Source organism: Variovorax boronicumulans, assembly GCF_030812215.1.
Lineage (GTDB): Bacteria > Pseudomonadota > Gammaproteobacteria > Burkholderiales > Burkholderiaceae_C > Variovorax > Variovorax boronicumulans_C.
This window is the reverse complement of record NZ_JAUSSG010000014.1, coordinates 1-53,752: the sequence shown is the minus strand read 5'-3', so window position 1 is coordinate 53,752 and position 53,752 is coordinate 1. Positions and strand designations below refer to the sequence as shown.

General features: G+C 63.5%; 57 protein-coding genes and 5 pseudogenes (1 of these 62 cut by a window edge). 33 read left to right on the top strand and 29 right to left on the bottom strand.

Going from position 1 to position 53,752, the window contains the following annotated elements:
• Together J2W23_RS29065 and J2W23_RS29060 are read left to right on the top strand one after the other, a co-directional pair.
• A protein-coding gene (locus tag J2W23_RS29065; protein WP_373424002.1) for a catalase crosses the window boundary here: on the top strand, window positions 1-2,026 show its 3' portion. 38 nt of this gene lie to the left of the window's left edge; 2,026 of the gene's 2,064 nt are visible here — the last part of the coding sequence; its start codon lies off the left edge, out of view; its stop codon occupies window positions 2,024-2,026.
• Window positions 2,027-2,279: 253 nt separating this feature from the next.
• Entirely contained in the window at window positions 2,280-2,765 is a 486-nt protein-coding gene (locus tag J2W23_RS29060; protein WP_307651206.1) for a DUF421 domain-containing protein, read from the top strand.
• Between the two features lie 39 nt (window positions 2,766-2,804).
• On the opposite strand, the gene J2W23_RS29055 is transcribed toward J2W23_RS29060, so the two are convergent.
• From J2W23_RS29055 to J2W23_RS29045, 3 genes are all read right to left on the bottom strand, one after another.
• Entirely contained in the window at window positions 2,805-3,005 is a 201-nt protein-coding gene (locus tag J2W23_RS29055) for a hypothetical protein (RefSeq protein WP_307651205.1), read from the bottom strand.
• 38 nt (window positions 3,006-3,043) lie between these two features.
• Window positions 3,044-3,826 carry an exodeoxyribonuclease III gene (locus J2W23_RS29050; RefSeq protein WP_307651204.1) on the bottom strand — a complete coding sequence of 261 codons (783 nt, stop codon included), beginning with the start codon at window positions 3,824-3,826 and terminating at the stop codon, window positions 3,044-3,046.
• 96 nt (window positions 3,827-3,922) lie between these two features.
• A complete protein-coding gene (locus tag J2W23_RS29045) occupies window positions 3,923-4,231 on the bottom strand; it encodes a hypothetical protein (protein ID WP_176656969.1) in 309 nt (102 codons plus the stop codon).
• Window positions 4,232-4,592: 361 nt separating this feature from the next.
• Here J2W23_RS29045 and J2W23_RS29040 point away from each other — a divergent pair, with 361 nt between their 5' ends.
• The 4 genes and pseudogenes from J2W23_RS29040 to J2W23_RS29025 all read left to right on the top strand — a co-directional run.
• Window positions 4,593-5,465 (top strand): SDR family oxidoreductase, encoded by an 873-nt coding sequence (locus J2W23_RS29040; RefSeq protein ID WP_373424001.1) that lies wholly within the window; start codon window positions 4,593-4,595, stop codon window positions 5,463-5,465.
• Window positions 5,466-5,709: 244 nt separating this feature from the next.
• On the top strand, window positions 5,710-6,135 hold the full coding sequence (locus tag J2W23_RS29035; RefSeq protein WP_176656971.1) for a CopG family transcriptional regulator: 426 nt from the start codon (window positions 5,710-5,712) through the stop codon (window positions 6,133-6,135).
• A gap of 30 nt (window positions 6,136-6,165) precedes the next feature.
• Entirely contained in the window at window positions 6,166-7,251 is a 1,086-nt protein-coding gene (locus J2W23_RS29030; RefSeq protein WP_176656972.1) for an extracellular catalytic domain type 1 short-chain-length polyhydroxyalkanoate depolymerase, read from the top strand.
• Window positions 7,252-7,392: 141 nt separating this feature from the next.
• Window positions 7,393-7,731 (top strand): annotated as a pseudogene (locus tag J2W23_RS29025) (IS66 family transposase); the annotation flags it as partial.
• A 53-nt stretch (window positions 7,732-7,784) separates the two neighbouring features.
• Here the strand turns inward: J2W23_RS29025 and J2W23_RS29020 are convergent.
• Window positions 7,785-9,047, bottom strand: coding sequence for a sensor histidine kinase (locus J2W23_RS29020; RefSeq protein ID WP_307651203.1), 1,263 nt, complete (start codon window positions 9,045-9,047; stop codon window positions 7,785-7,787).
• A 167-nt stretch (window positions 9,048-9,214) separates the two neighbouring features.
• Window positions 9,215-9,352: pseudogene (locus J2W23_RS29015) on the bottom strand (transcriptional regulator); the annotation flags it as partial.
• A gap of 330 nt (window positions 9,353-9,682) precedes the next feature.
• Between J2W23_RS29015 and J2W23_RS29010 the strand changes: the two are divergent.
• The 3 genes from J2W23_RS29010 to groL all read left to right on the top strand — a co-directional run bounded on the left by J2W23_RS29010 (window position 9,683) and on the right by groL (window position 12,506).
• Window positions 9,683-10,330, top strand: a complete 648-nt coding sequence (locus J2W23_RS29010; protein WP_176656973.1) for a diguanylate cyclase — start codon at window positions 9,683-9,685, stop codon at window positions 10,328-10,330.
• A 171-nt stretch (window positions 10,331-10,501) separates the two neighbouring features.
• Window positions 10,502-10,822, top strand: coding sequence for a co-chaperone GroES (locus J2W23_RS29005; protein ID WP_176656974.1), 321 nt, complete (start codon window positions 10,502-10,504; stop codon window positions 10,820-10,822).
• A gap of 58 nt (window positions 10,823-10,880) precedes the next feature.
• Entirely contained in the window at window positions 10,881-12,506 is a 1,626-nt protein-coding gene (gene groL / locus J2W23_RS29000; RefSeq protein ID WP_176656975.1) for a chaperonin GroEL, read from the top strand.
• A 79-nt stretch (window positions 12,507-12,585) separates the two neighbouring features.
• Here groL and J2W23_RS28995 read toward each other — a convergent pair whose 3' ends face one another.
• Window positions 12,586-13,026 carry a hypothetical protein gene (locus J2W23_RS28995; RefSeq protein ID WP_176656976.1) on the bottom strand — a complete coding sequence of 147 codons (441 nt, stop codon included), beginning with the start codon at window positions 13,024-13,026 and terminating at the stop codon, window positions 12,586-12,588.
• A 333-nt stretch (window positions 13,027-13,359) separates the two neighbouring features.
• Window positions 13,360-13,593 carry a hypothetical protein gene (locus J2W23_RS28990; RefSeq protein ID WP_218104365.1) on the bottom strand — a complete coding sequence of 78 codons (234 nt, stop codon included), beginning with the start codon at window positions 13,591-13,593 and terminating at the stop codon, window positions 13,360-13,362.
• Between the two features lie 202 nt (window positions 13,594-13,795).
• On the opposite strand from J2W23_RS28990, the gene J2W23_RS28985 reads away from it, so the two are divergent.
• Window positions 13,796-14,014: a hypothetical protein gene (locus J2W23_RS28985; protein ID WP_176656978.1), complete on the top strand. Its 219-nt coding sequence runs from the start codon at window positions 13,796-13,798 to the stop codon at window positions 14,012-14,014.
• Window positions 14,015-14,234: 220 nt separating this feature from the next.
• Here the strand turns inward: J2W23_RS28985 and J2W23_RS28980 are convergent, their stop codons facing one another.
• The 3 genes from J2W23_RS28980 to J2W23_RS28970 all read right to left on the bottom strand — a co-directional run bounded on the left by J2W23_RS28980 (window position 14,235) and on the right by J2W23_RS28970 (window position 17,002).
• Window positions 14,235-16,019 (bottom strand): tannase/feruloyl esterase family alpha/beta hydrolase, encoded by a 1,785-nt coding sequence (locus J2W23_RS28980; RefSeq protein WP_176656980.1) that lies wholly within the window; start codon window positions 16,017-16,019, stop codon window positions 14,235-14,237.
• Window positions 16,020-16,539: 520 nt separating this feature from the next.
• A complete protein-coding gene (locus tag J2W23_RS28975) occupies window positions 16,540-16,722 on the bottom strand; it encodes a hypothetical protein (protein ID WP_176656981.1) in 183 nt (60 codons plus the stop codon).
• Window positions 16,723-16,792: 70 nt separating this feature from the next.
• Window positions 16,793-17,002 carry a hypothetical protein gene (locus J2W23_RS28970; RefSeq protein WP_307651201.1) on the bottom strand — a complete coding sequence of 70 codons (210 nt, stop codon included), beginning with the start codon at window positions 17,000-17,002 and terminating at the stop codon, window positions 16,793-16,795.
• 510 nt (window positions 17,003-17,512) lie between these two features.
• Between J2W23_RS28970 and J2W23_RS28965 the strand changes: the two genes are divergently transcribed.
• Entirely contained in the window at window positions 17,513-17,863 is a 351-nt protein-coding gene (locus tag J2W23_RS28965) for an HU family DNA-binding protein (protein WP_176656983.1), read from the top strand.
• Window positions 17,864-18,121: 258 nt separating this feature from the next.
• Here the strand turns inward: J2W23_RS28965 and J2W23_RS28960 are convergent, their stop codons facing one another.
• From J2W23_RS28960 to J2W23_RS28945, 4 genes are all read right to left on the bottom strand, one after another.
• Window positions 18,122-18,526 (bottom strand): helix-turn-helix domain-containing protein, encoded by a 405-nt coding sequence (locus tag J2W23_RS28960; protein ID WP_176656984.1) that lies wholly within the window; start codon window positions 18,524-18,526, stop codon window positions 18,122-18,124.
• A gap of 425 nt (window positions 18,527-18,951) precedes the next feature.
• Window positions 18,952-19,554, bottom strand: a complete 603-nt coding sequence (locus J2W23_RS28955) for a hypothetical protein (protein ID WP_307651200.1) — start codon at window positions 19,552-19,554, stop codon at window positions 18,952-18,954.
• A 96-nt stretch (window positions 19,555-19,650) separates the two neighbouring features.
• Window positions 19,651-20,061: an immunity 70 family protein gene (locus tag J2W23_RS28950; RefSeq protein WP_176656986.1), complete on the bottom strand. Its 411-nt coding sequence runs from the start codon at window positions 20,059-20,061 to the stop codon at window positions 19,651-19,653.
• 556 nt (window positions 20,062-20,617) lie between these two features.
• Window positions 20,618-20,971, bottom strand: coding sequence for a hypothetical protein (locus J2W23_RS28945; protein ID WP_307651199.1), 354 nt, complete (start codon window positions 20,969-20,971; stop codon window positions 20,618-20,620).
• Between J2W23_RS28945 and J2W23_RS28940 the strand changes: the two genes are divergently transcribed.
• Window positions 20,970-21,269 carry a hypothetical protein gene (locus J2W23_RS28940; RefSeq protein WP_307651198.1) on the top strand — a complete coding sequence of 100 codons (300 nt, stop codon included), beginning with the start codon at window positions 20,970-20,972 and terminating at the stop codon, window positions 21,267-21,269. The two genes, J2W23_RS28945 and J2W23_RS28940, sit on opposite strands and share 2 nt — an antisense overlap.
• A gap of 10 nt (window positions 21,270-21,279) precedes the next feature.
• Window positions 21,280-21,552, top strand: a complete 273-nt coding sequence (locus tag J2W23_RS28935) for a hypothetical protein (protein ID WP_176656988.1) — start codon at window positions 21,280-21,282, stop codon at window positions 21,550-21,552.
• Window positions 21,553-21,763: 211 nt separating this feature from the next.
• Here J2W23_RS28935 and J2W23_RS28930 read toward each other — a convergent pair whose 3' ends face one another.
• Window positions 21,764-21,919, bottom strand: a complete 156-nt coding sequence (locus tag J2W23_RS28930; RefSeq protein ID WP_176656989.1) for a hypothetical protein — start codon at window positions 21,917-21,919, stop codon at window positions 21,764-21,766.
• A gap of 79 nt (window positions 21,920-21,998) precedes the next feature.
• On the opposite strand from J2W23_RS28930, the gene J2W23_RS28925 reads away from it, so the two are divergent.
• Window positions 21,999-26,015 (top strand): autotransporter outer membrane beta-barrel domain-containing protein, encoded by a 4,017-nt coding sequence (locus J2W23_RS28925; protein WP_307651197.1) that lies wholly within the window; start codon window positions 21,999-22,001, stop codon window positions 26,013-26,015.
• Window positions 26,016-26,241: 226 nt separating this feature from the next.
• On the opposite strand, the gene J2W23_RS28920 is transcribed toward J2W23_RS28925, so the two are convergent.
• Both J2W23_RS28920 and J2W23_RS28915 read right to left on the bottom strand, forming a co-directional pair.
• The gene (locus J2W23_RS28920) at window positions 26,242-26,472 is read right to left on the bottom strand and encodes a hypothetical protein (RefSeq protein WP_176656991.1); all 231 of its coding nucleotides are present in this window, start codon (window positions 26,470-26,472) and stop codon (window positions 26,242-26,244) included.
• A gap of 338 nt (window positions 26,473-26,810) precedes the next feature.
• Window positions 26,811-27,212 (bottom strand): hypothetical protein, encoded by a 402-nt coding sequence (locus J2W23_RS28915; protein ID WP_307651196.1) that lies wholly within the window; start codon window positions 27,210-27,212, stop codon window positions 26,811-26,813.
• 553 nt (window positions 27,213-27,765) lie between these two features.
• Here J2W23_RS28915 and J2W23_RS28910 point away from each other — a divergent pair.
• Entirely contained in the window at window positions 27,766-27,918 is a 153-nt protein-coding gene (locus J2W23_RS28910; protein ID WP_176656993.1) for a hypothetical protein, read from the top strand.
• On the opposite strand, the gene J2W23_RS28905 is transcribed toward J2W23_RS28910, so the two are convergent.
• Genes J2W23_RS28905 through J2W23_RS28895 form a run of 3 tightly spaced genes read right to left on the bottom strand, consistent with a single transcriptional unit; the run spans window position 27,911 to window position 28,635 of the window.
• A complete protein-coding gene (locus J2W23_RS28905; protein WP_307651195.1) occupies window positions 27,911-28,192 on the bottom strand; it encodes a hypothetical protein in 282 nt (93 codons plus the stop codon). The genes J2W23_RS28910 and J2W23_RS28905 overlap by 8 nt on opposite strands.
• 6 nt (window positions 28,193-28,198) lie before the next feature.
• On the bottom strand, window positions 28,199-28,456 hold the full coding sequence (locus J2W23_RS28900; protein WP_307651194.1) for a hypothetical protein: 258 nt from the start codon (window positions 28,454-28,456) through the stop codon (window positions 28,199-28,201).
• Complete coding sequence (locus J2W23_RS28895; RefSeq protein ID WP_307651193.1) at window positions 28,456-28,635, bottom strand: DUF3606 domain-containing protein; 180 nt, start codon at window positions 28,633-28,635, stop codon at window positions 28,456-28,458. Before J2W23_RS28895 ends, J2W23_RS28900 begins: the two co-directional genes overlap by 1 nt.
• A 529-nt stretch (window positions 28,636-29,164) precedes the next feature.
• On the opposite strand from J2W23_RS28895, the gene J2W23_RS28890 reads away from it, so the two are divergent.
• Both J2W23_RS28890 and J2W23_RS28885 read left to right on the top strand, forming a co-directional pair.
• Complete coding sequence (locus J2W23_RS28890) at window positions 29,165-29,728, top strand: hypothetical protein (protein WP_307651192.1); 564 nt, start codon at window positions 29,165-29,167, stop codon at window positions 29,726-29,728.
• A gap of 5 nt (window positions 29,729-29,733) precedes the next feature.
• A complete protein-coding gene (locus J2W23_RS28885; RefSeq protein ID WP_307651191.1) occupies window positions 29,734-31,065 on the top strand; it encodes an NRAMP family divalent metal transporter in 1,332 nt (443 codons plus the stop codon).
• Between the two features lie 286 nt (window positions 31,066-31,351).
• Here J2W23_RS28885 and J2W23_RS28880 read toward each other — a convergent pair whose 3' ends face one another.
• From J2W23_RS28880 to J2W23_RS28870, 3 genes are read right to left on the bottom strand one after another with little or no spacing between them, the layout of a single operon-like run.
• Window positions 31,352-31,858: an SDR family NAD(P)-dependent oxidoreductase gene (locus tag J2W23_RS28880; RefSeq protein WP_307651190.1), complete on the bottom strand. Its 507-nt coding sequence runs from the start codon at window positions 31,856-31,858 to the stop codon at window positions 31,352-31,354.
• 39 nt (window positions 31,859-31,897) lie between these two features.
• Window positions 31,898-32,533, bottom strand: coding sequence for an isochorismatase family cysteine hydrolase (locus J2W23_RS28875; RefSeq protein WP_307651189.1), 636 nt, complete (start codon window positions 32,531-32,533; stop codon window positions 31,898-31,900).
• 18 nt (window positions 32,534-32,551) lie between these two features.
• On the bottom strand, window positions 32,552-32,812 hold the full coding sequence (locus J2W23_RS28870) for a hypothetical protein (protein ID WP_307651188.1): 261 nt from the start codon (window positions 32,810-32,812) through the stop codon (window positions 32,552-32,554).
• 534 nt (window positions 32,813-33,346) lie between these two features.
• Here J2W23_RS28870 and J2W23_RS28865 point away from each other — a divergent pair.
• Complete coding sequence (locus J2W23_RS28865; RefSeq protein WP_307651187.1) at window positions 33,347-35,026, top strand: DUF7151 family protein; 1,680 nt, start codon at window positions 33,347-33,349, stop codon at window positions 35,024-35,026.
• A 24-nt stretch (window positions 35,027-35,050) separates the two neighbouring features.
• Here J2W23_RS28865 and J2W23_RS28860 read toward each other — a convergent pair.
• Window positions 35,051-35,329, bottom strand: a pseudogene (locus J2W23_RS28860) (IS630 family transposase); the annotation flags it as partial.
• Between the two features lie 406 nt (window positions 35,330-35,735).
• A pseudogene (locus tag J2W23_RS28855) lies at window positions 35,736-35,909 on the bottom strand (fumarylacetoacetate hydrolase family protein); the annotation flags it as partial.
• A 2-nt stretch (window positions 35,910-35,911) separates the two neighbouring features.
• On the opposite strand from J2W23_RS28855, the gene J2W23_RS28850 reads away from it, so the two are divergent.
• The gene (locus J2W23_RS28850) at window positions 35,912-36,781 is read left to right on the top strand and encodes a Bug family tripartite tricarboxylate transporter substrate binding protein (protein WP_307651250.1); all 870 of its coding nucleotides are present in this window, start codon (window positions 35,912-35,914) and stop codon (window positions 36,779-36,781) included.
• A gap of 85 nt (window positions 36,782-36,866) precedes the next feature.
• On the opposite strand, the gene J2W23_RS28845 is transcribed toward J2W23_RS28850, so the two are convergent.
• Window positions 36,867-37,514 (bottom strand): TetR/AcrR family transcriptional regulator, encoded by a 648-nt coding sequence (locus J2W23_RS28845; RefSeq protein ID WP_176656906.1) that lies wholly within the window; start codon window positions 37,512-37,514, stop codon window positions 36,867-36,869.
• A gap of 115 nt (window positions 37,515-37,629) precedes the next feature.
• Here J2W23_RS28845 and J2W23_RS28840 point away from each other — a divergent pair, with 115 nt between their 5' ends.
• The 10 genes from J2W23_RS28840 (at window position 37,630) to J2W23_RS28795 (ending at window position 47,323) form a co-directional block, all read left to right on the top strand.
• On the top strand, window positions 37,630-39,378 hold the full coding sequence (locus J2W23_RS28840; RefSeq protein WP_307651186.1) for an FAD-dependent monooxygenase: 1,749 nt from the start codon (window positions 37,630-37,632) through the stop codon (window positions 39,376-39,378).
• The gene (locus J2W23_RS28835; RefSeq protein WP_307651185.1) at window positions 39,375-39,929 is read left to right on the top strand and encodes a VOC family protein; all 555 of its coding nucleotides are present in this window, start codon (window positions 39,375-39,377) and stop codon (window positions 39,927-39,929) included. Before J2W23_RS28840 ends, J2W23_RS28835 begins: the two co-directional genes overlap by 4 nt.
• Window positions 39,930-39,953: 24 nt before the next feature.
• Entirely contained in the window at window positions 39,954-40,958 is a 1,005-nt protein-coding gene (locus J2W23_RS28830) for an ABC transporter substrate-binding protein (RefSeq protein WP_307651184.1), read from the top strand.
• A 143-nt stretch (window positions 40,959-41,101) separates the two neighbouring features.
• Window positions 41,102-41,749, top strand: a complete 648-nt coding sequence (locus tag J2W23_RS28825; RefSeq protein ID WP_307651183.1) for an ABC transporter permease — start codon at window positions 41,102-41,104, stop codon at window positions 41,747-41,749.
• 2 nt (window positions 41,750-41,751) lie between these two features.
• Window positions 41,752-42,582 carry an ABC transporter ATP-binding protein gene (locus tag J2W23_RS28820; protein ID WP_307651182.1) on the top strand — a complete coding sequence of 277 codons (831 nt, stop codon included), beginning with the start codon at window positions 41,752-41,754 and terminating at the stop codon, window positions 42,580-42,582.
• On the top strand, window positions 42,579-43,325 hold the full coding sequence (locus tag J2W23_RS28815; RefSeq protein ID WP_176656912.1) for an ABC transporter permease: 747 nt from the start codon (window positions 42,579-42,581) through the stop codon (window positions 43,323-43,325). The genes J2W23_RS28820 and J2W23_RS28815 overlap by 4 nt, the downstream gene beginning before the upstream one ends.
• Before the next feature lie 10 nt (window positions 43,326-43,335).
• Entirely contained in the window at window positions 43,336-44,118 is a 783-nt protein-coding gene (locus J2W23_RS28810; RefSeq protein ID WP_176656913.1) for a fumarylacetoacetate hydrolase family protein, read from the top strand.
• On the top strand, window positions 44,115-44,504 hold the full coding sequence (locus J2W23_RS28805; protein ID WP_176656914.1) for a nuclear transport factor 2 family protein: 390 nt from the start codon (window positions 44,115-44,117) through the stop codon (window positions 44,502-44,504). Before J2W23_RS28810 ends, J2W23_RS28805 begins: the two co-directional genes overlap by 4 nt.
• Before the next feature lie 78 nt (window positions 44,505-44,582).
• Window positions 44,583-45,560: a Bug family tripartite tricarboxylate transporter substrate binding protein gene (locus tag J2W23_RS28800; RefSeq protein WP_176656915.1), complete on the top strand. Its 978-nt coding sequence runs from the start codon at window positions 44,583-44,585 to the stop codon at window positions 45,558-45,560.
• A gap of 326 nt (window positions 45,561-45,886) precedes the next feature.
• Window positions 45,887-47,323 carry an IS1182 family transposase gene (locus J2W23_RS28795; protein ID WP_307651181.1) on the top strand — a complete coding sequence of 479 codons (1,437 nt, stop codon included), beginning with the start codon at window positions 45,887-45,889 and terminating at the stop codon, window positions 47,321-47,323.
• A 242-nt stretch (window positions 47,324-47,565) separates the two neighbouring features.
• Here the strand turns inward: J2W23_RS28795 and J2W23_RS28790 are convergent, their stop codons facing one another.
• Complete coding sequence (locus tag J2W23_RS28790; protein ID WP_307651180.1) at window positions 47,566-48,189, bottom strand: tyrosine-type recombinase/integrase; 624 nt, start codon at window positions 48,187-48,189, stop codon at window positions 47,566-47,568.
• A 245-nt stretch (window positions 48,190-48,434) separates the two neighbouring features.
• On the opposite strand from J2W23_RS28790, the gene J2W23_RS28785 reads away from it, so the two are divergent.
• Together J2W23_RS28785 and J2W23_RS28780 are read left to right on the top strand one after the other, a co-directional pair.
• The gene (locus J2W23_RS28785; protein WP_307651179.1) at window positions 48,435-48,941 is read left to right on the top strand and encodes a phosphatase domain-containing protein; all 507 of its coding nucleotides are present in this window, start codon (window positions 48,435-48,437) and stop codon (window positions 48,939-48,941) included.
• Between the two features lie 189 nt (window positions 48,942-49,130).
• Complete coding sequence (locus J2W23_RS28780) at window positions 49,131-49,706, top strand: OmpH family outer membrane protein (protein ID WP_307651178.1); 576 nt, start codon at window positions 49,131-49,133, stop codon at window positions 49,704-49,706.
• Window positions 49,707-50,812: 1,106 nt separating this feature from the next.
• Here J2W23_RS28780 and J2W23_RS28775 read toward each other — a convergent pair.
• Both J2W23_RS28775 and J2W23_RS28770 read right to left on the bottom strand, forming a co-directional pair.
• The gene (locus tag J2W23_RS28775; RefSeq protein WP_307651177.1) at window positions 50,813-51,310 is read right to left on the bottom strand and encodes a hypothetical protein; all 498 of its coding nucleotides are present in this window, start codon (window positions 51,308-51,310) and stop codon (window positions 50,813-50,815) included.
• 72 nt (window positions 51,311-51,382) lie between these two features.
• Window positions 51,383-52,012: a hypothetical protein gene (locus tag J2W23_RS28770; protein WP_307651176.1), complete on the bottom strand. Its 630-nt coding sequence runs from the start codon at window positions 52,010-52,012 to the stop codon at window positions 51,383-51,385.
• A gap of 402 nt (window positions 52,013-52,414) precedes the next feature.
• On the opposite strand from J2W23_RS28770, the gene J2W23_RS28765 reads away from it, so the two are divergent.
• Together J2W23_RS28765 and J2W23_RS28760 are read left to right on the top strand one after the other, a co-directional pair.
• Complete coding sequence (locus tag J2W23_RS28765) at window positions 52,415-53,350, top strand: sigma-70 family RNA polymerase sigma factor (RefSeq protein ID WP_307651175.1); 936 nt, start codon at window positions 52,415-52,417, stop codon at window positions 53,348-53,350.
• Between the two features lie 149 nt (window positions 53,351-53,499).
• Window positions 53,500-53,661, top strand: a pseudogene (locus J2W23_RS28760) (carboxymuconolactone decarboxylase family protein); the annotation flags it as partial.
• Window positions 53,662-53,752 lie beyond the last annotated feature (91 nt).

Genomic DNA, 53,752 nt, shown 5'->3' with positions numbered 1-53,752 from the left:
CCAGAATTCGCTCAAGGCCGGCGCGCGCGGCCCCGCGCTGCTCGAAGACTTCATCCTGCGCGAGAAGATCACTCACTTCGATCACGAGCGTATCCCCGAGCGCATCGTGCATGCGCGCGGCTCCGGTGCTCATGGCTTCTTCGAGTGCTACGAGCCGCTGACAAAGCACACCAAGGCAGCGCCCTTCCAGGAGGCCGGCAAGATCACGCCGGTGTTCGTGCGCTTCTCGACGGTGGCCGGCGAACGCGGGTCGAAGGACACCGCGCGCGACGTGCGCGGTTTCGCGGTCAAGTTCTATACGGACGAAGGCAATTGGGACCTGGTGGGCAACAACATGCCGGTGTTCTTCATCCAGGACGCGATGAAGTTCCCGGACCTCGTACATGCCGTGAAGCCTGAGCCGCACCACCAGATGCCGCAGGCCGCCAGCGCGCACGACACCTTCTGGGATTTCGTGTCGCTGATGCCTGAGTCGACGCACATGCTGATGTGGCAGATGTCGGACCGCGCCATTCCGCGCAGCTATCGCATGATGCAGGGCTTCGGCGTGCACACCTTCCGCCTGGTCAACGAGGCTGGCGAGAGCGTCCTCGTCAAGTTCCACTGGCAGCCCAAGCTCGGGACCCATTCGCTGGTGTGGGAGGAAGCGGTCAAGATCTCCGGCGCCGATCCGGATTTCCATCGCCGCGACCTGTGGGAGGCGATCGAGGCGGGCGAGTATCCCGAATGGGAACTGGGGCTGCAGATCTTCACCGAGGAACAGGCCGAACAGTTCAGCTTCGATATCCTGGATGCGACCAAGCTCATCCCCGAGGAATTGGTGCCGGTGCAGATCGTGGGGCGCATGGTGCTCAACCGCAATCCCGACAACTTCTTCGCAGAGACCGAGCAGGTCGCGTTCTGCACGGCCCACATCGTGCCCGGACTGGACTTCACGAACGATCCGCTGTTGGCAGGTCGCATCCACTCCTATGTCGACACGCAGATCACTCGCCTGGGCGGGCCAAATTTCCACGAACTGCCGATCAACGCGCCGATTGCGCAGGTGCACAACAACCAGCGCGACGGCATGCATCGACAGGCTATCCCCCGTGGCCGCGTCGCCTACGAGCCCAATTCACTCGCCGGCGGCTGCCCGTTCCAGGCGGGCGCCGCACAAGGGTTCACCAGCGTGGCCCGACGGCTCGATGCCAAGGAGAGTGCAGACAAGGTGCGCGTCAAGCCCGAGAAGTTCGCCGATCACTACACCCAGGCCCGGCTGTTCTTCGAAAGCCAGAGCGAGGTGGAGAAGGCGCATATCGGCAATGCTTTCCGCTTTGAACTCTCCAAGGTGACTGTCCCTGCGATCCGGGAGCGCGTGGTGGCGAGCCTGCTCAATGCGGCCCCGGATCTGGCGCAGCGCCTCGCACAGGACCTCGGAATGGAATTGCCCGCGCCGATGCCCAAGGCGCTGGACAATCCAGCGCCTCCCGAAGTCGAAGCGTCATCGGCGCTGTCGTTGCTCGCCCGGCCGGGTGACGGTGGTATCCGCACCCGCAAGATTGCGGTGCTCGTTGCAAACGGTGTCGAAGGCACGTCGTTGCAAAAGCTCATCTCCGCACTCGTCGCCGCCGGCGCGGTGCCGCGGCTCATTGGTGCCCGGCTTGGCACCTATGTCGGCGCGGGCGGCGAAAAGTTCGCCGCCGATGCGACCATGGAGAACTCGCCGGGCTTTCTTTTCGACGCACTCGTCCTGCCCGATGGCGCGGCAGCTGTCGAAGCGCTCGATGCGGATGCCCACACGCTCGAATTTCTTCGCGACCAGTACTGGCATTGCAAGACGATCCTCGCGCTGGGCGCGTCCGAAGCGCTTCTGGCCGAGGCACAGATCCCGATGACCCTGCCGGACGGTTCCGTGGACCCCGGTCTCATCTTGGCGGATGCGGCTGGCGCTGACGCAGGAATCGCCGCTTTCATCGACGCCATGGGCGCTCATCGCCACTTCGGACGAGAAAACGATCCCCCCAAGGCGGTGCCGCCGAATTGATCGCGGAGACGGTCGCTGGGCGTTGAAAGAACCAAAACCGTCCATGTCTGCTGTCGGGCGCGAACCACGCGTTGTCGAAACAGAATCGCGGCGGGCCTACGGAGCGCTCGTGGTGTCGTGGATCACCGAGATCACGCTCGGCGCCACGGCCACAGCAACGATCACGAAGCCTGTGTCGAAGAGCCCAGTGTGAACAAACGAAGTCCCACTGAAGAACAAGCGGCACCGGCCAGCGGCCGGACGGAGGCAAGCCATGGATTCACTCTCGGAACTCTTTCGCATGGAGATGCCGGCTTGGCACATGGTGCTGCGAGGCACGGTGGTCTACTGGTTTTTGCTCCTGGTTTTTCGTTTCCTTTTGCGGCGCGACGTCGGATCGCTCGGCGTGGCGGACCTGCTGTTTGTTGTGCTGATCGCCGACGCTTCCAGTAACGCCATGCAGGGCGAGTACAAGACCATCACCGACGGTCTGGTCCTCATCGTGACCCTGGTGGGCTGGAACTACCTGCTCGATTGGGCCAGCTATCACTCGCCCGCAGTGTCGCGCTTGATCGAGCCGCCCGCCGAGCCGTTGGTAAAGCATGGGCAGATCCTGCACAGGACGCTGCGGCGCCAGCTCATCACGGTGGACGAGCTGATGTCCAAGCTCAGGGAAAAGGGCATCGCCGAGCTCTCCGAGGTGCGGCTGGCGATGCTCGAGAGCGATGGAGAACTCAGCGTGCGAAAGTACAAGAGTTGAACAACGTTTGTGGCGCCGGTCGTTGGCACTTCATCGTGATCAGCCGAGTGCCACCGGAACCAGCTGCACCGTAAGCGCGTCGATGAGGCCCTGCGTGGTGACGCAGTGCCACATTAGCGCGGTGTTGTCGAGCGTCGCGCGCACCGCGTGATGCAGCTTGCGGGTCCACGAACGCGCTATCACGTAGCTGCCCATGAGCATCAGCACGGCGACGTGAAAGGCCTGGTAGCCGAGCAGCATGCTGAGGGTTGCGCTCCATGCCTAGTCGCGCGGATGGCCTACGCTGCCGGAATGTCAAGCTCGATCCAGGCCGGCGCATGGTCGCTCGCACCGGTGCGCCCACGCACGTCGCGGTCCACGCCGGCATTGCGAAGCATCGGTGCGAGTTCGGCGCTCAGCAGCAGATGGTCGATGCGAAGTCCGGCGTCGCGCGGATATCGGTTTCGCCAGTACGTCCAGAAGGTGAAGGGCACCCGGCCAGGGTGGCTCGCGCGAATCGCATCGGTCCAGCCCTGCTTGAGCAGCTGCGCGAACGCCGCCCGGCTTTCGGGCTGCAGCAGCGCGTCGTCGCGCCAGGAGGCCGGGTTGTAGATGTCGGCATCGGTAGGCACAACGTTGTAGTCGCCGGCCAGAACGACCGGCATGCCGCTCGCAAAGAGTTTCTTCGCATGCCTGTTGAAGGCCTTGAACCATTGCAGCTTGTAGTCGAACTTCGGTCCCGGTTGCGGATTGCCGTTGGGCAGGTAGAGGCTGCCGATCAGCACGCCCCCGACCACCGCCTCGATGTACCGGCTCTGCGGGTCGGCTTCCATACCCGGCAGGCTGCGCCCGGTGTCGATCGGCTCTCTTCCGCGCGCGAGGATGGCAACACCGTTCCATGCACGCTGCCCGTGCGCGACGATGCCGTATCCGGCACTGCGAATCGCATCGACCGGCAGGGCGGCATCGGGAGACTTGAGCTCCTGCAGGCAGGCGACGTCGGGCTTCGATTCAGCGAGCCATTCGAGCAGGCGGGCGAGGCGACCGTTGATGCCGTTGACGTTGAATGTGGCGATCTTCATTTGGGGCAAGCCGAGAGGACGAGAAAGAGGGACAAATGAGCGCGTGAAATCGTGCGCCCTTTGATCCCGCCGGTTCCGGCCATAGGGGCCGGACGCTTACCCGATGCGGTTTTCGATGGACTCGGCAGGCTCTCGCGAGAGAAGCTCGAAGGCCGCGCGCCGCCTGCGCCCGCGCTGCACCGGTGGTGCGGCCACGCTGGGCTGCGACGCTGCGCCGAGCGCGCCCCACAGCCCGGCGAAACGGATGTCCGCCTCCTTGCGCAGCCTGGCAATCTGCTCGATGCGGCTGTCCGGGATGGCCAAGCGCCCACCTTGCGTACGCTGGTGAAGCTGGTGAATAGCCGTGTAGGCGGCAGTTTCCGCTGCCATCCAGGCAACGAATGCAGGGGCGGGGTCTTCGGCCATCGGTTTCCTTCAGTGTCCAGTGGGTCCGTCTGCGCGCGGCGACATGAAATCTAGTGGCCTTCGGGCGGTCTCTTGTAGTCCAGCGCCTCCAAGGTGCGCGGGAATACGCCATCCTGAACAGATGGCATCGGCGTGGAAGGCGCGGCTCGACGACTTGTCGCAGGCATCGGTGATCTTCGAAAAAGCGCTACCGCGAGCGCGCAAGAGGGCCAAGCCTGCGGATGCCGTAAGAGCCCCGGTCGAGACAGCTTGAGCCGACGGTACGACATGCGTATCAACCCGCGCACAAGTTGGCGACCTTCCTACGCCGCGCTGCGAGGCGGCCGCCAACATGGCGTCCAGATCATTCAAGGAGCCGTCCATGCCCAATCCCCTCACCGTCCATCCGCGGCCACCGTTCAGCACGCCGCAGCAGACGCCGCCCGGACTCGAATCCGCGATGGAACCGCGCCCCGACTTCGGCGAGACGTCGTACATGGGTACCGGCAAGCTTGTCGGCAAGTCCGCGCTCATCACCGGCGGCGACAGCGGGATCGGTCGCGCCGTGGCGCTGGCGTTTGCACGCGAAGGCGCCGACGTGCTGATCTCGTACCTGCCCGAGGAGGAATCCGATGCCCGCGTCACGGCGCAGCTCATCGAGCGCGAGGGCAGGATCTGCCTGGCCGTTCCGGGCGACATCTGCGAGGAGGCGCACTGCATCGAACTGGTGGACAAGGCGATGGAGTGCTTTGGCCGGCTCGACGTGCTGGTGAACAACGCCGCCTTCCAGATGACGCACAAGGACCTGGCCGAGATCAGCGCAGAGGAGTTGGACCGCACCTTTCGCACCAATGTCCATGCGAACTTCTTCCTCTGCAAGGCGGCCGTCGTCCACATGAAGCCGGGCAGCGCCATCATCAGCACCGCTTCCGTGAACGCGGACAAGCCCAATGCGACGCTCGTGGCCTATGCCGCAACCAAGGGCGCCATCCAGAACATGACGGGCGGCATGGCGCAGCTGCTCGCGGAGAAGGGCATCCGCGTCAACTGCGTGGCCCCCGGCCCCTTCTGGACACCGTTGATTCCGTCGACCATGCCGCCGGAGAAGGTGAGGGAGTTCGGCATGCAGACGCCGATGAAGCGCCCGGGCCAACCCTCCGAGTTGCAGGCGGTGTACGTGCTGCTGGCCTCCGACCAGGCCTCGTACATCTCAGGTGCAACCATCCCCGTGACCGGTGGCGTGCCCTTCATCTGATCGCCCCTTGATGTCGATGTCGAAGTAGCAGCAACAGTAACGCGAGCCCTTGACGCGAACACAAAGTCATCCGGCGTTTCGTAGTGCCAAGCTTGGTACGACTCGGGGCGTTGAAGGGGGGATAGAACGAGAAATGATCCGCTCAAGGCGGTGTCCGCCGAATTGATCGCGAGACGCCACTGTAAAGCTGAAGAAGCTGAAAACCATCCATATACCATCTATGCAGATGGTGTTAGGATGGTGAATGCCCCGAAAAGCACCCCCCCGGCCTGCGCCGATCAAAACACCGGAGTCCGAGAAGATCACGATCAACATGGGCTTCGTCGATCTCGGGCATATCGACCTGCTGGTGGCGGAAGGCTTCTATTCGAATCGCACGGATTTCATCCGCACGGCCATCCGATCCCATCTCGCCTCGCATTCCGATGCCTTGCGCCAAGCGGTGTCGCGCAAGACGTTGGTCCTCGGCCTGCAGAGCTTTTCTGCCGCTGACCTCGAGGCCGTGCGCGCCGCAGGCGAGACGCTCCAGATCCGGGTGCTCGGCCTTGCGGTGATCGCACCCGACGTAAGCCCCGAGCTTGCGAGCGCGGTCATCGATTCGCTGACGGTGCTTGGCGCCCTTCACGCGTCGCCAGCGGTCAAGGCTGCACTGGCGGAACGCATTCACTAGCGCCTCTTGGCAATTACCCGGGCAACCTCAATGAATTCACTTTTCGTGGGCCTGATGAACGAGGCGACGCAACTTACACGCAGTGGTCGGCTGCTCGACGCGACCCATGCGATCCAACGCGCATTGCGAGGCGGGAGCGATGCGCAGCCGGCATCGCCTGTTTCATCGACGCGTCCGACTCCGGAAGCAGGCGTGATCGATGTCGAGGCGCGCGTTATTGAGGCTGGCAGGCCCATGCCATCCCCCGACGCTTTCGGTGAGCCGGAACAATGGGTGAAGGGCACGTTTTCTCATCAGGGCCGCACCATCGACTACATGCTCTTCGTGCCGGCAAGTGCCGCGAACCAGCCGCTCACGCCTCGACCGCTCGTTGTGATGCTGCATGGCTGCACGCAGGGCGCGGCGGACTTTGCTGCGGGTACCCGCATGAACGACCACGCGCGTGAATCAGGGGTGATCGTGCTGTACCCGGAGCAGGCGCAGCGGGTACACGGCCAGAAATGCTGGAACTGGTTCAAGACCCAGCATCAGCAGCGTGACCGGGGAGAACCGGCCTTGCTTGCCGCGCTCACGCAGCATGTCGCCGCGCAGCAGCATGCAGATCGTGCGCGGGTCTATGTCGCGGGGCTGTCGGCGGGCGGTGCCATGGCAGACGTGCTGGGTCATTGCTATCCCGATATCTTTGCCGCGATCGGCGTGCACTCCGGGCTTCCGCACGGCGCCGCGCACGACATGTTGTCGGCATTGCACGCGATGCGGACCGGAGTGCCCGAAGCTCCCTCCGGTGCGGCCGCGACGCCGCAGCCGATCATCGTCTTTCATGGCGACGCTGACACCACCGTCCATGTGAACAACGGGATGGCCATTCTTGCAGGTGCGACGCCGGGCGAGGTCAGCGAAGGCCAGTCGCCGGCCGGCCGGCGCTTCACGCGAACGCTCTATCCGGCCTCCGAGGGCCGCGGCGAGGCCGAGCACTGGCGTCTTCACGCTGCCGGGCATGCATGGTCCGGCGGCAGCGCGCAAGGCAGCTACACGCAACCCGACGGCATCGACGCCAGCCGCGAGATGCTTCGCTTTTTCCTGGCCCATCGGCTGGACGAAACGCCGCGGCATTGAGCCGCGCAGTTGGTCTTATCCGCGAAAATCGAGGCATGTTTATTCCTACGCCCCAAGGCACCGGGCGCGTCCAGTCGCTTGCCGCGAAGCTCGGCGGCGTCGTCGGTGAGCTCGATGAAGCCGACAGCCGCAAGAGCCCGCCTTGCTCGGCAGCCGCTCCGGGCTCGCGAAGGTCCAGCCATCGACTACCGCCTCAGGCGCTGGGGAGCACTGACGCGCTTCCTCGATGACGGCGACTTGGCGGTCGACAACAACCGCGTCGAGAACTTGATCAGGCACATCGCGCTGGGACGAAAGAATTGCTGTTCACTGGAAGTTTGCGTGCCGGACAGAGGGCAGCAGCCATCATGAGCCTGCTCCACACGGCCCCGGCTCAACGGCCATGAGCCCTATGTGTACCTCAAGAATGTGCTCGAGCGGCAGCCTACGCAACCCGATCGCCCCGTCAGAGATCTGCTGCCCTACCGCTGGCAGGCTTGATCGAATGCCCCGCGCCGAGTCAACTTCGAGGACTGGAAGGTTCGAGCGCGCTACTACGCCAGCCGTCGTAGCGGCAAAGTGATCTTGAAGACGCATCCCTTGCCAGGCATGTCTTGTACGGTCAACAGCCCACGGTCAGCCTCGACACTACGCTTTGCGATCGATAGCCCCAACCCGAGGCCACGCTTGTCATCGAAGCCTTGCCGGAACGGCTCGAACATGGTGTCCGCGCTACCGTCCGGAAGCCCGCCGCAGCGATCCTCCACGTCGATAAAGGTCCAGGCATCTGACGCATAGGCGTGTAGCGCGACCTCGCTACCCGGTCGGGTGAATTTGAAGGCGTTCTGTAGCAGGTTCCCGAGTGCCGCCAACAGCAGTTCGCGATTGCCTTCGATCGCGAGTTGGGCGTCTACTTCCGGGATACGGAGCGCACAGCCAGTGTCTGCCGCGTAGAGCTCGGCAACGCGACCGGCGTCGGCCAAGAAGATTGCGAGCGAGAAGATGCGCGGATGCATCGGCGCCCGAGTCGCGTTGCGAATAGCCGCTAAGGAATGGTCGATCAAACCTTCCATCGAGCCGAGACTGCGCTTGAGCACTGCACCAGTCGAGCCGCCGACCGGAAGCCTGCCTGACTCCAAGGCTGCGAACGCGAGTTTGGCGACGTGCAGGTGGTTGCGCAACTCGTGTGCGAGGAAGCCGAGCCGCTCGTTCTCCTCCTCGGCCTGTCGTCTCGCCACTTCGAGGTCTCGCTGGGCAGCGAATTCGGTAACCGCGTCAGCGATCGCGTTGTCCAAGCAGCGGTTCAGCGTGCGGAACTGATCGACCGAGAACGGGGCGTCGCGCTCAACGGCGAGGTCGGTGATGGCTTGGCACAGGTCTCCATAGTCATGGACGACTTGGTCAACCGTGTAGCCGAGCCCGAGCAGTTCGCCGCCATGAACGGTCGCAGAAACGCCCATCTCAGAGAGTGCTGAGGCGTCGCCACCGGACGGGCCTGAAATAAGCAGACCACCCGCGGCGTCGCCGTCATCCTCGGCTGCAAGCGTGCGCGTCAGTTGGTCGAGAAACATCGGCACCCCATGCGACAGTTGCTCGTGGGTAGCACCACGCGAAGGGCGCAGTGCGACCTTGTCCTTGCATCGTTGAATGAGCTCGTCGCGATTGTTCAGTAGGAAGCTGCGCATATTGATGGCCCTGATGGCTGCGGCGTGGCGCCGGTCGCAGCGGGGTGTGGGCGGAATCTTCACGCGTCGCCAGAATTGGACAACAGTATGCGCCGAGGTTGGTCTTGACTCCGCATCCATCGTCAGGTGCAAGAAGCGCTACCCTGACTCAGGATGCCTTCCCCGGACGCTTACGCCCTGGCGACAACGGCTCGCTTTTCGGCATGCTGTGCCACTTCGATGTGAGCGAGCAGCCTTTGCGCGATGTCGAGTTCCAACATCTGTGCGATGTCGCGCTGATGCTGCCCGCCTATCTCAAGTACGCTTTCGAGGCAGGGGCGTATCACATTGGATACGCGGTCGATCGTGGCGTAATGCCAGAGCGCGTCGACTGTTACTTTGCGCTGCGTCCATCCGTCGCGCAGCGCTTCTAGCGCGACGTCCAGGCCGATCTTGTTCGAGGCCACCAAATCGCGGAAACAGCAGCGCAATCTGCGGCAGATCCACACAGCCTTCGGACTCACAAAGCGGGTGGGTAAGTATTCAATGGAAATCTAGGGTCAGAGATCGATGGAATCCAGCAGTGCGATCTTCATCGTCAAGACAATCTCCTCGAAAGGGAATGAATAAACAAGGATGAGGCGGAGATGGAGGGCAGGGCTTCCGGCCGGAATGTAGCGGCCGGCGCGAATTTTTCAACAGTGCCCCGCCGTGGAAACCGCGGCGCTGCCGAACGCTCAAACCCTTTTTTGGCCGACGTTGTTCTCCTTTCATTTGTGGAGGTGCGAATGAACCTTTTCGAAACCATTGCAGGCCATGCGGCCGCCATGCGCCTGCCGCTTTATGCGGTCACGGTGACCCGCGTTGCGCGGCGCGACGATGCGGCGCTCCTGTCTCTTCATTGGCATGGCTTCCTGCGGCGCACGCCGTTGAAGATTCCCGGTGTGGACCTGCCGCCCCGGCCTGTGGCCCAGTCGATGGCGCGCCTGGACATGTCGGGCGAGCGGCTCGATGCGCTCGAGACTGCGCTGCTCGAAGCCGCATGGCAGCTCGGCGCGTGGGACCTAGAGCGCGTGGTGCGCCCCGCGTGGTGGCGGCTGGGCGTGCCGGCGACTGAAGTGAGCGAGGCGCTGCGGGCCTTCGGCTACGTGGATGGCGACGAGCCGGAGCAAGGCGACTACACGATGGCGGAAGCGCCCGACCGTGAAGAGATGCTGCGCGAGGCCGGCCGGCGCGGCTATGTGCGCTGGCTCTTCAGGCCGTGCAAGTGCGGCATCTGGTCTGCAGTGCATGACGGCTCCGACGAAACCCTCGACAGCACGGGCGGCCGGACGTTGCCTTGCCCTGTGGTTGCCGGGCCGCCGCGCGAAACAGAGCCCCAGCGTACCGTCTACCGGCTCGGCCGCGCAAGCGGATTGCAGCTTCGTCGCAGCTGAAAAAAACAGTCACAAAAAAATCGTGTTCACAGCCTCTTGAAGGCGCGCGCCGAAGCCCATAGCTCTCGCCCGCTGGCGCTTGCAAGCCGGCAAAGGAAACGAACCTGATCGCGCCGCCGACGGTTGGCGCGGGTTCTCTTTTTGATGACCTTATCGCACAGGAGATCGAACATGAAACTTCATCCTCTCTACGACCGGGTGATCGTCAAGCGAATCGAACAGCAGCGCAAGACGGCTTCCGGCATCGTGATTCCGGATTCGGCCGCCGAGAAGCCCGAGCAGGGCGAGGTGGTCTCCACCGGCCAAGGCAAGCTGCTCGCGGACGGCACGCTGCGCCCCCTGCATCTGAAGGCGGGCGACCAGGTGCTCTTCGGCAAGTACGCGGGCCAGACGGTCAAGGTGGACGACGCGGAATTGCTGGTGCTGCGCGAGGACGACGTCCTTGCCGTGATCGAAAGCGGCGAGCGCGGCAACCTCAAGCGCGTCGCCTGACGAGGCCGCGATTTCCACAACCCCACAGACACATGATTGAAGAAGGAGCCATCTCGAAATGACTGCGAAAGACGTCCAGTTTCATGACTGCGCCCGCCAGCGCATCGTCGCGGGCGTGAACATCCTTGCCGATGCGGTGAAAGTGACCCTGGGCCCGAAGGGTCGTAACGTGCTGCTCGAGCGCAGCTACGGCGCGCCGGTCATCACCAAGGACGGCGTATCGGTCGCCAAGGAAATCGAGCTCGCCGACAAGTTCGAGAACATGGGTGCGCAGATCGTCAAGCAGGTCGCCTCCAAGACCGCCGATGTCGCGGGCGACGGCACCACCACCGCCACGGTGCTCGCGCAAGCCATCGTTCAGGAGGGCATGAAGCATGTGGCCTCGGGCATGAACCCGATGGACCTCAAGCGCGGCATCGACAAGGCCACTGCCGCCGTGCTCGACGAGCTGCACAAGCTCTCCAAGCCCCTCTCTACCAGCAAGGAAATTGCGCAGGTGGCTGCGCTGTCCGCCAATTCGGACGAAGCCATCGGCAAGATCATTGCCGACGCGATGGAGAAGGTCGGCAAGGAAGGCGTGATCACCGTGGAAGACGGCAAGTCGCTCGACAACGAACTCGACGTGGTCGAGGGCATGCAGTTCGACCGCGGCTACCTGAGCCCGTACTTCATCAACGACCCTGAGAAGCAGGTGGCGCACCTGGAAGATCCGCTCGTGCTGCTGCACGACAAGAAGATCTCCAACATCCGCGAGCTGCTGCCGGTGCTCGAGGCCGCCGCCAAGGCCGGCAAGCCGCTCTTGATCGTGGCAGAGGAGGTCGAGGGCGAGGCGCTTGCGACGCTGGTGGTCAACTCGATGCGCGGCGTGCTCAAGGTGGCGGCCGTGAAGGCGCCGGGCTTCGGCGACCGCCGCAAGGCGATGCTCGAGGACATCGCGGTACTCACCGGCGCCACGGTGATCTCCGAGGAAACCGGCAAGCAGCTGGACAAGGCCACGCTCGATGACCTTGGCAGCGCCAAGCGCATCGAGGTGCAGAAGGAGAACACCATCATCATCGATGGCGGCGGCGACCAGAAGCGCATCGATGCGCGAGTCAAGTCGATCCAGGCGCAGATCGAGCAGGCCACCAGCGACTACGACCGCGAGAAGCTGCAGGAGCGCGTGGCCAAGCTTGCGGGCGGCGTGGCGGTGATCCGCGTGGGTGCGGCCACCGAGGTCGAGATGAAGGAGAAAAAAGACCGCGTCGACGATGCACTGCACGCCACGCGTGCGGCGGTGGCCGAGGGCATCGTGCCCGGCGGCGGCGTGGCGCTGCTGCGCGCGCGTGCCGCGATTTCCGGAATCAAGGGCGCCAACACTGATCAGGATGCCGGTATCCGCATCGCGCTGCGTGCGCTCGAAGCGCCGCTGCGCGCCATCGTCGCGAATGCGGGCGTGGAGCCATCGGTGGTGGTGGCCAAGGTGCTCGAAGGGAAGGGCAACCACGGATACGACGCAGCCACCGGCGAGTACGGCGACCTGGTCGAACTCGGCGTGGTCGATCCGACCAAGGTCACGCGCACCGCACTGCAAAACGCCGCGTCAATCGCGGGGTTGATCCTCACGACGGACGCGACGGTCGCGGAACTGCCGAAGCCGCAGAAGGCACCGGCCGTTCCGGCGGGTGGCGGCATGGACTTCTGAGCCCCGGCACGGCGGGCCACGGCGCATCGGAATCCCGGTGCGCCGTGCGCCTCGCCGTGCCGGCGCTCCGCGCCAAGGGTCAGGAGCAGGACAGCTTCAACGCCTCGATGCGGCCGCCGAAGCCGAGCTTGCGCACCAAGCCGCCTTCGCGGCTGTTGGATTCGAAGCGCACCGTGCGGTCCTTGAACATGGCGTGTTCATACACCTCCAGCGTCGCGCGCGGACCGATGCTCACGCTGTCGATGTCGCGCTTGAGCTGGCGCGCGGTGCTCTTGTCCATGCTCTGGATCTGGGCCGGGCCGACGAGGGTAGCCACGTCGCCCTGAAAGTCGCGCTTCGAATAGAACTGTGCCCAGCAGCCCGAGGCCAGCCGCGGGTCCTCGACGCGCAGCGGGACGATCAGGATGGTGGGATCGGGCTGGTTGTCGACGCCCGAACTCGCGGTGGAAGTGGGTGCGTTGCTGGCGCAGGCACCGAGCGCAACGGCGCTGGCGATCAGAAGGTAACGATGAAGATTCATGGGACGGGGCCGCATCGGCCGGTGGCGGTTTCGAAGCGGCCTAAGCTACCGCGCCGACGGGTGCGCTGCGTAGGAGCAGGGCGCAAGCGTCGGTCGTTCGCGCTCCCGATGAGGTGAACGCCGGGGCTCGAGGCCAACGGCCGATGGGTTACCGCCGCTCCCGCCTTCTTCTGCGATCTTGCAATGGCCGTGCCGCAAGAGCGCATTGGCATCTGGCCGCACCCCTGCGAAACGGTCGCGCAGCGGTAGCATTTGCAGAGGCTCAGCGGCTCATCTACCGCAGCAGAGCCCGTCGATGCGAATTCGACGAACCTGCGGGCCATCCTCACTGTCTCACGCATCGGCAACCCCCAAGGCCGGCATCACGGGTGCACTGTGCTTCTCGATGGCGTCTACGTGTAATACCTCGAGCGCGAGGAGTGCGCCGTGGAAGCGCTCTACGCGAGGATCGAGGTCGATGCACGGCGTCGCGCCGGTGGTGCTCGACAGGACCTTCATCGCGGTGCGGGAAGGAACGAAGCGTGATCGTGCGCATGCGCGATGCGCAAAGCCATGGAGAAATGCCATGGCGGTGTGTTGTGACAGAGCGCGAGCTTCCGGGCGTTGGACGGATTCCCGTCGGGCCGGCAAAGCACAGGATCACCCGGATTGCTATGAAGCCATCGTTGCGGGGCATCGGAATCTTGCGTCGCACTTCAGCGGTCCGCTCCTACAGCGGCGTCGGTCCTCGAGCACCGATCCTTCGAGCGAAATCGAAGGAGCACCGTACATGACCGATTATGTGAAGCCACCTCAGAACCGGCCCGTCCTGGTTGCCGACCCGGACGCTCGGCGCGATGTCGTCGACGAGGAGGGCACGGCCGAAGAAACGGCAAAGCGCGAACTTGCCCGTCGAGACGAGGCGCAGGAAAGGCCGATTGCCGGCGACGATAAAGAGTTGGCGCACTCTTCAAATTCAAGCGGCGCGCTAGATGGTTCTGGCGGTTGATCGACGGTTCCGCGCCAGCCACAAGCAGCGGCAAGCGTCGCTGCAACGCCAGCGCTAGCGTCACGACCGCGCTTGCTCTCGCCCGTGAACAGGAACAGGCGATGCTCGGCGCCGAGCGTCCCGAAACCGTTCTCTTCGCTGACCGGCGAACATCGGCTGAGGTCGCGTTCGAAATGCAGGAGCGCGAGGGTGGTGACCAGGTACCGCGTGCTGACTATGGCTATTTGCAAGCGAAGCTGGAGGCCAGCTCGACGTCGCCGCTCACATAGGTCGCCACTTTTGGGTAGGGGCACAGAGGCCGCGTCCGGGTTGCCGACCAAGCGGCGGGCAATTCCGTGTTGACCACGTTGGCGCCTGCCCCGCGCGCGGCGGCAGCGACCGAGTCGGGCGCCTTGCCCTTCTCCACCCACGCCACCAGCGGCGTCAGCATATCGAACTGGTCCGTCGCAGCGCCTCCTGCGCAGTGGTTCATGCCCGGCACCGGGAAGAAGCGCGCAAAGCCGGAGGCATCGCCGCCATTCGCCGCGCGCAGCTCGTCGTACCAGCGCGTGGTGTCGTCCGACGAGAACACCGCATCGCTGGTGCCGTGGTAGACCATGAGCTTGCTGCCGCGGTCGCGCAGCGTGGAGAGGTTGGCCGGGTTCGGCGGCGTCATGAAGGACATGGCCGACTCGGTGTAGAGCGCGGTGGTCGCGAAGATGCCCGGTGCGTCGGCGTCCATGCTGAAGCCCAGCGCGAAGTCGATGCCCGGCGGGCGGCTCGTGCCCAGCGGCGGCGCACTGAACACGAAGCCGACCGCGGCGGTGTCCAGGCTCTGCGAATTGGAGAACTTCCATCGCCGCCAGTCGGCGCGGTTGATGCCCGCGTCGTAGGGAAAGCTGCTGTAGAGCGCGGTGCCTGCGGTGTTGCGTGCACCCGCGAACACGGCGTCCAGCACGGTCTTCTGCGCAGCCGTGAGGCAGGAGCCTGTGCGGGCGCCGCCGCACGTGGGCACATCGGTGGCCAGCGTGAAGGCGGCTTTGCATGCCTGCACGTTCGCGACGAGGCCGTCGGCGGCACCGTCGAGCGCGTCGCACTTCGACAGCACCGCGCCAGCGACCGTGTCCATCTCTGCTTGCGTGAAGGCGGTCTGCAGATCCGGTTTGCCTGCGGGCGTGTTGGCCGTGGTGACCTGCGCATATTGCTGGACGCCGTAGAGTTGCGCGACCGCTGCCTTCGGCAGATTGAAACCCGGGTCACCAGCCAAGATGCCGTCGTATTCGTTCGCAGAGCGTGCGGCGGCAACCATCGCGTGGCGTCCGCCATTGGAACAACCGCCGAAGTAGGAGCGGTCCGCCCCGCGGCCGTAAGCCTTGGCGATCAGGTTCTTGGCCATCGGCGTCAGTTGCGCCACGGCGTTGTAGCCGTAGTCCAGGCGAGCCTGAGGATCGATGCCGAAGAATGGAATCTGCGAACCGGAGTGCCCCGCGTCGGAACTGATCACCGCGAAGCCCATGTTCAACGCAGTGGTGGTGGGAGCGCCGCCGCCAACGCCGCCCGTTGCCGGAACCACGCTGCCGTCGAGCCCGCCGTTGGCCTGATAGAAGAAGCGTCCGTTCCAATCGACCGGCAGGCGCATTTCAAAGCCGATGGCGTAGACCCGGCCGTCGACGCTGCTGGTGCGTTCGTTCATCTTCCCCTGAACCAGGCAATGCGCCGGCGTCGGGGTGCTCACGCCGGCCACCGTGAGTGCGCCTGCGGCCACCGAGGTGACGCTGGTGTAGACCGTGCCGCCGAACGCTGCCTGGCTTGCAAGATCGGTGCACGACTGCAACGTGCCGGGACGAGCTTCCGAGGAAGTTGCGGGTGGCGTCACGACCGGCGGCGGTGAAGTATTCGGCGCGACGGGAAAGATCGGAAAAAATCCGCTGTTTCCCCCGCCGCCTCCGCCGCACCCTCCGAGCAAAGCGGCCGTACCCACTACGGCCCATGCCGTGCGCCATGACGATGACACGATGCGATCCATGCTTGTCTCCTCGGACGGCTATGTGCCGGCTTTAAGGTTATTGAAGATAACCAATATAGTTTTCAAACATAACTAAAAAAACAAGGGCAAACCCGAGTGCGATGCGAGTTTGTGTTTCGCGGAGATGTCCAGTAAAGGTACTGAAGCAGGCGATTTGTCTCTCGGATTGAAGTCCGCTGCGAACTCGTGGAAATGGCCACAGGCCAAACGATCCTTCAAACACGTCAAGGAAGTTGAGCAATGAAGGTCGGCGTCGGGGGTCTGGCGCGACAACCGTCGCAGTGCAGTGCACCCGGGTCGCGGCGACTCGCAGCATCAATCTCTGAGCCGTCCGCGGTGAACGGCGTTGCGGAGGTAAGCATCACCCGGTGCGATAGGCTCATGTGAAGCGCTGTGTCTGCATGGGACCGAGTTGCGACCATGTCGCGGATTCACGAAAAAATCCCTCGCGGGTAGGGCTTCGGAAAATGGTCGTGAACTCTTACGTGGTCCATGCTGCGGCAAATTCATTTACACAAAGTCAATGTTGTTTTTCTCGTCGTGGTGATACTGGCTTGTTCTCCCGATATCTCTCCCAAAGAAAAAGACCGGGCAGGGCCAAAAGGTGCGCAAAGGCCGCGATGAGGCCGGTTGCAAACAGTGCGGCAGCGAACAGCGGCATCGCCGCGATCTCCAGAATCGTCCGGATCAACTTCATGTTCATCGTTTCGGGCCCCGGGTGTCCTGTGAGACGTAGTTGCGGCGCGTGTGGGCGCAGCCTCCGATGGGTGTCATCATCGCTTCGCCAGCGCTCGGCGGCCGAGTTCAGTGATCTGATGCACCCGCGCCTCGGCGTGCCTGGGATCCGAAGAGATCACGACGGCCTTGATGAAGCCGACCGTTTGGAGCATCTCCACACAAGTGACGCCCGGCTGCCCGGTGACGACGAACGGAAACTCGCGCCCTTGCAGTTCGCGCAGAAAGTCCTTCGGCTCAAGCTTCATTGTCGCGCGGCCTCCCGGCGGCGGGCTGCCACAGCGAAGCTCCCGCGGGCCATCGTCGACCTCCTGTGTGTCGACGGCGATCGCCTCCGGTCCTCCAGGTCAGACCATTGGCGTGCCGGACGTGGCGGTAGCCCCTGGCGCGCACGACTGCAGGCCCGCCGTCGATCAAACAATTCGTCATACGTACTCCCTTGAATGCCCGTTGAGTGCCCAAGCAATTTCCGCATCCGTGAAGACTGCCGCTATCCGCCAAATGCGACCCCGGCTGCCCGTGTCTGTCCTACTCTGTCCAAAGGGCAAGTCACAAAAGGGTATTGCGACGCGTGTGCGTCCCTCTGGACTTGACGGTGGCGGCCGCTTCTCTCTGGGCACGAGCGCGGGCGTCGTTCGGTTCGCCGCGGGGCGGACTCTCTCGGCGCTGCGGCTACACTGCCGCCGCTCGCCGCGGACATTCGCCTGCGGTGTGCACAGGCCCTGAGCCTGATCTCTTGTCATAGGAAAAAATCAACAGTGAACCGCATCGAACTCGTCGAAAAAATCGCCACCACCCACACTGTCAGCAAGGCCGAAGCTGCCCGCATCCTCGAGACCGTCACCAGCGCGATCGTCGCGGCCGTGAAAAAGGGCGATCCCGTGCAGATCGTCGGCTTCGGCACTTTCAAGCAGGTCGCGCGTGCGGCCCGCACCGGCTTCAATCCTCAGGCCGGCACCAAGATCAAGATCGCGGCGCAGAAGGTGCCGAAGTTCGTCCCCGGCGCTTCGTTCAAGGCAGCGGTAGACCCGAAGGCCGCCAAGCGCAAGGCGGACAAGGTCGCGGCGGCCAAGCCTGCCGCCAAGAAGGCTGTTGCAAAGAAGAAGTAAGCATCGCAGCAATGCGCAAGCGAGCGGACGGCCCTTCGGGGCCGCTTTGCTTTGCGGGCTCTTTCGCGGGTATCTTTGCAGCTCGGCAATCCGCGCCTTCTGTCCCTGGCGTTGGGGCCGCCATTGCCCACGCCACGGCGGCCTCCTGCAGGCAGTTGGCGGCACCGTCGGGTAACGCAGGTCCTTCGCCGGGCAACACGAGAGCGGTGCTGTTTAGCGTGAGGGCCGGCTGGGAGAGGCCACCGCCGTCCGTGAGCTTCAACCCGTGGTTTGCGAGGCGGCCGGTTCCTGAAGTCTCGGCCTCTCGCCGGCCAGCCAGATGTAGAGCTCGATGCGCTCGGACTCGCTCATCTGCTCGTGCCGGGCGGTCACCTCCTCGAACTTAAGCAGCACCTCGCCCACGGTGGGATGCACATGCTTCGACATATCCATCGGGATCTCGGCCCACTTAGGCCCGGCACCGGTGGCCAGCCATCGCGCATTGACTCGGAAAAGGTCGCCGATGGCGAACAGGTGGTTCGATTCGACGCCCTTGTTTCGACCCGAAAGCCAATTGGTGATCGCCGCACGGCTCACCCCGCAGCGGCGGGCGAGCTCGGCCTGCCATCCGCGGCCGATGTCTGTCGTGAGTTCCTTCAGACGCTCGGTGAACGTATTGTTCATCGCGGGCACTCCTTATTCTGGCCGCGAGGCAGCCGCGTCTGCCATCAGAACCAGGGGGCGGTCGCGGCAGACAGGTCCCGCAGAATCGCAATGATGAGCGCTGACTCCCCCTTCTCGAAACTGATTTCCGTTATCAAGTTGGAATCCCCTTTCGGCTCCGCATGAAGCAGCGTCCACCACTCGCCATCCTGCCCCTCGGTGATATCGGCATCCCATCTCTTGCCGGGCCCGTTTTCTGTGTATCGAATGCAAAATCCCCGAAGAGCACACAGAGTTTGGACAACCTCTTCACGGGCTGGCCATCGAGAGGACGCATCTGGGAAAGCGATGTCTTGCGACCTCAGCCACTGGGTTGATGAAGGCCAGTCTCGGATGTCAGCTTCTGGCCGAGGAGGCATCTTGGCGATTGTCCTCATGCCACGAGCTCAGCAGTGCTGAACAAACGTTGTGAACGCGTCCTTCGCCGGGTCATGGAAAACATATACCGCCGCCTCGTCATGAAAGTAGCCGGCGACAGGAAACTGCCCCAAGAAGACCAAAGGGCCAGCATCTCCGATGGGCCACGCTGGAGACTGCAACCAGCGCGGGGGCTGCTTGGCGTACTTAAACAGTTCCAAAATTCTCTGGCGCAGCCATGCCTTTCTCTGTTTGGAAGGTAGGCGTGGCGCGGCATCAAGTAACGAGGCGAGGAACTTGACGTCCGCGTCGAGCCAGCGCGGCTGGGCATCGAGCAGCAGCGCATATTCCGCCGTTGCGGCCCCGTCTAGCGCTGTCGTCATTCCGTGCTTCTGGAGCAAAGAGACCAACACGTCCTTTGCGCTGAGCGACTGGCCTGGGTCGCTGAGGTCGAGTCCGATCAGGTAGTGGAACAGCGTTGTCCCCGTTTGGCAAAATCGAGGAGCGCTCTCTGCCGAGAGCAATGTTTCAATGTCCGGATCGTTGTAGAGCTGTTGCTCGAACTCAAGCACCGGGGTTTTGCCCAAGGCGAAGTCGCTCAGTCGTTGCAGGGCTTCAGTTGATGGAGGCATTCTCGAAGGCTTCTGGATTGGCATGCGCCGCGCACGACCGGTCTCGCGGGACTGTGGCAATTGGCTGAATGACTGCATGCGGCCGAATGACGAACATTACTGGAGAACAGCATCTTGCTTTTCCTCGATAGAGGCGGCCAGGGCCTCCTCGAGTATTTGGAACACGTCGCCTCCGGTGCTCGACACGAAGTAGTTGCCAAGGCTCGTGATTTGCGATGCGATGTTGTCGCCCCAGGGCGGTTTGGACTGGCGATTCTCGATGTCCCACACCACGCACGCGGGAGGCAATTTGCTCAGTATCGCTTTTGCCTGTTGCAGTTCCGCGAGCGCGAGCGGCGCATGCGCATGAGGCAAACGACCTTGGTAGAGCTCGTTCATCAGGTGGGGGAAGCTGCTGCCCCAGCCGGTGGGCTCGCAATGCGCGCTGATAGTTGAGAAAAACGAGTGCACAAGCGACGGTGCACCAAGCTCGTCCGTGATTGAACCTACCGTTACTCCGACTGCCATCAGCGCTCCTCGTGACCGGCATCGCGTCTTGCATCGCCTTCTATGACTGCTATCGGGTGCATTCTGCCTTGGAGCCGTACGGCCGGTTCCGGCCGGACTGAGCCGTTCACATGAGGTGGCAGCGAGCCCGATGCGGTTGGATTTCCAGATTGAATCGCGCTCACAAGCGCTCTCAGGACTCCGCGATTCGCTATCCAGATCGGGTGAAGTCGGCACCCCCCTAGGGTCAGAGATCGGCGGAATCCAACAATCCAAAAGCGACATACACCACTCGACTGCTGCCGCATCGGACTCATCGCCCATAGAAAAGCCGGGCGCGTCACCTTGGTGGGACAGCCGAATTCAGGATGTATTTGACCTGGACCCGATGCCCTTGGCCTCGACGGCCCGTTGCATGCTCTGGCTGGCTGCAAAAACGACTCAGCCGCCTGGGAATCCAGGGCCAGGCGCTTCGTTGCCTTTCGGTGGCTTCGCGGTCCCGCGCGTGTGCTGCCATTCAGCCGCGCATCAAGATCGGCAATGCTGCGAACCCAACGCGACGAACGCCAACTCGCTCCTAATGCGATGCCTGGACATTCACCTGATAGGACACATCGAGCAGCTTTCCTTTGCGCGCGTAGTACCTATCCAGGCGCCATTCCTTGAGGATGTCGAGGGCGAGATCGAAGGTGCTCAATTCGAGCCCATAAAGGTTTGCAAGAGGGAAGTCCGCTTCCGCCTCCAGTGCAAGCACCAGGCGTGCAAGCGTCTTTGCGTCGTCTCGGAGCTCTTCTCTCGCCTGTCCTCGAAGCCCCGATACATTCTGTTGCCTTGCGCCCTGCAGCCGACCCTTGAAGACGCGGCTGGGACGTCCTATTTTTCTCCCGTTCCAAGTGGGTCGTAGAGAAATGGAGGACAGAGCGATGGCCATGGACATGCTCAAACAACTTGCCGGCTCCCCCTTGCCGGCGACCTTCCGGGCCCGGGCGGAGATCGACCAGATCAAGCTGCTGCGGGCCGCCGGCCTCGTGATCGCGCTGACGCCCGCGCCGTCGGATCTCACCCTCTCGGGCGGCCCCGACGCCGCCCAGGTGCTCGCCATTACCGAAAAAGGCCGCGCCGAACTCGAACGCCTCCACTACCCCGTGGCCGCACAGGGCCCGTGGCGCGGCGCCGCGTCTCGGTGGCGCGCGAAGCTGCCCCACGCGATCCGCTCCCGCCTGATGTAGAGAGGCCGCCGTGCGTTCGAAGACGCCCAGCCGCATCCCCTACCGGGGCTTCAATATCGCGATTCAGGTCGACCGCGCCGGCGACCGGATCTTCGGCCACGCGGACTTGTTCGCCGACGACGAGTTCAGGGCCCGGCTCGCCGTCGGCACCCAGGGCCGCCGCACCAAGGAAGTCCGCGACCGGCTGAGACGCCTTGCGAAATCCAAGGTCGACGTGTGGGCGATCACGGGGTTCGCGCGGAGCGCTGCCGCGCCGGGGGATGCACGGCCGAGCCCGGGGTGATGCGGGTGAGCTACGGCCGGCGCCCGGCGCTGCCTAATTGAACAACTGGATTCCTTTGATTGACGGTCGGCGCCGACCGTCCGCTATTAGCCGACTGTAGCCGGTCGCGGCGCCGTCGTGAACGGGCCCTTTGCAGACATAGACATCGGCGGATAGCAGCCGCTCGGTACCTGCTGGTGCCGAGCGCGGAAGTGCACGCTGCGACAAGGTATCAGGCGCAGGTAAAGCTGGCAGCTCCGACCACGTCGAAGTCCGCCGGGCAGGCGACGCCCTTGCTTTGAAGAGGAGTTTCGGCAGGGTCAGCAGGTTGGCCTTCGCGTCTTAGGGGCGAACGATCTCCCGCAGCAGAAGCGGCGGCGATGTCCATGACTACCTCCGGGGAGTTGAATCTTCTGTTGCAACTGTTACATTGCGCCCGTTTTGCCCTTTTGTTGAGGATCGTCGGAATGAACCGTACTTATCGCGTGGTATGGAACGGCGTGCTGGGTGTCTGGCAGGCCGTGTCGGAGCTTGTTGCATCGCCTGCGCGGCGCTCGACAGTCGAAGGAAGCCGCAAAGCGAAGCGGCTCGCGGCGGCCGCGTGCCTGCTCACGCTGGTCGCCATGTCCGGCGGTGCCTGGGCTCAGGCCGCGGGCGGCGAGACCTTCGTCGGCCTTGGCGGCACAGGCGGCCGGGGCGGCGCGGGCAACGGCAGCGGCGGCGGCGGCGGCCGCCTCGGTGAGTTCACTGAGTCCAACGGCCTGGCTCCGTCGGGCGGCACGGGGGGCAATGGCGGCATCGGCGGCGGCGGGCTTGGCGGAACGGGCGGTGCCGTGGGGGCGACCAGCGTGGCCGGCTCGGTCACGGGGGGGTCGGGAACCGACGGCACGCCCGATGGGGATCCGGTCTACGGCGGTGGCGCCGGCGGTGGCGGCGGTGCTGCCGTGTACACATCCGACACGGGCATCACCGTGTCGGGCAGCACCACCCTGCGGGGCGGCAATGGCGGTGCCGGCAGCGTCGCGCGGCTGGCCGGCGGCGGTGGCGGTGGCGGCGCGGGCCTGCAGTCCACGGCGGCCGGCGTCAACCTGAACAATGCGGGGCAGACGAGCGGCGGCAACGGCGGCGCGGGTGGTGTCGGCCAATGGGCCGGCGGTGGCGGTGGTGGCGGCGACGGCATCGTGCTGCAAGGCGGCGGCGCGACCGTCGTCAACAGCGGCGCATCCGTCGGCGGTGCCGGAGGCATCGGCACCGTCAGCGGCGGGTTCACCGGGACGTCGTCATTCGGCGGCGAGGGCGGCGCGGGCCTCGCGCTGGAGTCCAGCAACAACTTGGTTTCCAACACCGGCTCGCTGACGGGTGGCGCGGGTGGTGCCGGCGGCATCGCCGTGCGCTTCGGCGTGGGTGGTGCGGCGCTGCGCGTTCGGGGCGACTCGAACACCATCGTCAACACGGGGACGCTGACGGCCGGCATGGGCGGCAACGGTGCCACGCGCGGCGACGCAGTACGGATCACCGGCAGCGACAACCGGCTCGAACTGCGTGCCGGCTCCTCGATCACCGGCCTGCTGAGGGTGGTTTCCGGCACCGGCAACGTGCTGGGGCTGGCGGGCGACACGACCGACGGGACCACTTCGCTCGACGCCGCCACCTACAGCGGCTTCGCGCGCTACGAAAAGACCGGTGCCAGCACCTGGACGCTGACCGGCATCAACACCGGCCTGACGCCCTGGTCCGTGCGCGGCGGCGCGCTCTCCATCGCCGATGATCGCGCGCTCGGCAATTCGAGCGGTGGGCTCACGCTCGACGGCGGCGCGCTGAACGTCACCGGCGACACCACCGCCACCCGCACGGTCGCACTGGGCCCGGGAGGCGGCACCTTCGATGTGAACCTGGTCCGCACGCTGACGCTGAACGGCGAAGTCTCGGGCGACGGAGCGCTCCTGAAGACCGGCCAAGGCACGCTGGTGCTGGGCGCGGCCAATTCGTACACGGGCGGCACCTCGGTGGCAGCGGGCAGCCTGCATGCGCTGGCGACCGGCGCCCTCGGCACCGGGCCGGTGTCGGTGGCCGGCAACGCCTCGCTGCTTTTCGGCGGCAATGCCGACGCAGGCGGATTGACGATCACTGCCGCCGAGCGCGGTCCCCTGCCGACGGACAACGCCGGCTTCGTGCAGTTCGGCGGCAGCAGCTCGGCGGGGAATGCCCGCCTCGTGATGAACAGGGATGCGTCGGCCGAGTTCAGGGACAACGCGTCCGCCGGCAACGCCGTCATCGAAAACCGCGGCGGACTGACGAACATCGTGTCCAACGCCACGGCCGGCAGCGCGCGCATCACCAACTTCTCCGGCGGCCAGATCAATCTGCTGGACGACGCCAGTGCGGGCCAGGCGACCTTCATGAACGAAAGCGGCGGCCTGATCGACATCTTCGACCGCGCGACCGCCGACCAGGCCACCGTGGTCAACACCGCGGGCGGACGCCTGCGCATCCGTTCGCTGACGGCGGCGGGAATCTCTATCGGCTCGCTGTCCGGCGCGGGGGATGTGATCCTCGGCGCCAAGACGCTGAGCACGGGCGGACTCAACGGCGACACCGAAGTCTCGGGCGTGATTTCGGGCACCGGCGGCTCGCTGGTGAAGGTGGGCACAGGCACGCTCACGCTCTCGGGCGCGAACACCTACACGGGCGGCACCGCGCTGCGACAAGGGCGCCTGAACCTCGGCAACAGCCAGGCGCTGGGCACCGGCACGCTGTCGATGGACGATGACACCACCCTGGGCTTCAGCGCCGACGGGCTGACGATCGCCAACGCGATCCAGCTCACGGGCACCACTGATCCGGTCATCGACACCGGCGCCTTCAACGCGACCCTGAGCGGCGCGATCAGCGGCGGCGGCTTCATCACGAAGGAGGGCGCGGGCACGCTGACGCTGTCTGGCGCCAACGACTACACCGGCACCACCAACGTCGCGCAGGGCTCGCTCAAGGCGGGCGCGGTCAATACCTTCAGCGCGGCCTCCGCCCACAGCGTGGCTTCGGGCGCCACGCTGGACCTCGCGGGCTTCAGCCAGACAGTGGCCTCGCTGGCCAACAGCGGTACCGTCTCGCTCGTGGGCGCAACCGCGGGCACCACGCTCACGGTCACGGGCGCCTACGTCGGCAACAACGGCGTGCTCAGGCTGGGCACCGTGCTCAACGGCACGGGACCGTCCGACCGCCTGGTGCTCGACGGCGCTACGGCATCCGCAAGCGGCCGGACCACGGTGCAGATCGCCAACCTCGGCGGCCTGGGGGCGCTCACCAGCGGCAACGGCATCGAGGTGGTCACCGCGAGCAACGGTGCCACCACCACGGCCCAGACCACCAAGGACGCGTTCAGCCTTGCCAACGGCCATGTGGATGCGGGCGCCTACGAGTACCGCCTGTACGCCGCCGATGCCGGTGGTGCCGGCGAGAACTGGTACTTGCGCTCGAGCACCACCGTGTCGCCCGCCGCGCCCACGCCGGTGATCACCTACCGCGCCGAAGCCTCGCTCTATTCCGCGCTCCCCGGCCAGCTGCGCCAGGGCAGCCTCGCGATGCTCGGCGACCTGCGCAAGCGCGTGGGCGACGACGATGTGAAGGGCATCACGACCACCCCGACCGGCTCTGATCGCCGCGCCTGGGGCCGTGTTCTGTCCACCGACGTCGACATCCAGCAAGGCGGCGCGGTATCGCCCACCAGCAAGGGCCGCCTCACCGGCTTCCAGGCCGGCACCGACCTGCTGAACACGCCCAACTGGCGTGCGGGCATCTACGTCGGCCAGCTCGATGGCGACGCCAGCGTGCGCGGCTTCGCCAGTGGCATCCCAAACCTGGCCGTGGGCCGCAACGACCTGCGCAGCCAGTACGTGGGTGTGTATGGCACCTACACCAGCGACAGCGGTTTCTATGCCGATGTCATGGTGCAGTCGGGCCGCCATCGCTACGCCGTCGAGCCTCTGGCGAGCCTGGGCGTGAGCGGCAAGGGCAACAGCCTGCTAGGTTCCATCGAGGTGGGGCAGTCCTTCGCGCTGGGCGGCAGCGGCTGGCGCATCGAGCCGCAGCTGCAGCTGATCCATCAGCACATCGATCTGAACAACTCCGCCATCGTTGGCGCCGTCGTCCAGCCTCAGGCCGACAGCGGCTGGATCGCCCGCGCGGGCGTGCGGGTCAAGGGCGAGATCGCCACGGGCGTCGGCACGCTTCAGCCGTACGGCCGCTTCAACATCTACCGGACATCGAGCGGCGCGGACGTCGCCCGCTTCATGAACGGCGCGACCACCACCGACATCTCCGCGCCGACGGGCGGCACGAGCACCGAACTCGCGGGTGGCTTCACGCTCGCCCTGGGTCAGTCGACAAGCCTCTATGGCGAAATCGGCAAGCTGTGGGCGAGCGGCGGCGATGCTAAGGTCAAGAGCTCGATCAATGGGTCGCTGGGTCTTCGGGTGAAGTGGTGAGGCTCTGCAGTTGGGCGACCACAGCCGCCTGTCCTTCATGCAGATGTACCGTACATGGCGTACAGATCGACTCCCGTCTTCGATGACATGTGCCAAGTTGCGGGTTCAAAGTTCATGCTCGTCGGTTCAGATGACCGCTTTCCAATAGGGGGTGTTCTCGTGCCTGTAGTTATTGACGGTTGGGCCGCGGCGTCGGGATTGGGCATCAACGTACAGGCGCATGGCTTCAGCGCCCGCGCCAGAACCGCCACCAACGGGGGCGCGCGGCCCGCATCTCTAGTGGCCGCATGTCGAGGGTGTCGTAGTTGGTGAACGGCGCACCGGCACGCCTGCGCAATTCCGTCTCAAGTTCATGGGCGATCCCGCGAGCGTGAAGGTCTCCCTCGAGGGCCTTCCTGCGCCATCCGATCGCCATTGCACTCAGTGCCTCGTCGGGCAACTCTTGCTTTGTGGTCATACGTAAATCCTCCCGCGGCTGTTGAGTCGCTTGCGCATAGTCCAACGCATCAACGCGAGATCCGGGATCGGCTGTGTGTCAAAGCAAGCCGTCACAGGCGCATCTTTCTCGCGAGTAAATATTGAAGAGTGACAGCGGTTGGCATCGAGGCGATTCCCTGAGCGGCTTTTTTTTCTCCCTAGCCCCTACCAGCGCCGAACCACTGTCGAAAGGCAGTGTGCTTGGCCCAAGAGAAGTGGAAGTGAAGTCTGTGCGAGAGTTCCGTGAAACGATACCTGCCGTCTTGTTGTGAGCCACCCTTGATCAAGCTGAGCATGCGCACGAGTGCATGAAGGCGCTCAGGTCGGTCTCACATCGAAGTACGCTTCGTCGACATCTCCCAAATCGCGAAGGCCAGCAGTCCTGGCCGACTCGTAGGCCTTTGCCCAGCGCTTGGCCAGGGCGATTTCTTCCTTCGTCAACTCTGTCTCGCCCGACTCGCTCGCATTCTGAAACGCACGCAGGGCCGGCACTACCTCGCCACCGAGCTGTTTGTCCAACTCTCGTCGGAAGCGCTGCTCTGCGACCCTGATGGCATCGACTGCCGGATAGTCGAGAAGCCGTGCGATATAGGCGACTCGGGGCTCGGACTCGAGATCCTCGAAGACGAAGGGTGCATCGTCTTCGGGCTGCTCGTGAGGCGTGGTGTCGATCGGCACCTGGTGCACGGGTCGCGGGAAGAATAGTTCAGCTTGGTTCATGGTCGGTCAAAGATAAAAGCCACAAAACACTGATTAAATATACAGTAATATGCGGGCGCAGAAAACGTGCCAGCAGCCCTCTGGATCGCTGCCTGCGCGCACCGGCTACAGCTGCAGTGACACACGATCAACCCGCTTGAGCTAGGTGATGTCGCGCGTGACCTGTGGCGCGATGAGCGGCTTCGAGCGATGCCGCCAGACAAGGCCGCGGTGGACTGGTTGAAGCCGATTCCCGAGTTGGAATAGGTGGGGTAGATTGCGATTTTCAGCAAGCTACGTCGGCCAGCCCGCGGCGTTGAAAGGACGACCGTTTATGCCCATGGACTTTCTTCAACGTATCGAAGACGCCTCTTTTCCGCTCGCAGTCAAATCGGAGGACGAAATTCGGTGCACGGCGGTCCTCGCGGCTGCCGAACTTGTGCAAGCGGTACTGCCGCCTTCCAGCAGTGAAGGGGCAGACAAGCGAGTCGCGATCATCCTGAGAATCACCCCCCTCGGACGAGCAGAGTTAAATCGAATGCGAGAAGCTCGCGAGACGGATTGAGGGCAAGCCATGCGCACGCGCTATATCTTTCCTAAAGGCCGCGAGATCAAAGACTTTTGGCATGTCGATCGTAAAAAGCGCCCGACCGGAGGCTGGAAGAACCTGCTGACCGTGTTCCCGTTGTCGATGGCGACATTCAGCCGGCGCTCGCCGGTCAACTGAGGTTCGTGCCAAACCCGAAACCGAACGTGCTGCCCTTGGGCTTCTTCGCGGGTGCAGGGGCTTCGTCGCGCGGGCCAATGTCTAGGTCGTCGATCATCTGCTGCAGCACCAGCAGGCCGGTGGCCATCGCTTCCTTGTAACTGCCTACCCACGCCTCAGCGCGCTCGATTTGCGCCCACTGTGATGCGCCTTCGTCAGCCTCGGAGAGTACCCATGCGAACCATCCAGGCTCGGGCTCATCAACGTAGACCGCGATGCGGCGAAGCGGTGGCATTTGAGTTCACATCAACGGTATGCCGACAGGATTGGCATCTTCATCGTCGCCAGCGGATCTGGGGCCGATACGCTCATCTTCGGCGAGCTTTTCCAGCGTCCACATGCCCGCCTGCAATGCGTCGATCCACATGGCGAAGCCTTCTTCGGCTGACTGCAGTTCGACCCATTGGCTCACATCGTCGCCTTCTTCCATGAGCACCCAGTAGAAGTGCCCGGGATTCGGCTCGTCAACGTGGACAGAGATTCTTCGGATGTGGCTCATCAGCGCTTCCCGGCCAGGTACTCGCGCACTGCGCCGGCAGAATTGCCAACGGCCTTCGCGGCGTCGCTTAGCTGGGTTTCCGTGCACCTGAATGATTCCAGCCACGAGCGCACTTCGTGCTGTTCATGCATGGCGATCAGTTTCCGATCTAGTCCGGTCTTCTTCGTGTCGTCAGTCATTGGGGGGGCTTCTCCAGGTCAGCGCGCGGAACAGTCCGTCGCAAAAACCCAAGATGACAGGGCCGCGGGCTCTGAGCCATGCCGGTTTTCCGGCTTTTCCTGACAGCGTTTTTCCTACGCGCGGCTCGAGCGCAGGCGTGGACGCCCTCAGTGGTCACAGAGTCACTCTCGCTGCCGCCCACGTTGTCGACGCCGCCACTGGTGGCGGGACGGGTTTCGTCGCCTGAACCGTTTGCTGGTCTGTTGCTGAATTCAATCTCCTGGTCGTTCGGGTGCTGGGTCAGGGATGCAAGTTCGATGGAATGAATTCGCAGCCACGTAGGAGTACTTCAGCGTCGGGTGCATGCGCATGGAGCAGGAGCCGTTGCGAGACCCGTGCCAGGGTTGCCCCGTAGCCCCGGCTCGATGGAAGAGTAACGCGATTGGGACGACGAACTTTTGGTGTCGAAATCGCTGCGGCGTCCTACAAAAGAGCATGATTCGTCGCACTAGGTTGGAGCCCCTTGAAATCCAACCGGACGACAAACAGATGGCCGAGCAACCCCATGCGAGCACATCGCCTTCCGCTGCGCTCTTGCTCATGGCGCGGCCGGGCGATGGCGGTATACGCACGCGCGAGATCGCGATCCTCGTGGCCGACGGCCCGGAAGGCGCGTTCATTGGCAAGCTGATGACGGCGCCGGTGCAAGCAGGCGCGGTGCCGCGGCTGGTAGGCACGCGGCTGGGCACCTACACGGCGGCGGGCGGCGAAAAGCTGAAGGCCGAGTCCAGCATGGAGAACAACCCCTGGTTCCTCTTCGATGCGCCTGTGCTACCCGACGGCCTTGCGGCGGTGGAGGCGCTGGCCCCCGATGGCTATTCGATGAAGTTCGCGAAGGACCAGGACTTGCACTGGGAGACCATCCTCACGCTCGGCGCATCGCAGGCGCTGCTGGCCGAGGCCGGCATTCCGATGAGCCTGCCCGACGGCTCGGACGACCCGACCCCGATCCTCGCGGACGCTGGAAATGCGGACATGGCCGCGACCGACTTCATCGCCGCGGTCGGCATGCATCGCCGTCTGGCTCGCGACACCGATCCGCCGCGGGTGTAGGCGCCATGGAAAATCCGCCGGTGGTGAGAGGAATCGATGGCTCGGGCCCGCCCGGCGGAACGCAAGAGGCGCTGCCCGAAGACAAGCAAGGCTTCTGGCGCAAGCTCGGCCCTGGGCTGATCACCGGTGCGGCCGACGACGACCCGAGCGGCATCGCCACGTACACCCAGGCCGGCGCCAAGTTCGGCTACGGCATGGGCTGGGCACTGCTGGCGACCTATCCGCTGATGGTCGGCATCCAACTCGCGAGCGCGCGCATCGGGCGGACCACGGGGCGCGGACTGACCTCGGCCTTTGCCGCACTGTGGCCGCGGCCGGTGGTAGCGGCCGCGGTGATGTTGCTGCTGGTCGCCAACATCATCAATCTCGCGGCCGACCTGGGTGCGATGGCTGAAGTCACGCGGCTTGCCATCGGCGGGCCGGAGGCGCTGTACGCGTTGGCCTTCGGCGTGGTTTCGCTCGGCCTGCAGGCCTGGCTGCCGTACCGGCGCTATGTGCGCATTCTGAAATGGCTGACGCTTTCGCTGTTCGCCTATGTGGGCGTGGCGATGGTCGCGCGCGTGGACTGGAGGGAGGCGTTTTTCGGCGCGCTGTTGCCGCATGTGACATGGAACGCCGAGACGGTAAAGATGGTCGTCGCGATCCTCGGGACGACGATCAGCCCGTATCTTTTCTTCTGGCAGGCGGCGCAGGAGGTCGAGGAGATCGAGCGCGTCGAGAAAGATCAGCCGCTCAACAAGGCGCCGCGCCAGGCGGCCGCGCAACTGCGGCGGCTGCGGTTCGACACCTGGCTGGGCATGGGGTTTTCCAACGCCATCGCCTTCTTCATGATCGTGGCCGCGGCCGCCACGCTTCATGCGGATGGGCAACTGGATGTCGAATCGACCGCACAGGCGGCAGAGGCGCTGCGGCCTGTCGCGGGCGATGCGGCCTTCGTGCTGTTCGCACTCGGCATTCTCGGCACGGGCCTTCTGGCGCTGCCGGTGCTCGCCGGCTCGGCCGCGTACGCATGCGCCGAATTCCTGAAGGTGCGCCGCGGCCTGGAAAAACCGGTTGGTGCCGCGCCGGCGTTCTACGCGATCCTCGCCGCGGCCATGGCATGCGCCATGGGCATCAGCCTGATCGGCATCGACCCGATGAAGGCGCTAGTGTGGGCGGCGGTGATCAACTCGCTGATGTCGGTGCCCATCATGGTGGGCGTGATGCTCGCCGCCGGCAGCCGCAGTCTCATGGGCGCGCTGCGGTTGCCGCTGGGGTGGCGCGTGCTGGGCTGGGCGGCCACAGCTGCGATGGCTGTGGCGTCGGTCGCATTCGTCGTCACGAGCGTCCTCTCGTAGCTGCGCCGCCGGCGCGCCGTGCGGGAGTGTTCGCGCGCGCAGGTGCAGCGCCTTCCGACCGCGCGCCTTCAGAACCGGTGGCGCGCCTTCCTCTTTCAGGGAAGGCCCACAACGCCAGGAGGGCAGCATGACCAAGGAACCGAAAGAGCAGACGCCATTCCCTTCCTTACGTCGGAGAACCATGGCAAGCCGCCCGACCACGGAGAACCCGTCGAGCAGCCCGCTACGGGGCGCTGGACAGCGGCGTGAAGGAGTCTTCCCGCCAGCAAGCCGGTGTCTGTCACCGTTACCAAGGTGAAGCTGCCTTCGGCGGAGTGTAGACGTTGGTGCGGAAGGTGCGGTCGAACTCTTCCGTCGTGATCTCTGACAGATCCTTGTGCGCCATCTGGAAGGCCGCGTTGTTCACCAGGATCTCGAGCTTGCCGAAGCGCCCGATGGCAGTGGTCACCCGTTGCCTGCAGTGCAAATCCTCACGGATGTCGCCCGCCACAGCGATACAGGTGCGGCCTTTTTTCTCGATGAGTTGCTCGGTGCGCTGCGCGTCGGATTCCTCCTCGCCAAGGTACGAGATCAGCACGTCCGCGCCATCGCGCGCGTAGGCAAGTACCACGGCGCGGCCGATGCCGCTGTCTCCGCCGGTGATGAGCGCGGTCTTTCCGATGAGCTTTCCGGAGCCGACATAAGAGGATTCGCCGAAATCCGGCGGCGGGTTCATCTGCGATTCAAGCCCGGGCGGCGCCTGAGGCGGCGTGTCGAAGGGTGGTTGCGGACCGGATTGCATCGGATGTGTCATGGATTTCTCCAAACAAGGGAACAAGCAGGAACAGGGCGTTCAGGGGTTACGCTTCCGCGCGGCAGGCAGGCGGATGCGCGAGCCTGGGGTGGTCGCGATGCCGAAGACCGTGGCGCACTGTTCGAGCAGCATCGCGTGGCGCCGCGCCGTCTGCGTGGCGGTGCAGTCCTTCGGAAGCACCACCTCGAAGCCGCGCATGCGGGCATCGGTGGCCGTGCTCAGCACGCACTGGTCGCTCGCCACGCCTGTCACGATGAGCCGGCGTGTCTGCAGCGCGTCCAGCAGCTGCTCGAGCGGGGTGGCGACGAAGGCCGACTGCTGAGGTTTGAGCACGAAGTAGTCGTCATGGTCCGGCGCGAGGCTGGCAGTCACGGCCGGACCCTGGCCGCTCCCGGTCATGGAAAGGTCGACCAGCGCGCTGAAGTCGGAACGCCAGCGCCCGCGGTTGTCGTTGGCATAGATCACCGGCACACCCCTTGACTTACACCGCCGCTTCAGTGCGGCGATGGGCGAGGCGACCTCCACTGCCGCGAGCAGCAGCTTGTCGGCGTCGGGAAAATCCCAGCAGCTGATCATGTCAACGATGAGAAGGGCGGTTTCGCCATTGGCCGCCTCGACGGCCAGCGCGCCGCGCGGTGACGACGAACTGACGGAGAGGCGACGGGGCGCAGCCATGCCGAAAAACGGGATCGTTCAGCCCTGGCCGGGTTCGCGATTGGTCTGGGGCGTGAGATCCTCGGTCAGGCCGAAGGGCGCGGAGTCGTCGTGCTTCGTGGCCGTTACGTCCTTTTTCTTGTCCTGCATGCGTTCGCGTGGCGTGGGGCCTGCGACGTCTTCGCCAGCATTGGTCTCGCGCGCGGTGAAGGACCCGGCGCCGCCAATGTTGTCCACTCCGCCGCTGGTGGTGGGTCGGCTGCCGTCTCCAGTGCTGCCGACGCGGGTGTTGCTGCTCATTGCGTTCTCCTTGCCTTGGGATGAGAGGAAGTCAGCAAGGTCTAGAGTGCTCTCGGTGGCCACCTTCGCGAGCGAAGCAATTGCCGTTGCTCTGGGTCGGCGCTTTCTTACGCGGCGAATGGAGAAAGGAGGTTCAGTCAGGACCGCCGCTTGACGATGCTCAGCTTGCCGTCGCGCTCGAGTACTGCGCGCTCCGCAGTTCCAGGCTCGTGCCGCGCGTCCCTCCACCAGCTTCTGGGATTCCATTGCGCGGCATCAATTACTTACAATCCGTTGCGTTACGTTTCGCCGCGCAGCACAACTCGCGCCTCGTATATCCATTTGCACCCGCTCATGCCTTCGTCCAGACCCGCCTGCCACATCATTCGCAATGCCCGTCTAGCCGCAGGGCTGACCGCCTCTCTGGCACTGTTCGCCTGCGGCGGAGGTGGAGGTGGTGCGGGTAACCCGGCATTCTTCGTTCCCCCCGCGCAGCAGCCCGCCGCGCCGGCGCCCGCCGGCCCATCCAGCCCATCCGGCGAATCCACTGTGCTGATGCGCGTCAAGCCGGAGGCGGTCGGCGTCAACTGCACCTTGGGCGGCGCACGCGTCGAGGCCGGCCTGGACGCCGACAACAATCACGTGCTCGCGGACAGCGAAGTCACGTCCACCCAGTACATCTGCAACGCCACCGCTGCGGTGGATGGCCTCAGCACGCTGGTGCGCATGCGGGCCGAGCCCGCCGGCAGCAATTGCGCACATGGCGGCTCGCAGGTGCTGGCCGGCAAGGACCTGAACCGCAATGACGTCCTTGAGGATGCGGAGGTGACCAGCTCGGCCTACGTCTGCGGCGGTAAGCCGGGTGCGACAGGCGCTGCGGGGTCGAATGGCCGCGACAGCCTGCTCGCATTCGCCGCCGAAGCACCGGGCGGCACCTGCGCCTATGGCGGTCAACGGGTGCAGTCCGGGCTGGACCTGAACGCCAACGGCGTGCTCGATGCCGCAGAAGTCACGGCCACGGCCTACGTGTGCGCGGCCGCGCCAGCCGACACGCGCTGGGTCAGCGTCACCGCCTCGAGTGTCCAGACCGAGTCGAACACCGGCTATCAGGCGAATGCGAGCGCCGGCGTCACGCTGACGCTGCCGCCCGCGCCCACAGTGGGCGATTGGATCAAGGTGGTGGGGGTGGGCAGCGGCGGGTGGACCATCGCGCAGAACGCAGGGCAGCGAATCGAAACGCGCGGCCTGCCCGGCGGAACGGACTTGGACTGGCGCTCGGCGGCGCCCACCGGTAGCTGGAGCGGCCTGGCCTCGTCCGCCGATGCCACCCGTCTGTCGGCAGTGTCCACCAGCGGAGAGCTGTATACCTCGAGCGATTCCGGCGCGAACTGGGTCCTGCGCCTCACTGGACAGGTCTGGAGTGGCGTCGCTTCTTCCAGCGATGGACTTGCGCTGGTCGCCGTAACCAACGGCGGTGCGATTTTCCGCTCGACCGATGGCGGCGGCACGTGGTCCAACGACGGATCGTCCCGAGCCTGGAGCGCGGTGGCCAGTTCCGCCGACGGGTCGCGCCTGGTCGCGACTGCCTACCTCGGGCAGATCTGGACTTCGTCGGACGGCGGCAGCAGCTGGACGGCGCGTGATTCGAACCGCGCCTGGCGCGCCGTGGCCTCTTCGGCCGATGGCCGGGTTCTGGTGGCGGCCACCAATGGCGCCCAGCTGTATGTCTCGACAGACTATGGCGTGAGCTGGACCCCGCGCGCGAGCGGCCAGTTCTGGTGGTCAGCCGCGGCGTCGGCCGACGGCAGCATCCTGTACGCCACCGCGGACACGGGCGCCATCTGGGTTTCCACCGATTCGGGTACCACTTGGGGAGTGCAGAGCGTCAACCGGGACTGGCGAGGCATCGCCACGTCCGCCGACGGCCGCTACGTCGTGGCCGCCACCAGCGGCGGCCGCCTCTACGAGTCCAGCGACAGCGGCCAGATCTGGCGCGCGACCAGCGACGCCGGTGCCTGGACTGCGGTCGCGAGCAGCGCCGACGGCGTGAAGGTGGCCGTTGCCAAGGCGGGCTCAGTTATCCAACTCGGCACGCGCCGCACTTCGACCACCCTCGGGACGGCCGGGTCGATTTCCGGAGGGCCGCAGGACTCGCTGGAGTTGCAATACGTGGGAGGCGGCGTGTTCTTGCCCGTCGGCTATGTGTTGGCCAATGTGGCATTCGTCATTCGCTGAATCCGCTTCGAGGCTCCTCGCACGCTAGTGCGCGGTCCCGTTGATACGTGAGCAAAGTCGATGTAGCTTTTCAAGGACCGAACGGCGATGGCGGTCCACTCGAAGGGCTGGCATCGGGGGTTGTAAGCGGTGGTGAGAGCTCGATGCGTTGCACGAGCTGCTTGACGCTGGAGAATGAGCCGCGGTGGGGGGCTCTTGTCGGTGATGAGGGCGAATAAACATTCGACCCGATTAAGTCAGGAGCTGTAGGTCGGAATGGAAGTGCACGTGCCAGCGCGGGCGAGTCGCCAGCCACGCCTTGATCTAATACGCCGGCCGAAAATTCCAAACCAGTGATGCAAATCCCAGGGATTCCATTTGAGTGAAACACGAGTTCCACTTTGAATGATCGGTGCGGGCGTATGTCTTTGATTTCAAAAAGACAGCGGTTCCCTTTGAATGAAGACCGACATCGGTGTCGGTTTTCAATGTCGGGTCCTGGCCGATAGTGCCCACTCGCGTGAGGCCGAGGGATGCCGGCAATCGCTGCATACCTGCCGTTCGCAGGGTCGAAGTGCCGACCTAGGCGCAGCGTGTTCCTACCGTTTGCACTGCGCTCTCAGTCGCCGATAGAGGGGTGTTTCCGTGCCTTTGGGTATCGTCAGTTGGCCCACCAGCTGTCTTTCAGCATCGTTAGCTGTTGCTGCCATTCAAATGTTTCCCGCCAGCCTCATTCCGCACGCACTCCATTGCGCAGCTTACCGATCGCGTCGACTTCCACTTCGACGATGTCTCCCGCCTTCATCCACACGGGCGGCGTATGCTTGGCGCCCACGCCGCCGGGCGTGCCGGTGACGATCACGTCGCCCGCGGCCAGCGGCATGAAGGCCGAGATGTGCGCAATCTATTGCCCCCTTTCCTGCGGGCAGCGGGCCCGATGCGAATGCGCGCGAGATCGCCGCCGAACTCACGAAGATCCTGGGCCAGACCTTCTATGTGGAAAACCGGCCTGGTGCCTCGAACATCATCGGCACCGAGGTGGCCGCCAAGGCGCCGGCCGGCGGCTACTCGCTGTACATCGGCACGACCAGTTCGCTGTCGGTGGTGCCCCACCTGTACTCGAAGCTGCCCTTCAACGCCGAGAAGGATTTCGCGCCGGTCAGCCTGCTGGGCGTGCTGAACACGGGGCTCATCGCCACGCCCGGCGTCGAGGCGAAAGATGCGCGTGCACTCATCGCGGCACTCAAGGCCAAGCCCGATTCGGTGGCGGTCGCAACCGCGGGCATCGGCAGCTATTCGCACCTGTCGGCCGTGTGGTTCAACAATGCTGCGGGTGTGAAGACCAACCTGGTGCCCTACAACAGCAGCAGCCCTTACACCGACCTGATCGCGGGACAGGTGCAGGCGATGTTCGATGGCCTGCCCGCTGCCGCCGGGAGCATCCGCGCAGGCCGCCTGAAACTGCTGGCCATTACCGGCAACAAGCGGCATGCAAGTTTTCCGGACGTGCCCACCTTCGCAGAAACAGGACTGCCAGACTACGCCCCGATCGCCTGGCAGGGCATCCTCGCGCCGGCCGGCACGCCGAAACCCATCCTTGAGAAGCTCAGCGCCGCCATGCGGAAGGCTTGTCAGTCCGAGGAACTGGCAAAGAAGTGGCGCGAGTACGGCGGCGAATTGCGATGCGACACGCCAGAAGAGTTCGCCGCCTTCATCCATGCCGACCGGCAGATGTGGGGCAGGGTGATCAGGCAAGCCAACATCAAGCTGGACTGACGCGCCTTCGCAGATTGGGAGCGCGGACCACGTTGGCCCGAGGATGCATCGCGCAGGCGCAGATCGAGGTGTCGGGCGGGCGGCCTCAGGCAGTCCGATCGAGGTCTACGGACAGCACCTCGGAAGCCAAGTGGCCAAGCTGACGAAGCGTCAACTCCAAAACTTCAGATTCGCTCACTGAGCGATCGGCAAGCCAGGCCAGGACGAGCTGGTCGTGAAATCCAATCCAGGCTCGCAGGCACGCTCGAACCTTCTTAGTGGGTTCGGGTATTCCCAAGACCTCGCATATTCGACCGATTGCTTGCTGACGCGAAGCCTCCCAGATGTCGGCGACATCGGCATTGATCGCGAGGTTGTGAGAGCGGGCCCTGAAAAGCGCGTCGCCCTGCCGACTTTTGACGGCCTTCAGATGCGCGCGCAAGAACGATGCGATCCGGTCACGCGCAGTCCGGCCGCGAAACGAATGCTGCTGCGCTTCGTTCATCTGCTGCGCCGCCGCCCTGCTGACCTCGGCATACAGACCTTCCATCGATCCGAAGTGATGAAAGAGCAGACCGTGAGCGACGCCCGCCTCGCGAACAATCTCTGCGGCCGAGACGTCCAGAAACCCTCGGGTCGCAAAAAGACGCTCCGCCGTTTCCAGGATTCGTTGCTTACCCGAAGGCTGCCGCTCGGGCGTTTCCCCGTGGGGGCGAACGTGAGAAATCGCAGTGTCAGTCATCGTTTCGATCATATGTCTGCTCGTGCACAAGGGCTTCGCGAGCCTCAGGGAAAACCAGCAACTGCGGTTTGCCATCTCCATCTTAGACTGACTGATAGTCAATCAATGAAAGAAGCGGATTCAAATCATGGTGAAGCAATCGGGAGACGCGGCTGCCCCCAGCTACGAGGTTCTGATCGTGGGCGGCGGCCCCTGCGGGTTGGCAGCGGCCATCGCGCTGGGACGCTGTGGGGTACGCACGCTTCTCGTCGAAAAACATCCATCGACAAGCTTTCATCCGCGCGGCCACGTGGTCAGCGCGAGGACGATGGAGATCTTCAGAACTTGGGGGCTGGAGGATGCGGTTCGCGCCCGCGGTATTCCGCACGATCGGAACCAGGGCATCATCTTCGTGCGGTCCGTTGTCGGCGAGGTGATCGGCGAGATCCGAACCTGTGCCGATCGGCAGCGGAATCGACTCTTCGAAACCTATGGCCCGAGCGCGAAGACATCCTGCCCCCAGGACGCGCTCGAGCCGGTTCTGCGACGCGCCGCGGACGATCAGGCCAGTGTCGATGTCATGTTCGGGACCCTGCTGGAAGACCTCGAGCAGGATGAGCAGGGTGTCTCGGCGAAGATCACTACAGGCGATGGGGCGACGCGTATCGTTCGCGCACGCTACGCGATCGCAGCCGACGGCGCACGCGGCGCGATTCGCGAGCAGCTGGGCGTTCCTCTAGGCGGCGACGCGGCGCTCGGCCATCAGATCGGCGTCTACTTCGAGGCAGACCTGTGGCCGTGGGTGGTGAATCGTCCCAACCTGCTTTGGTGGATCTACAACCCTGCGACCGTCGGCGTGATGATCGCGTTGGACGGTCGCAACCGCTGGACCTACAACTTCGGCTACGACGCCACCAAAAACACGCCAGAAGACTTCACCCCCGAGCGTTGCGCCGACATTGTGAAATCCGCCATCGGCGTGGAGGACCTTCGACTGCAGGTCAAGGACGTTCGCGCATGGCGAATGCAAGCGCGCATCGCGGAGAAGTTGCGCGTCGGAAGAATCTTCCTTGCAGGCGACGCCGCGCATCCCTTGCCACCCACCGGCGGACAGGGCATGAACACGGCGATCGGCGATGTCCACAACCTGTGCTGGAAACTCGCGCTGGTCCTCCAGGGCGTGGCCGACGAAGACATCCTCGACTCCTACGAAGCCGAGCGCCTGCCCGTGATCCGGTTCAACGTGGCGCAAAGCGTGCGCAACGCGCGACGCATGGAATCCGCGGGGTTGGGCGGCATCATGAAGACGCATGAAGACTTCTGCGAAGACGACATCTCGCACATGCGCGATGCGATCCCGGGCCAACGGGAACACTTCGAATACTACGGACAGACGTTCGGCTACGCCTACCGGTCGCCTTTGGTCTTCGATGAAGGAAATCCGGCGCAGCCCCGCGACGTCAATACCTATGATGCGACCGCCGCACCAGGCGGGCGCGCACCGCACTGCTGGCTGAAGCTGCCCGAAGGCGGACCCACGATCTCGACGGTGGATCTGTTCAAGGATCTGCGCTTCACCCTTCTCGCTGGCCGCGATGCGCAGCCCTGGGTCCAAGCGTTCGCAAGGGCTGCCTCCAAGGCCGGCATTCGGTCACAGGCTTTCGTCGTGGGTGCGCATCGCGACCTGCTGGACCACCTGGGCGCTTTCCATGACCTCTACGAAATCTCACCGCGCGGTGCCGTTCTCGTACGTCCCGATGGCCATGTCGCATGGCGCGCCAAAGACGCCATGCCCCATCCCGACCGAACGATGGCGCAAGTGATCGGCGCTTTCGCGTCGAAAGCAGACAAGCGGGCGGCAGAGTCTGAGTCACAACATCCGGAGGTACACGCGTGAAATCAACCCCTGCAGTCGCCACGAAATCGCCGCGGCGATTGGCCCACATCGCATTGCGTACCAACCACCTGAGCGAGCTCATCGATTGGTATTGCAAGGTTCTCGGGGCGCATGTCGCCCACGCCTCCGACAAGGTCGCATTTCTGACCTACGACGATGAGCACCATCGGATCGCGTTGATCGGACTTCAAGACTATCCGCCGCAGGATGGGACGGTCCGCGCCGGCTACTTCCACACGGCCTTCGCCTACGACTCGCTGGCCGACCTGCTCGACAACTTCGTGCGCCTTCGACAACTCGGGATCGTTCCCCATCGGTCGATCAATCACGGGCCCACGGTCTCCTTCTACTACGCGGACCCCGAGGGCAATCAGATCGAGCTGCAGGTGGACAGCTTCCCCGATGCCAAGGCAACCAATGCCTGGCTCGGGAGCGAAGCGTTCAAGCGCAACCCCATCGGGATCGAGTTCGACGCGGACGAGATGTTGCAGAAGCTGCGCGATGGCGTTCCCGAAGTCGAGTTGATGCGACGGCCCGATTCCATCCTGTAAGCCATTCGAACAAGGAGACAAGGCATGCTCAACAAGTATCTGAGGGACGCCGCCATCGGCGTGGTCATGGCCGCGGCAGCGCTGGCCGCGACCGCCCAACCCGCGAAGGCAAAACTGGTGCTTCCCGCTGTCTCCATCCTTTTCGCGCCGGTCTACATCGCTCAGGATGCCGGCTATTTCAAGGATGCAGGCCTCGATGTCGAGATCAGCCAGTTGGCGGGCCCTGCGGCGCTCAATGCGCTGATCGGCGGCAGCAGCGACTTCACCACGATCGCCGGACTCATTCAACTGCGCGCGGCCCAGCGCGGCCAGAAGACGCTGGCAATCGCCGGCCTCCAGGAAAATGCGACCACCGAGATCGTGCTGTCGGCGGCAACGGCCGAACGCCTGGCCTCCGCCAAGACACCGATGGACAGGGCCCGCGCACTCAAGGGCCTGACGCTGGCCGTGGATGCCGCCAATGGTCTGCCGCATGCCTATCTGCGATTCGTCGCCCGACAGGCGAGCATCGATGCCGACAGGGACATCCGCCTGGTCTTCATTGCGCCGCCCGGAATGGACGCAGCCTTGCAGAAGAAGGAGGTCGACGGTTTTGTCTTTTCCAGCCCCTTCACGCTGGAAGCCGTGCGGCGAGGCGCCCATCTCTGGATCAGCGGGCCCAGAGGCGATTTCCCCGAGGTGAATCCGACAACCTACAACGTGCTGGTCGCCCGCGACGGCTTCTGCCGCAGCGCCGCCGCCACCTGCCGCCACATGGTCGGCGCGCTCGACCGGAGTCTCGCGCTCATCACTGCTGAGCCCCAGAAGGCACTGGCGTTGCTATCCAAGCGCTTCGAGAAGATGGACCCCGAGCTTCTGAAGCAGGCGTTCGAGAGTTTTCAACGCAACACCCCGGCGCGATCGATGCCGATGGGAAAAGCTTTCGAGCACACCGTGGACGTGATGTTCGGTCCGCAGGATGACAAGGCAGCACTCAAGGCGCTCGCCAAGAGCCTCTACACCGACGACTTCGTCGGCTCCGGCAAATAGGTGGAGCCAAAGTGAATCGTCGTCGCCTTTGGACGGACAGGATCGTTCTGGCCTGCGCGGTCCTGATCGCGTGGGAGGCCGTGGGCCGGCTCCGCGGGGCCTACTGGATCAGCTCGCCGTGGCTAGTCCTGGAAAGAATCTGGATGCTGATGCTGAACGGCGACCTCTGGTTTCATGGGCGGTTCACGCTCGGCGAGGCATTGGGCGGTTTCCTCCTCGGTGCGATACCTGGCTGCGCGGTCGCGATGGCACTTCGTCGGCATCCCTTCTCGCGCGCGGCATTCCTGGGCGTCGCCGCCATAGGGTATGCCATTCCCAAAACGGCGCTCGTGCCTCTGTTCATCCTGTGGCTCGGGGTCGGGCCTGGGGCGAAGGTCGCCTTGGTGGCGGCAGCCATCTTCTTCATCGTCTTCTATAGCACGCTGGACGGGGTCGACGCTGTCGATCAGAAGCTCTTGCTGTCGACGCGTGTTTTCGGTGCCTCTGAATCGCAGTTGCTCAGGCATGTGGTCTGGCCTGCCGTCGTCCCGTACGTGTTCGGCGGCCTGCGCGTGGCCGTTCCCTATGCCATCGCTGGTGCCATCGTCGGAGAAATCATTTCGTCGAACCGCGGCCTCGGTTACCTGGCGCAGTTCGGCGCCACTGATTTCGACACCACCCTGGTGTTCGTGGCGCTCGTGACCGTGATGCTCATCGTTCTTTCGGTGAGCGCCGTCCTGTCGCTGATCCAGAAGCGACTGCTGAGGTGGCAAACCAGCCCGTCGCAAGGTGCGCACACCGTCGGAGCATGACCATGAAAAGAGACATCCCCGAAAGAGCCCTGGCCGACGTGCTGCTGCAGTTGCGGCGGCTGGGAATCTCGTACGGCACGCACGATGTCGACGAACGCCGCTGGATCCTGCGCGACCTGGACCTGAGCGTCCGGGAGGGTGAGTTCGTGACCGTCATGGGCTCGTCGGGCGCTGGCAAATCGACGCTTCTGAACCTGGTGGCCCAGACGCTGCAGCCTTCTGCAGGTCAGATCGCCTTTCGAGGGAAAGTCGTGGGCGGCGCCGAGATGCCGCCCAACCCCGGCAGCAGCCGCCAGATCGGCTACGTCACCCAGGACGACAACCTGCTGCCCTGGCGCACCGTGTGGGACAACGTGATGTTCCCGCTCACGCTGGTCGGCAAGCCTTCGCCATCGGATGTCGATCGGGTGCGACGGTTGATCGACCAGGTCGGCCTGTCGCAGTGGACGAAGCACTACCCGCATCAGCTGTCGGGCGGCATGCGCAAGCGCGCCTCCCTGGCCCGCACGCTCGCCTACAACCCGCCGGTCGTCCTGATGGACGAGCCCTTCGGCGCGCTCGATGCCGAGACGCGGGCGCAATTGCAATCCGACTTGCTCGAGCTGTGGGCGTCCGAGAAGAAGACGATTCTGTTCGTCACGCACGACATCAACGAAGCCATCGCGCTCGGCGATCGCATCATCGTGCTGTCGGGTTCTCCCGGGCAAGTCGTGCTGGAGCGCCGCATCGACATCGATCGTCCGCGCGACCCGGAGCTGATCTTCAAGGCACCGACGTTCGCGGGGCACTACGACGCCGTTCGCAATTGTTTGCGAAGCGCCGGCCACCCATGACGAAGCAAGAGATGCTTCTTGCAAAAGCGCTGGGCCTCGTCGCTTTCGCGTCGCTGTGGGCGTTCGCGAGCAGTTGGGTTGGCGATTACTGGGTGCCAGGCATGGGGCAGGTTGCCGGGCGGATCTGGACAGAGCTGCTGGCAGGGAGGCTCTTTGCCGACCTTGCCGCTACCAGCCAGTTGCTGCTGACGGGCACTTCCATCGGCTCCGTGTGCGGATGCGCCGTCGCATGCATGCTCAGGCTCGCCCCGCGGCTCGACATGCTGATGCAACCGTTCATCACGGCCGTCATGAGCATTCCGAAGCTGGGCCTGGTTCCCTTGCTCGTGCTCTGGTTCGGGACCGGCTGGGTGCCCAAGGTGATGCTGGTCGCACTGACGGTCCTGTTCATCGTCTTCTCGCTGACCTACGCCGGCCTGGCCACCGTGAATGCGCGCTTGGTCATGACGGCGCGAGTGCTCGGCGCCAGTTCGTTCCAGCTGACACGGCATGTCGTCGTTCCGAGCGTGCTTCCTTTCATCTTCACGGGGCTTCAAGTCGCCCTGCCATGGGCGGTCAGCGCAGCACTGGTTGCCGAGTACCTCGCGGCCAAGGAGGGAATCGGACACGGCATCGAAGAGGCCAGGCAACTGAGCGACTCGGTCGGGGTGTATTACGGAATCGTCCTGGCGACGGTCCTGGTCCTGCTTTGCAACGGCGTGCTGGCGTTCGTTCGCAAACTGGCCATCAAGGTTCAACCATAGGAGCGACGGCATGAAGATCTACAAGTTTCTGGAAGCGGGCCGACCGCAGTTCGGTGTGCTGGAAGGGCCGGCAACGGTCCGGGCGCTGAAGGAGTCGCCCTTCGACGGGCCGATCGAACTGGGTGAGAGGACCTGGCCGCTCGCGAGCCTCGATCTCTTGCCACCGACGGTGGCGCATCCGCGGATCTTTGGCGTGGGGTTCAACTACAAGTCCCACATTCTCGAGACCGGCCGCCAGCTCCCGGAGATTGCACCGCTCTTCATGAAGCCGGACACCGCCTTGATCGCTCACGGCGAGCGCATCGTCTATCCCGAGGGCAGCACGGTCGTTCACTACGAGAGCGAATTGGTCGCGGTGATCGGACGCAGAGCGAGGAACGTCGCGCGCGCGGACGCATTGGCGTACGTGCTCGGCTACACCTGCGGAAACGACGTGAGCGAGCGCACGATCCAGCGGCAGGAGATGGAAATGGGGCTCATGACCATCGGCAAGGCGTTCGACACCTTCGCGCCGATCGGCCCGTGCATCGAAACATCAGTCGATCCCTCGAAGCTCCGGATGTGGGGGCGCTTGAACGGGGCTGTCGTCCAGGACTGCGACACGTCGGACCTGCTCTTCGGCGTCGATGCGCTCGTGGCCTACCTGAGCAAGTCGATCACCTTGATGCCGGGTGACCTCATCATGACCGGAACGCCCGGCGGCGTGGGGCCGCTGCGGCCCGGCGACATCTTCGAGATCGACATCGAAGGCGTGGGAGTGCTGAGCAATGACGTCGTCGCGGAGAACACATGACCATGAAGAACCTCGCCCTCGAATCACAGGTTCTGGCAGCCGACGAAGCCAGGTACCAAGCGTTGTACCGGCAGGACCTGGAGGCGCTCGAGCGGATGCTCGCCGACGACTACCTCCATACCCACGCGAACGGCAAGATCGACGACAAGGCCGCCTTTCTGGCGTCGATCGAGGCAGCGAGATATCGCTTCGTCGATGCCCAGCGCTCCGATCAATGCGTTCGTATCAGCGGTCCTGTCGTTCTGTTGAGCGGCAAGACCCGAACGACCTTGGATGTAGGCGGGCAGACCAAGGTCATGGACAACGCCTTCGTGACGGTCTGGATCCAGGCCGAGGACGGCTTGCGGCTGCTGCATTGGCAAGCCACCAAGGTACTGGAAGCCTGAGCATGGGCCGTCCGCAGCCAATGAGCACGCCCAGACGCTGCTTGTCCTGACATGCAACAACAACCACGAGAGAGACCCATGAAGAGAGCATCAAGACGACACGTCGCAATCCTGTTGGCCGCTGCCGGCTTCAGCGTGCCCCTGGTCGCCTTCTCGCAGGCGAGGTACCCCTCCAGGCCTGTCACGCTGGTGCTGCCCGCCGGATCGGGCACTGGCGTTGACATCATTGGTCGGCTCGGAGCGCAGAAGTTGTCGGAAGTACTGGGCCAGCCGGTGGTGGTCGAGAACGTGGTGGGTGCCAGCGGCGTCATCGGCGTTCAGAAGGTGACGCGTGCAAAGCCGGACGGCTACACGCTGCTTTTTGCCTTCAATCAGACGATCACGATGAATCCTCACGTGGTCGCCAATTTGCCGTACGACCCGCAGAAGGAATTGGCCCCCGTCTCCAGATTTGCGGCTTCGCCCTTCGTCTGGATGGTCAACGCCCAGGTCCCGGTCAAGACCTTTCCGGACCTCGTAGCCTATGCGAAGTCGCATCCCGGCAAGCTCGCGATGGGTGTCACCGGATTTGCTTCAGCTGCTTATCTCGGATCGCAGTTGCTTGCTTACCAGACGGGAGCGGAAGTTCTGCCGGTGAACTATGCGGGCAATTTCAGCGCCGACCTGATGTCGAACGTGGTCCAGCTCTCGATGAGCCCTGCCGCGCAGGTGCCCGCGTTGGTGGCAAGCGGTAAGGTACGCGCTTTGGCGCAGACGGGCTTGCGCAGGGTCGAGGGAATGGCCGACGTTCCGACCGTCAGGGAGACGGTTCCCGGATTCGTGATCGATGCGTGGTACGCGGTCTGGGCGCCCGCCGGAACGCCGCAGGAGGTCGTCGCGGCATTGACGACAGCTTGGCAGTCGGTGGCCTCGATGCCAGAGGTTAAGGACCGCCTCGCAGCGGTGTCCGCCGTTACGGTGGGAAGCACGGCGGAGGAACTGAACGAACTGAGCCGCATGGAGACGAAGATGTGGGGCGACGTCGTGAAGGCGCGAAGAATCGTGCCGGCGCAGTGAAGGCGCTCTTTTTTTCCCAACAAGAGCCTGTTGCATCAGTGTGGAAGAAACGGGACCCACGTGTTACGTGGCATGCCAGTGGGGCGATCGTGGGCACGCTCTCGTTGATCGATTTACGGTGTTCGAAGGCGCCAGCCTAAGGCGCTTCAACACTGGCGGACCTGGTATCGGCGACGCTTCGATAGGTCAGGGCATAGCTCCAGAAGCCGACATACGGAATGTCGTGCGTGCTAGGCGGCTGCTTCAGACTGAGGCTGTGTGAAAACGCATTGAATCCGTGAATACCGTCGCCTAGATTGAGACAACGCCACGAACTGGGTTGCCACATGAATCGATTCATCGAGCCAGGGGATCGAAGCCAGACCACGCTGCTGCCAGAGTGCCTTGACGACTACATCTCAGAAGAGAACCCCATCCGCGTAGTCGATGTCTTTGTCGATGAACTCAAGCTCTATCAGCTCGGCTTTGAAGGCGCGGAACCTGCGGCCACCGGGCGGCCGTCGTACCACCCCTCAGTGCTGTTGAAGATCTACATCTACGGCTATCTGAACCAAGTGCAATCCAGTCGACGCCTGGAGCGCGAGGCACAGCGCAATGTGGAGTTGATGTGGCTGACCGGGCGCCTGGCCCCTGATTTCAAGACTATCGCGGACTTCCGCAGAGATCATGGTGACGCTATTCGTCTGGTGTGCCGAGAGTTCGTTCTTTTGTGCCGCCGGCTCAAGCTATTTGCCGACGGCGTCATCGCCGTGGACGGAAGCAAGTTCAAGGGCGTCAACAACCGCGACAAGAACTTCAACGAGCACAAGCTCCAGGTGCGGATGCAGCAGCTCGAGCAGAGCATCGGCCGATACCTTGCCGAACTTGATCGAGCTGACCGAGATCCAGCGATGGTTCTCCCCGAGCGTGTTGCGCGCCTCCAGGAAAAGGTAGCCAAGATCAAAGGACAGACGCGTGAAATCTCTGCCATCGAGCGGCAGCTTCAGTCCACGCAAGAGCGACAGATCTCGCTGACCGATCCGGATGCCCGCTCGATGGCGACCAGCCGACTTGGCTCAGCAGTCGTAGGCTACAACGTCCAGGCCGCGGTCGATGCAAAACACCACATGATCGTCGCCCATGAGGTGACCAACGCAGTAACCGATCGAGGCCAACTGGCCGCCATCTCCAAGGCGGCTCAAGAGGCCATCGAACACCCCAAACCAATCGTGCTGGCGGATCGAGGCTACTTCGAAGGCTACGGGATTCTGGAGTGCGAACGTGCGGGCATTGCGACACTTGTCCCGAAGCCCTTGACGTCGAACAGCAAGTTCGAGGGCAGATTCGACAAGCGAGACTTCGTCTATGACAAGCGACGGGATGTGTACCGGTGTCCGGCGGGCGAGATCGCAATCTACCGTTTCACCGCCATTGAGGACGGCAAGGCGTTGCGCAAGTACTGGACATCAAACTGTGGCGGCTGTCACTTGAAGCCGCAGTGCACCCCGGCGCCAGCCAGGCGCATCAGTCGATGGGAGTACGAGGAGGTCCTGGAAAAGGTCCAGGCACGTCTAGATGCTGCGCCCGAGGCCTCAAAGTTCAGGCAACGAACGATCGAACACGTGTTCGGCACCCTGAAAGCGTGGATGGGGGCCACGCACTTCCTGACGAAGACCTTGCCGAACGTGAAAACCGAGATGAATCTGCAGGTTCTGGCCTACAACCTCAAGCGAGCAATCAAGATCCTCGGCGCAAGTACCCTGATTGCAGAGATGAAGTCGTAGGAGCCGACTCGCGTCTTGTCGAGACGGCCGAGAATTCCGGTAGGAACTGAGTCCGCCGGTCCAACGGATCTTGCGCGCCCCTTCAATGCAGCTGTTTCCACACAGCCTCGACTGGTTGCGGTCAGTCGGTGCGGCCCGCTGAATGTCTGCTGTGCGCCGCAATCGAGCCATCCGGCAGCGCATTGATCCGCCTCACCGTCGCAGCAAGGAGGACGGATCTGCGCTGCTCAATCGACGCTCGCTCAGATTTCTGTTTGCTCCGAGATCTCCAGGGCGTCATCCACCTCGATGCCCAGGTATCTGACGGTCGATTCAAGCTTGGAGTGGCCGAGCAGCAACTGCACCGCGCGGAGGTTCCTCATCCGCCGGTAGATCAGCGTAGCCTTCGTCCGTCGCATCGAGTGCGTTCCGTAGTCGGCAGGATCCAGTACGAGTTCTCTGACCCAGCCACCAAGAATGCGGGCGTACTGCCGGGTACCGAGGTGCGGCGAGCCGCGCATTCGGCTCGGGAACAGAAAGTCGTCCGATCGCAGGCCGGTGCGCTGGATCCACGCATGCACAGCCTCTCGGGTTCCAGGCGTGAGCTCGAACTGCACCGGACGCTGGGTCTTGTGCTGCATCACCGTCGCCCGTGGTGCAACCTGCTCCCCGTGGCAGACGTCCCTGACCTTCAGGCTGACAAGATCGCAGCCGCGCAGCTTGCTGTCCAGGCCCAAGTTGAAGAGAGCCAGATCGCGCACTCGGTCCTCCAGTTGCAGCCGCACCCGCAGCGCCCAAATGTCCTTGAGCTTGAAAGGAGCCTTCTGGCCGACGATCTTGCCCTTGTTCCAGGGCACTTGGCAGGTTGCAGTGTTTACTGATCCCATGATGGTCTCCCATCGAGTTGAGGGAGCCTCAGCATGCGCTGGCCGGACTGCAGCTGTCCTGGATGCAGCGCCCAAGCAGCACCTGCTTTTTTCTGGGATAGACATCAGCTTCGCGGCCACGTTTGGCCTACGGCAAGGGGCACAATCGGCCAAAACCGGTAGGTCGCCACGACGGGCAAAATTCGGCTGGTAGCTGACGCTCGCGAGGCAGATCGGTTCCCTACAACACGTTGGAGCGTTCATTCATGTTTGAGCCATCGCTTCGCTGGGTCGGCGGCATCAATCCTCATCGCTTGGCCCTGATGCCGCGCCCACGTGGTGGCGAATGGCTCCGTGAAGAGGTCGAGGCATGGCGCGGTGCAAAAGTCGAGTGGGTCGTCTCTCTGCTCGAGTCTCACGAGGTTCGCGAACTGGAGCTCAATTCGGAACCCTCCCTGTGTGCCGAACATGGCATTAGATTCTGGTCCTTCCCCATTGCTGACCGCGGCACGCCGACATCAACACGCGAGCTGTCCGTCTTGCTCGATCAATTGCACTCCGAGATCCTTCAAGGCAAGGCGGTCGCCATTCATTGCCGCGCAGGTATCGGCCGCACCGGGTTGGTAGCTGGCTGCCTGCTTCACTTGCTTGGCGTGCTCGGCAAAGACATTTTTCGCGTGCTCAGCCGCTCTCGCGGCGTGGCGATCCCTGACACTGCGGAGCAGGCCGAGTGGGTTGAGAGGTACGTCCGTGCACACCCCAAAGAGCTTTAGCCGTGTAACCACGTCGGCACGCGGCCAAAAGCGGACGGTCGGTGACCGTCTTCACAGAGAGTCGACACAGAGGCTTTTGAAACCTGCAGAGCTGCCCAATGACGTCTGAGCGTTGCGTGTAGGAACGGCTGTTTATGGGGCGCCGTATAACATCCAGTGCTTTCACATCCACGTCGGAGGGGCATTCTAATGAACAGACTTATTCAGACCATTGCGGTGGCTGCCTGCGCGGTGGCCCGCCGTGAAGCGGTTGTCTTTGCCGCCGGTGCGGCGGCGGCGTGCATGCTCTCTCTGGCTCCTTCATCCGCGCTGGCTCAGCAACTTAAGATCGGCTACGTGGACTTCGAGCGCGCGATGCTCCTGTCGCTCCCCGCCAGGGCTATGCAGGACAAGCTGGCTGCCGAAATCCGCCCTCGACAGAAGCAACTGGATGAGTTGGAAGCTCACCTCAAGGCCGTGGCCGACCAACTGGATAAGGATGGACCCACGCTGCCCGAACACGATATCGGTCGCAGGCGGCGCGAACTGCTCGATCAGGAACGCGACCTCAGGCGAAAGCTCCTTGAGTTCAATGAAGAGGTGGCTCAGCGCCTCAACGAACAGAAGGCCGAGCTATGGGACCTGACACACCGTGCGATCCGGCAGATCTTCAAGCAGGAAAAGTACGACCTGATACTGCAGGATGCCGTTATGGCTGCGCCCACGGTGGACATCACTAACGAGGTGATCAAAGCGCTCGCGACTGCTGCCCCTGCGGCGCAGTGACAGGCACTCACGACGAACATCACTCATTTTGAGAGAACTTTGTGAGCTTGACGATCGATAACAGGCTCTTTATCAGCGGGCTGGTGCCGACAGCTCGATGAGTGGCTGCTTGGGGCCCATCCCGGCTGTGTAGGTTTCTCCGAAGCAGTCCTTCGGCTCGCGCTCTGCTATGTTCCTGTGCCGTGCGACATAGCTGTCCAGGCCTATGACTACAAACCTCCTCCCAATCACCCGGCCCGCCATCCTCTTCGCCGCATTTGCCGCCGCGGCAGGATTCTTTTGGTGGACGTTTTATGAGCGCTACTACAAGTTCAAGGACTGTATCGCTCAAGCACTATCAAGCTGCATCGCACCGGATGGAACGAACCTCGTTGGCGGAGGTGCTGTTTGGTCTTTGGTCGCCGGCCTCTTTACCTGTGCCGCGGTGTACTACCTTGGGGTACTGCTCCGCCGTCGTCGAGCGAATGACCCTTGAGGGCCCCAAGCGGTCTTTGACCCCACGCAAAAGCGGACGCTCAGGAAGGGGCGAAGGCAACGGCCAGTCACTCAGGCGTACCCTGCCGTATTCGCGCAAGCGGGGCGCGTTCTGTCATCTGAGGCTTGCCGGCTCATCGGCCAAGGAGCAGAGCGACAGCTCCGAGGCCCAGGACTGAGATCGGAAAGACGATACAGATGGCCGCTTCGAACCGAGTCGCACCATGCAGCAAGTTCTTACGCCACAAGTAGCCCGCGTGACCTACCAAGCAGGGGGTGCCTACAAAAATGGCTATGTAAAGGCCAAGGCCCGCTGCGCCAATTGGCGCTCCGGTGATCCAACTCCACGCGACGCAAGCGAGCGCTCCGTACGAGGAAAAAACAACAGACCAGATAAATGAGCGCTGGATAGACAAACGGAAACTTCGATGAGGATTTGCGGGAGAGAACTCTGACGATTTCACGGTCTCAATCACCCTGGGTCGACTCATGGCCGACTGTAGCCGGTCGCGCTACCCTCGCGAAGGGGCTAGTTGCAGTCCTACGGTTTGCTTCATAGCCGACGTTCAGCTAGGCAAGGCCCGGGCACCGCCCGCTTTGAAAGGTGGCTTAGCCCGCATCGACTTTGTGCATCACCGCAAGCCGCGACGTACATTCCGGACAGCATCGTCGATAAGCCAGTGCAGCATTACGCGGCTTTGCCCGCCAAGATGAGCGTCGTTGATCGAATCAACCACTGAGTGAAAGAAGTGTTTGACCCACGTGAGGCGCTTCGATCCTCCGGCCCGTACCCACGCGGCGTGTTCGATGTTTATCCCAACAAACACACTTTTCTCGCGGCGCTTATAAGAGACGAAATCGTTTCGCTTGTAAATGGCGGGGTTGCAAATGATAGGGAAGACCACCACAGAGTCCGTCTCGCAGACAAGGCTTTCCGCCTCTGCCAGCTTGGTAAATTCCTCCTCAACCCTAACGAAGAGCGTGGGCATAACGGGGTCGGTGAGAACGCCAGAAACTGCGAACACAAACACCCCCTCGCGTCTAAGTGGAGGGGGGCGATAGTTTGGTGCTTTTTGGACACGCTCAAGGAGGATGGTTTCACGGGAGGTCAACCCGCTGTTTTGTGTCATGTGAGATGTCTCCCATACGTCTTAGCACGCCATCTTGTGTCTCTCGCGTGCGAAGCCTCCAATCGCACTTGCTCAGTGCGCCATCCGCGCGAGAAGTGAATTGGCAAATGTGGTATAGCTTTCGACAAAGGGTGAGCCCTTGGACCCGGCCTCTTCTTTTGCCTCCTGCAACTTCTTGCACAAGAACTCCGACGCGAGGGCGATCTCGCCATCCAAGTACAGGACGATCGGAGCATAGTGATGAAATCGACACATGACAGGGTCTTCAAAGATCCCAGATGTAGCGTTATCGATTAACAGGCGAAGGCGCGCGCGGTCGGTGTACTCCTTCATCTTGGAAAGTCCAAAATCGAAAGTTTCCATGAGAGTGTCGAAGCCATGCGTTTCGAAGTCCGCTTCAGATGCAAAGCCCCAACCGCTAGCTGTAGTTCGGTCAACCAAGTGCCGAAGGTCGGCTCCGAGCATCCCATTTTGCGCAATCAAATCGATGCCCATCGTCTGCGCAAGAACCTGCTCGATCTCATCAAAGCGGACTCCAAGACCAAATTCCAGCCAAAAACCTCTCGCATCGCGTCTTGATCGCAGACCTACAAGAAGCTGAACGTCGGGCCCGGTCTCTTGAATCCAGAACTCTGGCTCCAGTCGTTTAAGACCTCGGGCGTCGAGAGCAGCGGCGATTTTTTCTAATAACGCAGGTTTCACAGCCAGATATGACTTGAGTTAAGACGCCGGGCCACTACTGGCCTCCAGGGAGCGGCCTCATGGCCGGATTCTGCTGCAGCACCGACCCTTGCCCCCATCACGGCCCCTGGGAAGCGCCCAAGAGGTCAATCGCCTCGTCAAAAAGGAACGACTGGCCGCGTACCTTGGTGTGCGCGAATTGAGCGCCGCCGTCGAATGTCGGGTTGTGGCCGGATGTAGGTATCCGTCCGGCCAAGTCATCTTGAAATCGGGGCTGACGGCAGAAAGGATCGCGTCCACCCAACTTAGGTGGACTTGATTACAGGAGCAGCGTAGCGATGAAGTATGGCATCACCCCCTACGTCGTAGACCGATGGCCGAAACTAGCCCGCGCCGAAGAGATGGCCACGCCCACCAAGGAGCTTGACCTTCGTACTAGACTTGCTCGCCATGTCGTCCGCGTCTACCGAACTGTTCTCGAACGTGCGTCCCAGGTTGATGGCTATTGGCTATCGCATGCTTTCCTCCGTACAGGAGGCGGAGGACTTGGTGCAGGACGCATGGTTGCGCTGGCATGAGGAGACGAAGTCGTCCCAGGCCCAAGTCTTGAATGCTGAAGCTTGGCTCGTGACCGTGACCACGCGGATGGCGATTGACCGTCTTCGGGCGGCCAAACTGCGGAGAGCGACGTACGCGGGCGCGTGGTTCCCCGAGCCGCTACTGGAACAGGCGCCGACCACGCCTGAGCAAGCGTGTGAGACCGCCGACAATGTGTCCATCGCCTTCTTGCTACTTCTGGACTGCCTGTCGCCGGAAGCGCGGGCCGCGTTTTTGCTGCGTGAGGTGTTTGACGCTGAGTACGAGCAAGTAGCCGAGGCCATTGGCCGAAGCAAAGCCTCCGCCCGGCAGATTGTCCATAGAGCCAAGCGAAGGCTGGAGAACGCACGCGAATCAGCGGGCATGAAGGCGCCGCCAATGCCAGCAGTGGCTCAGCTGGAACTGTTGCGACGACTCGTTCAAGCAATTTCGAGCGGTCACCTTGAGGGCATTAAGAGGCTGCTCGCAGAGGAAGCGGAGATGCTGGGCGACTTTGGCGACGTCAGGCCAAGCTTGGCGAGGCCTTTGTTTGGCGCTCAACGCATCGCTCAGCTTTACTACGCGATGCACCTTCGCCACGGTGACGCTATGCGACTTGAGCTGGCCATACTGAATGGCGAATGGTCCCTCCTGCGCTACATCGATGGTGCGCTTGACTCCGTACAGACATTTGAGTTCACCAATGTCCAGGTCTCTCGGGTTCGCATCCAGCGGAATCCGGTGAAGTTGGCAACGTTGAAGGATAAGCCACTCGTCTCCTGAGCTCCCGGCCAAACCCGCTGCCACCAGGAACCTGAGGCCTGGGGCGACATTTCTTTCCCCTGCGACTGTCACAACGCGATCACGTCAAACGTCTTGAGACCAGGTTGCTCCTGCAGCCGCATCCAGTCTCAACTTGAAGAAAGCGTTTCATGACCCGCGCAGTTTGGTTCCAAGTATCCCCGGAGGGCGCCAAGGCCATCGGTGGCCTGCATCACTTCGTCACCTCTGGCACGTCCTTGCCCAGCCAGCTTATCCATCTGGTGTTCCTGCGAGTCTCGCAGATCAATGGCTGTGCCCACTGCATCGACGTAATAGTCCGACGAAGGCCGTCCTTGCCTGATGCGCAGGCTGCAGGAAGCATCTGATCCGAATCGCAGACCCGCTTGGAGGTGTGCGCTAAAG

Excerpts from the sequence above, each read along its gene's own strand:
- J2W23_RS29060 (WP_307651206.1), top strand. The coding sequence starts at position 2,280 with ATGGATTCACTCTCGGAACTCTTTCGCATGGAGATGCCGGCTTGGCAC.
- J2W23_RS29055 (WP_307651205.1), bottom strand. The coding sequence starts at position 3,005 with ATGCTGCTCGGCTACCAGGCCTTTCACGTCGCCGTGCTGATGCTCATG.
- J2W23_RS29050 (WP_307651204.1), bottom strand. The coding sequence starts at position 3,826 with ATGAAGATCGCCACATTCAACGTCAACGGCATCAACGGTCGCCTCGCC.
- J2W23_RS29045 (WP_176656969.1), bottom strand. The coding sequence starts at position 4,231 with ATGGCCGAAGACCCCGCCCCTGCATTCGTTGCCTGGATGGCAGCGGAA.
- J2W23_RS29040 (WP_373424001.1), top strand. The coding sequence starts at position 4,593 with ATGCCCAATCCCCTCACCGTCCATCCGCGGCCACCGTTCAGCACGCCG.
- J2W23_RS29035 (WP_176656971.1), top strand. The coding sequence starts at position 5,710 with ATGCCCCGAAAAGCACCCCCCCGGCCTGCGCCGATCAAAACACCGGAG.
- J2W23_RS29030 (WP_176656972.1), top strand. The coding sequence starts at position 6,166 with ATGAATTCACTTTTCGTGGGCCTGATGAACGAGGCGACGCAACTTACA.
- J2W23_RS29010 (WP_176656973.1), top strand. The coding sequence starts at position 9,683 with ATGAACCTTTTCGAAACCATTGCAGGCCATGCGGCCGCCATGCGCCTG.
- J2W23_RS29005 (WP_176656974.1), top strand. The coding sequence starts at position 10,502 with ATGAAACTTCATCCTCTCTACGACCGGGTGATCGTCAAGCGAATCGAA.
- groL (WP_176656975.1), top strand. The coding sequence starts at position 10,881 with ATGACTGCGAAAGACGTCCAGTTTCATGACTGCGCCCGCCAGCGCATC.
- J2W23_RS28995 (WP_176656976.1), bottom strand. The coding sequence starts at position 13,026 with ATGAATCTTCATCGTTACCTTCTGATCGCCAGCGCCGTTGCGCTCGGT.
- J2W23_RS28990 (WP_218104365.1), bottom strand. The coding sequence starts at position 13,593 with ATGGCATTTCTCCATGGCTTTGCGCATCGCGCATGCGCACGATCACGC.
- J2W23_RS28985 (WP_176656978.1), top strand. The coding sequence starts at position 13,796 with ATGACCGATTATGTGAAGCCACCTCAGAACCGGCCCGTCCTGGTTGCC.
- J2W23_RS28980 (WP_176656980.1), bottom strand. The coding sequence starts at position 16,019 with ATGGATCGCATCGTGTCATCGTCATGGCGCACGGCATGGGCCGTAGTG.
- J2W23_RS28975 (WP_176656981.1), bottom strand. The coding sequence starts at position 16,722 with ATGAACATGAAGTTGATCCGGACGATTCTGGAGATCGCGGCGATGCCG.
- J2W23_RS28970 (WP_307651201.1), bottom strand. The coding sequence starts at position 17,002 with ATGAAGCTTGAGCCGAAGGACTTTCTGCGCGAACTGCAAGGGCGCGAG.
- J2W23_RS28960 (WP_176656984.1), bottom strand. The coding sequence starts at position 18,526 with ATGAACAATACGTTCACCGAGCGTCTGAAGGAACTCACGACAGACATC.
- J2W23_RS28955 (WP_307651200.1), bottom strand. The coding sequence starts at position 19,554 with ATGCCTCCATCAACTGAAGCCCTGCAACGACTGAGCGACTTCGCCTTG.
- J2W23_RS28950 (WP_176656986.1), bottom strand. The coding sequence starts at position 20,061 with ATGGCAGTCGGAGTAACGGTAGGTTCAATCACGGACGAGCTTGGTGCA.
- J2W23_RS28940 (WP_307651198.1), top strand. The coding sequence starts at position 20,970 with ATGGACATGCTCAAACAACTTGCCGGCTCCCCCTTGCCGGCGACCTTC.
- J2W23_RS28945 (WP_307651199.1), bottom strand. The coding sequence starts at position 20,971 with ATGGCCATCGCTCTGTCCTCCATTTCTCTACGACCCACTTGGAACGGG.
- J2W23_RS28930 (WP_176656989.1), bottom strand. The coding sequence starts at position 21,919 with ATGGACATCGCCGCCGCTTCTGCTGCGGGAGATCGTTCGCCCCTAAGA.
- J2W23_RS28925 (WP_307651197.1), top strand. The coding sequence starts at position 21,999 with ATGAACCGTACTTATCGCGTGGTATGGAACGGCGTGCTGGGTGTCTGG.
- J2W23_RS28920 (WP_176656991.1), bottom strand. The coding sequence starts at position 26,472 with ATGACCACAAAGCAAGAGTTGCCCGACGAGGCACTGAGTGCAATGGCG.
- J2W23_RS28915 (WP_307651196.1), bottom strand. The coding sequence starts at position 27,212 with ATGAACCAAGCTGAACTATTCTTCCCGCGACCCGTGCACCAGGTGCCG.
- J2W23_RS28910 (WP_176656993.1), top strand. The coding sequence starts at position 27,766 with ATGCGCACGCGCTATATCTTTCCTAAAGGCCGCGAGATCAAAGACTTT.
- J2W23_RS28905 (WP_307651195.1), bottom strand. The coding sequence starts at position 28,192 with ATGCCACCGCTTCGCCGCATCGCGGTCTACGTTGATGAGCCCGAGCCT.
- J2W23_RS28900 (WP_307651194.1), bottom strand. The coding sequence starts at position 28,456 with ATGAGCCACATCCGAAGAATCTCTGTCCACGTTGACGAGCCGAATCCC.
- J2W23_RS28895 (WP_307651193.1), bottom strand. The coding sequence starts at position 28,635 with ATGACTGACGACACGAAGAAGACCGGACTAGATCGGAAACTGATCGCC.
- J2W23_RS28890 (WP_307651192.1), top strand. The coding sequence starts at position 29,165 with ATGGCCGAGCAACCCCATGCGAGCACATCGCCTTCCGCTGCGCTCTTG.
- J2W23_RS28885 (WP_307651191.1), top strand. The coding sequence starts at position 29,734 with ATGGAAAATCCGCCGGTGGTGAGAGGAATCGATGGCTCGGGCCCGCCC.
- J2W23_RS28880 (WP_307651190.1), bottom strand. The coding sequence starts at position 31,858 with ATGACACATCCGATGCAATCCGGTCCGCAACCACCCTTCGACACGCCG.
- J2W23_RS28875 (WP_307651189.1), bottom strand. The coding sequence starts at position 32,533 with ATGGCTGCGCCCCGTCGCCTCTCCGTCAGTTCGTCGTCACCGCGCGGC.
- J2W23_RS28870 (WP_307651188.1), bottom strand. The coding sequence starts at position 32,812 with ATGAGCAGCAACACCCGCGTCGGCAGCACTGGAGACGGCAGCCGACCC.
- J2W23_RS28865 (WP_307651187.1), top strand. The coding sequence starts at position 33,347 with ATGCGCGTCAAGCCGGAGGCGGTCGGCGTCAACTGCACCTTGGGCGGC.
- J2W23_RS28845 (WP_176656906.1), bottom strand. The coding sequence starts at position 37,514 with ATGATCGAAACGATGACTGACACTGCGATTTCTCACGTTCGCCCCCAC.
- J2W23_RS28840 (WP_307651186.1), top strand. The coding sequence starts at position 37,630 with ATGGTGAAGCAATCGGGAGACGCGGCTGCCCCCAGCTACGAGGTTCTG.
- J2W23_RS28830 (WP_307651184.1), top strand. The coding sequence starts at position 39,954 with ATGCTCAACAAGTATCTGAGGGACGCCGCCATCGGCGTGGTCATGGCC.
- J2W23_RS28825 (WP_307651183.1), top strand. The coding sequence starts at position 41,102 with ATGCTGATGCTGAACGGCGACCTCTGGTTTCATGGGCGGTTCACGCTC.
- J2W23_RS28820 (WP_307651182.1), top strand. The coding sequence starts at position 41,752 with ATGAAAAGAGACATCCCCGAAAGAGCCCTGGCCGACGTGCTGCTGCAG.
- J2W23_RS28815 (WP_176656912.1), top strand. The coding sequence starts at position 42,579 with ATGACGAAGCAAGAGATGCTTCTTGCAAAAGCGCTGGGCCTCGTCGCT.
- J2W23_RS28810 (WP_176656913.1), top strand. The coding sequence starts at position 43,336 with ATGAAGATCTACAAGTTTCTGGAAGCGGGCCGACCGCAGTTCGGTGTG.
- J2W23_RS28805 (WP_176656914.1), top strand. The coding sequence starts at position 44,115 with ATGACCATGAAGAACCTCGCCCTCGAATCACAGGTTCTGGCAGCCGAC.
- J2W23_RS28800 (WP_176656915.1), top strand. The coding sequence starts at position 44,583 with ATGAAGAGAGCATCAAGACGACACGTCGCAATCCTGTTGGCCGCTGCC.
- J2W23_RS28795 (WP_307651181.1), top strand. The coding sequence starts at position 45,887 with ATGAATCGATTCATCGAGCCAGGGGATCGAAGCCAGACCACGCTGCTG.
- J2W23_RS28790 (WP_307651180.1), bottom strand. The coding sequence starts at position 48,189 with ATGGGATCAGTAAACACTGCAACCTGCCAAGTGCCCTGGAACAAGGGC.
- J2W23_RS28785 (WP_307651179.1), top strand. The coding sequence starts at position 48,435 with ATGTTTGAGCCATCGCTTCGCTGGGTCGGCGGCATCAATCCTCATCGC.
- J2W23_RS28780 (WP_307651178.1), top strand. The coding sequence starts at position 49,131 with ATGAACAGACTTATTCAGACCATTGCGGTGGCTGCCTGCGCGGTGGCC.
- J2W23_RS28775 (WP_307651177.1), bottom strand. The coding sequence starts at position 51,310 with ATGACACAAAACAGCGGGTTGACCTCCCGTGAAACCATCCTCCTTGAG.